This is a genomic window from Streptomyces sp. NPDC005899 (assembly GCF_040629645.1).
In the GTDB taxonomy this organism is placed as follows: domain Bacteria; phylum Actinomycetota; class Actinomycetes; order Streptomycetales; family Streptomycetaceae; genus Streptomyces.
The window spans coordinates 1-45,175 of the sequence record NZ_JBEXWB010000019.1 but is presented as its reverse complement, the minus strand read 5'-3'; the positions used below and the strand labels follow the sequence as shown (position 1 = coordinate 45,175).

Sequence of the window (45,175 nt, the reverse complement as noted above, 5' to 3'; positions counted from 1 at the left end):
CTCGGGTCGGGGGCCGGCACTCGTACGGGCCGGCACCACGGCCGCGGCGAGCAGCGGCGGGCGGTCCGGCCGACGGATCACCCAGGCCCGGGCGGAGCGTACCGAGGGGTGGGCCAGCAGGGCGGTCTCGACCTCGCCGAGCTCGATCCGATATCCGCGGATCTTGACCTGGTCGTCCAGCCGGCCCAGGTATTCGATGGTGCCGTCCGGGAGCCGGCGGCCCCGGTCGCCCGAACGGTAGAGCCCGGCACCCTCCACGGCGGCGTACGGATCCACGGTGAAGCGGGCCCGCTCGGCGTCCGGGGCCACCACGTATCCGAGGGCCACGCCGGGTCCGCCGACATGGATCTCGCCGGGTACCCCGAAGGGCGCCGGGCGGCCCTGCCCGTCCAGCACGTACACCGGGGTGTCGGGGAGACCGTTGCCGATCCGGCAGCGGCCGTCTCGGACATCGGCCGCGGTGAGCCGGTGGAAGGTGCTGTGCACCGTCGTTTCGGTGATGCCGTACATGTTGACGAGTGCGGGCGTCCGCTCACCCCAGTTCTCGAACCAGGGGGCGAGAGCGGCGGGGTTGAGCGCCTCGGCGCAGAGCACGGTGTACCTGAGCCGGGCGAACTCAGCGCCCCGCCGCAGGGCCGCGTCCCGGAACCCGTCGAAGGCGGTCGGGGAGATGGTGAGCATGGTGACGCCCTCCTCCTCGACCAGGGTCACCAGCGCTTCGGGGTCCTGAACCGTCCCGGACGGTGCGATCACCACGCGACCACCGTGCAGCAGGGCTCCGTACACCTCCCAGACGGAGGCGTCGAAGGTGATCGCGTGGGAGTTGAGCCAGGTGTCCTCGGCGCCGAAACCGAAGAGGTCACGCGTAGTGGTGAAGAGCCGCACCACGCTCCGGTGCGCGACCTCGACGCCCTTGGGCCGCCCGGTCGAGCCGGAGGTGAACAGGACGTAGGCGGCGTCGTCCGGCGAGCCGGTCGGCGCGGGCCCCTCCTCGGCCTCGGGCAGCCGGTCCGGCAGCACCTCCACCCGTGTCCCGGCCGGTGTCACGGTGTCGGTCTCGTCCGTCACCAGCAGCGTCAGGCCGGCGAGTCCCGCGACGAGCTTCTGCCGCTCCGAGGGTGCCGCCGGGTCGATCGGCACGTAGGCGGCGCCGGTCCGGAGTACGGCGAGCAACACGGTCGCCAGGTGGTCGGGGCGGCCCAGCCGCACGCCGACCCGCCGGCCCGGTCCGGCTCCGAGCCCGACGAGGCGCAGGGCCAGCCAGTTCGCCCGTAGCCCGAGCTCCCGGTAGGTGAGCCGCCCCGTCCCCCACGAGACCGCGACGCGGTCTCCGCCGCGGTCGATGTGCCGGTCTATCAGTTCCTCGATCCGCGTGGTGACCGGTTCGCCGGCGGACGGGCTCAGCGCCAGCAATTCGGCCCGCTCCCGCGGCCCGGCCAGTTCCAGGTCCTCGATCCTCGCTTGCGGCCGCCGTGTTCCCTGGTCGAGCGCCCGGGCGGTCTGCTCGGCGATGCGGCGCGCGGTGACGGCGTCGAACACGTCCGTCCGGAACTCGTAGTGCAGCCGGCCGCCGTGCGGGTCTGCCGTCAGGTGCAGTTCGGTCGCGCCCCGGACCCCGCGCGGGGTCGTCCGTCGGGGCGTACCGCCGAGGGGGTCCGGTGCGGCACCGGGCGAGTCGGCCACCGAGACGACACAGGCGGGTGCCGGCAGGGCCAGCCGCTCCCGTACGTGCTCCTCGCCCAGTCCACGTACTTCCTCCAGCGCCCGTCCGGCCGCCGCCGACGCCGAGGCGAAGGTGGGCTCGTCCCCGAGGTCGAGATGCAGGGTCAGCAGGCCGGACAGGTCGCCGTGCGCGTGGCGAACGCCGACCGCGATCCGTCGGAGCTCGTTGTGCCGGCTCAGCACGACGGCCAGGGCGGCGACCAGATCCCGCAGTTCTCCCCCGCCACCGAGGGCGAGTACGCCCGTCGTGCGGCGGAAGGAGGGGGCGGTGGGCCGGGTGGAGAGCGGGAAGGAGTCGGCCTCGGCGCCCTGCTCGGGGTGGGCGCTGCGGGCAGGATCGTTGAGGGTCATGTGTCCCCTGACGATGGCGGGCGCCCGCCGTTGAGCGGCGGGCCGGGTGAGTTCGCGGCGGTCTCGGGTGTCCCGGCTCAGCTCGCCGCACTGTGTTCGGCGGCAGTCCGGGTGATGACGAGGCGGCCCAGCACGAGGGCGTCGAGACCGGCGTCGAGGAAGGTCCGTACGGCTTCGTCGGGCGTACGGACGATGGGCTGGCCGGCGACGTTGAAAGAGGTGTTCAGCACGACCGGCAGGCCGGTCAGCTCTCCGACCTCTTCGATGAGCGACCAGAACAGCGGCGAGGCCGCACGGGCGACGCTCTGCACGCGGGCGGAGCTGTCAACGTGGGTGACGGCCGGCAGCCGCTCCGCGTACGCCGGGCGGACGTAGCCGACGAACAGCATCTCGGCGAAGCGGTGCACGTCCTCCGGCTCGATCTCGAAGATGGCGGTGGCGGCCTCCTCGGTGACGGCCGGCGCAAAGGGCCGGAAGGACTCCCGCTTCTTCACGAGGGAGTTGATGCGTTCCCTCATCTCGGCACGGCGCGGATCGGCGAGGATGCTGCGGTGCCCGAGGGCTCTCGGGCCGAACTCCATCGCACCCTGGAACCAGCCGACGACTTGGCCCTCGGTGATCAACCGCGCCGTGAGGGCGACCAGTTCGGCGTCGTCCTGGGTCCGCCGGACGTCCAGTCCCGGTCGGGCTGCCGCCCGCTCGTGGTCCCGGGGGCCGTAGGCGGGTCCGAAGGCCGTGCCGATGACCGGCTCGGGTCGTTCGCCGAGTTCGGCCGAGACGACGTAGGCGGCGCCGAGCGCCGCTCCGTCGTCCCCGGAGGCGGGCTGGACGTAGAGGTCCTCGAACAAGCCACTGCGCAGCAGCACTCCGTTGGCGGAGCAGTTCAGCGCCACTCCGCCGGCCAGGCAGAGCCGGGTGAGTCCGGTCTCCCCCCGATAGTGCGTCAGTTGGTGGAGCTGAGCGCGCTGGAGGACTGCCTGCAGGGCCGCGGCGATGTCCTTGTGCCGCTGCTCGACCGGGTCGGCCGGGTCCCGTCGGGGGCCGAACTGGCCTTCCATGACAGCCAGTGCCGCTCCGTAGGTCTCCTTGTCGAGGTCGCTGACGTTCTCCAGCAGCAGGGGCACGAAGTAACGGCCGCCGGAATCCAGGTGCACCCAGTCCCGGAGGATGGTGTTGATGTGGCGGGAAGGGTCGCCGTGCGGCGCCAGCCCCATCACCTTGTACTCTCCGTCACCGAAGGCGAAGCCGAGGTAGAGGGTGAAGAGCCCGTAGAGCAGTCCGAGCGAGCTGTGGGCGGGCACTTCGGCCAGGGTCTGCAGGCCTCCCGCGCCCGCGGCGTACACGGTCGCCGAGTGGCGCTCCCCCAGGCCGTCCGACACCAGGACGAGCGCGTCCTCGTATCCGCTGGGGTAGTAGGCGCTGGCGGCGTGCGCCAGATGGTGCGGAACCGCCCGGAACCGCCCCGTGAGGTCGCGGCCCAGGCATCGCTCCGCGACGGCTCTGTTGACGTCGGGGTCAAGAGCCGTTTCGTAGAGCCCCCGGTAGTAGTCACCCTGACCCGTGTAGAAGTCGCGTTCGGGCCCGAAGGAGAAACAGTGCGCCACCAGGTCTATCTGTGAAGCTTTCAGTCCGGCGGTTTCGAGGGTGAAATCCGCCGCACCGGCGGGGAAAGCCGACGAGTGCTTCACTCCGTCGAACCGCTCTTCGGCGGCAGCAGCAACAAGTCGGCCGCCGACCACGAGCGCGGCAGCCGCGTCGGCGCCCTGCGTAATGGCGTATTCACGCGATTCGAGATCCGGCCAGCTGCGTTCCTTGAACGTGCGAGCCAGCGAGAGTCCGCTGAAACCTAATACAGCCGCATGCCCCATGAGAGGTGGTGCCCCATTTCCCTCGGGTGACGAGACGTCCAAACAACGGGAAAAAGATGCGCGTTGCTGATGCCGATTCGATCATAGACACGAAACATTGCCGGGGTGTTGCGGAAACATGTAGCGCCGCCCGTCGGCGTCCTAGCCATCTACGTTGCCGCGAAGAAGAGTTGACGTTTCCGGGGATCGTCATCGCGTCCGTGCGACGCCGACGTGTCGCCCTTCTGAGCTGTGTAGGCTCTCCTTGGCCTTGCCCTGCACCGATTCCTGAGGGAGCTTGCATGCGGAACGACACCGTTGGCGGATGGCTCGACGAGCTGGCGTCCGAGTCGTCCACACCGGGTGGCGGCGCGGCGGCGGCGATGAACGCCGCGGTCGGCGCCGCGTTGATCTCCATGGTGTGCAACCTGACCATCGGCAGGCCCAAGTACGCCGCTCACGAGAAGGAGCTGTCCGCGGCCCTCGTCGAGGCCGAGGAGCTTCGCGGACAGGCCCTGCGGTTGGCCGCGGACGACGCGGCGGCCTTCGGCTCGGTCATCGCCGCCTACAAGCTCGCCAAGGCCACCGCCGAAGAGAAGCAGGCTCGCACCGCAGCCATCCAGCAGGCCTTGGTCGGTGCCGCCGACGTACCGCTGCGCACCGCCGAGCTGGCCGCCGAGGTGATCGGACTCGCCCGCAGGATCCTGCCCGGATCCAACGTCAACGTGGTTTCGGACGTCGCGGTCGCCGCCTCCTCCGCACGCGCCGCGCTCGACGCCGCAGTCGTCAACGTGGAGGTCAACCTCGCCGCACTCGCGGACGAGGCACACCGCACCGCCGTACGGGACAGGCTCACCGCCGCCGTGACCGCGGGCGCCGAAGCCGACGCCGTGGTGGCCGAGGTCCGGGAGAGGATCGCGAAGTGAAGCTCATCGACGGGCGTGCCGTGGCCGCCGACATCATGTCCGAGGTCTCCGCGGCGGCGAGGGACCTGCGCTCCGCCGGGACCGATCCGACCCTGGCCATCGTCGTACCGACCCGGGACGAAGCCACCGCCTGGTACGTGCGCTCGATCGAACGGGCTGCCGCCAGGGCCGGCGTGACCAGCCGGGTCGAGAACCTCCACGACCCCGACGCGGCGGAGGTCGCGGAGGTTCTGCGCAAGCTGTCCGCGGACCCCTCGGTGCACGGCGTCATCTGCCAGACCCCCCTGCCCGACGGGGTGCTGCTGGAGGAGGTGGCCGCCCACATCGACCCGCGCAAGGACGTGGACGGAGCGAGTCCCACCAGCCTCGGACGTCTCGCCGCGGGCCTTCCGACGTTCGCGCCGGCCACCGCCGCGGCCGTCCTGGAACTGCTGCACCGGGAGGGTGTCGCCCTCACGGGCACCCGGACCGTGGTGGTGGGCCGCTCGACCGTCGTGGGCAAGCCCGCCGCGTTGCTACTGCTCAACGAGCACGCCACAGTGACGGTCTGCCACTCCCGCACCGCGGACCTGGAGACGGTGTGCGCCGAGGCGGACGTCCTGGTGGTCGCCGTCGGGAGGCCCCACTTCGTCGGCGCCGAGCACATCAAGCCGGGCGCGGTGGTCATCGATGTGGGGACGAATCCCACGGATGACGGCGGACTCGCGGGCGACGTCGATCCGGCCGGCGCGGAGGGCCGCGCCGCCTCCCTCACCCCGGTGCCCGGCGGGGTCGGACCGGTCACGGCGGCGCTGTTGCTCCGACACACGGTGACGGCCGCCCGCGGCTGACCGGCCACGATCGAACCCCCGGTAAACGGGGACGTGCCAAGGAGCGGGACATGCGGCGTCTGTTGGTACTGGGCGGCTCGGCCTTCGTCGGCAGGGCGGTGGTGGACGCCGCCCTGTCCCGAGGCTGGGTGGTCACCACGTTCAACTGGGACCCGCCGACCACGTACGGGGACGGGGGCCGGGCTCCGGAGCAGATCGCCGGGGACCGCACCAGTCCAGCGGATCTCGCACGGCTGCGAGGCCGGAGCTGGGACCAGGTGGTGGATACCTGGCAGGGCCCGTCCTCGGCCGTGGGGGCCACCGCCCGGCTCCTCGCCGAAGCGGTGGGCACCTACTGCTACGTCTCCAGTCTCACCGTCTACCGGCACCCCGCGCCCGCCCCGCTGACCGAGGCCCGGCCACTGCTGGTCGGCGGGCCGGCCGAACCGTCCGGCTACCCGGAGCGCAAGGCCGCGGCCGAGCGCGAGGTGGTCGCGGCCTTCGGCGACCGGGCTCTGCTGGCCAGGGCCGGGCTGGTGGTGGGCCCGTGGGAGTACGTGGGCCGACTCCCCTGGTGGCTGCTGCGGATGAGCGAGCACGCCGAGGTACTCGCGCCCGGTCCGGCCGGACGGCAGATGCAGTACGTGGACGCCCGCGACCTCGCCGAGTGGGTCCTGGACGCGGGGGCGGCCGGACTCGGCGGCGGGTACAACGTCGTCTGCCCTCCCGGCCGGGCCACCACGGGCCGCCTGCTCGATGCCTGCCGGACGGTGACCGGCGGGTCTGCTTCGCTGCGTTGGGTCGCCGAGGACCGGCTGCTCGCCCACGGTGTCCGGCCCTGGACCGAGCTACCGCTGTGGATCCCGCACCGGCCCGGAGAGGCGGACGTCTACGACGTCGACGTCAACCGCGTCCTTGCCTCCGGAGCGCGGTTCCGGCCGCTGGAGGAGACCGTCTCGGACACGTGGGCCTGGCTGTCCCGCTCCCCGCGGCACCGGGCGACGCTTCAGTCCCGGCCCTGGCTGACCCGCGAACGTGAGGAACTGGTGCTCCGCTCAGGCTGATCCACGGCGCCCGGGGAACCGGCCGCGGGCAGGGTTTCCGGCGCCCGCATCCACAGCGGAACGCTCAGCAGTGCCCAGAGCCCGGTCACCGTGAAGGCGACCGCGAAGGAGAAGCGGCCGGCCAGCGCGCCGGCTGCCAACGGTCCCACGACGCTGCCGAGGTCGGCTGCCATCTGGAAACCGGCCAGCACGGGGCCGCCCCGCCCCCGTGCTCCCAAAACGTCGGCCACCGCCGCGTTGAGCGGCGGGGTGAGCATGCCGCTGCCGAGCCCGGCCGCCAAGGACAGGGCGGCGAACAGCGCGAACTGATCCGTCAGCCCCATCACCCCGGTGCAGGTACCGGCCAGCAGCAGGCCCAGGATCACCGGTGGCTTCCGGCCTCTGCGGTCGGACCAGACGCCCGCGCCGAGCAGCACCACCGCGTTGCCGACGGCGAAGGCGGCCAGCGAGGCGCCTGCCCAACTGGCGTCCCGGCCGAGGCCGTCGACCACGAAGAGGGGCACCAGCGAAACGCGTACCCCCGTCACTGCCCAGCCGTTGGCGAAGTTCGAGACGAGGGCAGCCCGGTAAGCCGGGTGGCGAAGTGTCCCGACGAAGCCGGTGGCCGTCTCCACGGCGCCGACGGCGGCGGGCGGGGCCTTCTTGGGGCGGGGAAGCACGGCCAGCATCAGCGCGGCGGCGAGCAGTAGCGCGGCACCGTAGACCAGGAACGGCGTCCGCAGGTCGACGGCGATCAGACCGGCCCCGAGCAGCGGCCCGCTGATCCCGCCCATGACGAAGAAGGTGCTGTAGACCCCCGAGGCCCGGCCGCGCAACCGTGGCGGTGCCGTGCGGGCCAGCAACACCCCGCCCGCCACCGTGAACAGGGCCGATCCGAGGCCCGACACCGCCCGCAGCACCAACAGTTGCCAGTACGCGTCCGCGAAGGCGCAGGCGCCGGTGGAGATCGTGATGAGGAGCAACCCGAGCACGTAGCTGTCACGCTCGCCGAACCGGTCGACCAGACGCCCGGCGGGTGCCGCGCCCACGAGCCGCATGACGGCGAAGACACTGACCACCGCGGAGGCCGCCACGTAACTGATACCGAATCCGCGTGCGTACAGTGGAATCGCCGGTGCGACGAAGCCGTATCCGACCGATACCAGAAATCCGGCCGCCACCAGCGCGCGCACTTCCCGCGGAAGTCCCTCTGCCATGCTGTCCCTCACCCGTTGCGTCAAATGCAGGCATGGACACGAGGAATCGGCCGCTGGTACGGTCGAGTGACCTGCCCCGGCATGTCCGCCGATAATCGCTATTTCCCTCACGCCGGGCCCAGACGCCGAATCGGCGGTGGGATCAACAGCAGCGACAGAAGGACGAATGCAGTCGTGAGAGATCGAGATATCTCCGCGCGACGAGCAGGTTGTGGATCACAGCTGGATGCTATCCAGTGCCCGGATCGTCGTCAAGATACGCGAAATCGATGCCAGGAGTGGCAGTTGAATGCCGAGGCGATATTTCCCGCCCAGTACGCCCGTACCGGTCAATTCACTCTGGGAGTGCCCCGTGCCTTCCGGATCGCGCCCGACGGTGTGCGCATGGCCTTCCTCCGCACCCGGACCGGGGCGGACACCCGCACCTGCCTGTGGGTACGCGACGCGGCGGACGGGGCGGAGCGCCTGATCGCCGATCCGGTGGGCCTGCTGGACGGCGGAGCGGACCGGCCGCCGCAGGCCGAGCGGACGCTCCGCGAGCGGACGAGGGAGTCGGCCGTCGGCATCACCTCCTTCGCGGTCGACCGTGCGGTGCGGACCGCCGTGTTCGCCCTGTCGGGACACCTCTTCCACGTCGATCTCGGATCGGGCCGGGTGCACGGGGTGCCGGCCGCTCCCGGCGCGGTCGCCCCCCGCCTGGATCCGGCCGGAACCCGTATCGCCTACGTGGCCGGCGGCGCCCTGCACGTGACGTCGTCGCACGGGCCGGACACCACACTCGCCGAGTCCGAGGACCCCGAAGTCACATGGGGGTTACCGGAGTTCGTCGCCGCAGAGGAGATGGGGCGCACCCGCGGGTTCTGGTGGGCGCCCGACGGGCAGAGCCTGCTGGTGGCCCGGGTGGACACCGGTGAGGTCGCGAAGTGGTACCTGTCCGACCCCGCCAGTCCACATCGCCCGCCCCACCGTGTCCCTTATCCGGCTGCCGGCACCGCGAACGCCGCTGTGACGCTGTGGCGTGTCGCCTTGAACGGCAACCGCCACCGAATCCGTTGGGACGAGACGGCGCTGCCCTACCTGAGCGCCGTCCACTGGTCCGGAAACGGGCCGGCCCTCCTCCAGGTCCAGTCGCGCGACCAGCGCATCCTGCGGGTCCTCTCGGTGGCGGACGACGGCACGACCGAGGTCCGGGCCGAGGAGATCGACGCTCACTGGGTCTCGGTCGTTCCGGGCGCGCCGGCGTGGACCACCGACGGCCGGCTGGCCCGCGTCGCGGCGCGCCGAGGCGCGTACCGGCTGCTGATCGACGACCGGCCGGTGACACCGGACGGTCTCCAGGTCCGCGCCCTTCTGGATGTCGGCGACGACGTGCTGTTCACCGCGAGCGGCGACGACCCGACGCAGATCCACGTCCACAGCGCCGGGCCCGGCGCCGGGACCGAACAGTGGACCGAGGCCCCGGGGGTGCACCACGCCGCCCGGTCGGGCCGGGTGCTGGTCACCGTCTCGCAGTCGCTGCACCGCCCCGGGACGGTCGTCCACGTGCACACCGCCGGCTGCCGCACCGGTAGCTTGGTGAGCGTCGCGGAGAAACCGGTGCTCACCGCCCGGCCGCACCTCCTCAGCGTCGGCGACCGAGCCCTCAGGTGCGCGGTGCTGCTGCCCGCCGGTCACCGCCCGGGGGACGGGAGCCTTCCGGTCCTCCTCGATCCCTACGGCGGACCGGCCGCACAACGCGTGCTGGCGGCGCATGACAAGTACCTGTTCTCCCAGTGGTTCGCCGAACAGGGGTTCGCCGTCCTCGTCGCGGACGGCCGGGGCACTCCCGGGCGGGGGCCGGTCTGGGACAGGTCGATCCAGTTCGACGAGGCCCGGATGAACGTGGAGGACCAGGTGGACGCCCTGCGGGCGACCGCCGAGCGTTTCCCCGGCCTGCTGGACCTGGACCGGGTGGCGATCCGCGGGTGGTCGCACGGCGGCTACCTCGCGCTCCTGGCCGTGCTGCGCCGGCCGGACGTCTTCCACGCGGCGGTGGCGGGAGCCCCGGTGACGGACCGCCTGCTGTACAACACCTTCTACACCGAGCGCTATCTCGGGCACCCTGAAGGGCGGGCGGACGTGTACGCGGCGAACTCGCCCCTCACCGAGGCGGCTTCGCTGTGCCGCCCGCTGATGCTCATTCACGGGCTGGCGGATGACAACGTGGTGGCCGCGCACACGCTGCGACTGTCCAGCGCCCTGTTGGCCGCAGGGCGCCCCCACACCGTGCTGCCGCTCTCGGCCGCGACCCACCGGACTCCGCACGCCATGGTCGAGGGAGTGATGCGGTCACAGAGCCACTTCCTCAAGCAGGCACTAGCGGCACGACCGAAGGAGAGTGTGGCCCATGGCCACCAGTGACGTCCTCGACACCGAAGCCCTCACCTTCTACCGGGAGCACGGCTGGTTCGCGACCGGCACCGTCCTGCCCGAAGATCTCCTCGACCGCGCGGAGGAGGTGGTGCGCGGCCTCGACGAGGACCGTCGCGACCTGAGGGTCCCTCAAGGCCTGAGGGACTTTCTCGCCTGGCCGCCCGGAATGCCCCGACCGACGCGACTCAATCAGTACATAGCCTTGCAATACCAGGCCATATCGGATCTGACGTCGTTTCCCGCCCTCGCACGGACCGCGGCGCTGCTCACCGGCAGCAGCCAGCTCCGGATCTTCAACACGGCTCTCATCAGAAAGCGTCCGGGCGCGGCGCGGCAGTACGCGCGCGTGGGCTGGCACTGCGACCGGGCGTACTGGGCCACCTGCTCCTCTCCGCGCATGACCACGGCGTGGGTGCCTCTGCAGGACACCACGGTCTCGATGGGCACCTTGGCCGTGATGGACGCCAGCCACGCCTGGCCCGACACCACGGACGTGAGAGCCCTGCGTACGGCGAAGACCTTCATCACCGAGGACCATGACCTGCTGTGGGACCGGATCGATGCCCTCCGATCCGGGGCCGTGTCGGTGGACGTTCGGAGGATCGAGCTCAGGCGTGGGCAGGTGAGCTTCCACCACCCTCTCACCCTGCACGGCAGCGGAGCCAACCTCAGTGAGGTCTCCCGCAACGCGATCAGCATCCACTACCAGGACGCCGCCAACCATTACGTCCCGGCGGTCGAAACCGACGGCACACCCGCGGAGTACGTGCACGACGGATTCGTCGGGCGCCTGCCGAACGGTGAGCCCGACTACGCGGATCCGGAGATATGCCCGACGGTCTGGCCTCCCGCCTCGCCGGCGTCCGCCTGACGACGTCCGCGGCCCTCGGGCGGGGCCGGACGGGCTGCGGGTGCGGCGCGGGACGCGGCTCGATCGGCGCTCGCCGCTGGAACTGATCGCATCCGCCCGCGACGACCTCCCGTTCCCGGATGCGACCAGCTCCGGGAAATGCGTCGAAACGAGGAGCGCGGGACGGCGCGGCCGGCGGCGGCCGGAGCGGGAGGTGACCGCTCATCCTCCGTGCCTGGGCGAGGGGAGCGGAGGACATCCTCCGGAAGGCGCCCGCGGCGAGCCGGTCGGCCTCGCTCCGGTCCGCGTCCGGGTGCCGGCCCCGCTCACCGAACAGGTTCCGCAGCTGCACCTCGGTGACCTGCTCACCCGGCGCGAGTCCGAGCACGGCCAGACCGCGGCCCATCCATCGCCCGACCGGATCCGGCCCGCTCCTGGGCGGGTGTGGCGGCGGCCGAGGCCACCCCACGCGCCGGGCCTGTCCACGCCCACTGCTGCCCGGTTGTCGGGCGCGTCGTGCTGACAGGTCTCAGTAATCACCACCCCGTCACGGTGCGGGCTCCCCGGGCATGACCCTCGGCACGGCTGTCCTATCCTACTGATTGCGCCGCTGGGTCTTCGGGCGGTGTGAACGCCCTCGACGATTTCTGCGGGGTGCCCGGTCCGGGGTGTTCGCTGTCCAGCGATGCTGTGGAGCGGTCTCGGGCGGTGCTTCGTACATAAGGGGCTGAGACAAGTGGAAGGGTGTCTGCTGTGACGCGCTCGGAGGACGGTGAGCTCACCATCCCGTCAGCGGCCATGGACGAGGTGTTCACCGCCGACAGGAAGATCGGGCAGGAGCTGGCCCGGGTGGACTGGTCGGCGACGCCGCTGGGAGAGCCGCAGGACTGGCCGCAGAGTCTGCGGACCGCCGTGAGCATCCTGCTGTCGTCGAAGTTCGCCATGTGGATGGCCTGGGGGCCGGAGCTGACGTTCTTCTGCAACGAGGCGTACCGGCGCGACACGCTGGGGCAGAAGTACCCCTGGGCGCTGGGCCGGCCCTCCAGCGTGGTCTGGTCGGAGATCTGGGGCGACATCGGTCCGCGCATCGACACCGTCCTGAACAGCGGCGAGGCGACCTGGGACGAGGCGTTGCTGCTGTTCGTCGAGCGCTCCGGCTACACCGAGGAGAGCTACCACACGTTCTCCTACAGTCCGCTGCGCGACGACGACGGCGCCGTGGTGGGCATGCTGTGCGTGGTCAGCGAGGACACGGAGCGGGTCATCGGCGAGCGCCGAATGGCGACCCTGCGCGACCTGGGCTCCGATCCCAGTGTGGTGCGTACCGAGCAGGAGATGCTCGACTTCGCCGCCGAGCAGCTCAGCCGCAACCCGTACGACCTCCCCTTCACCCTGACCTACCTCTTCCAGGACGATGGCGACGCTCGTCTCGCCTCGGCCACCGGGCTCGTGTCCACTCATCCGGCGGCAGCGGAGATCATTCCCGCAGGCTCCGCCTCTCCCTGGTCGACCGATGCCCTGGTGCGCGGCGAGTCCGTGCTGGTGTCCCTCGACGACGAGCCGTTCACCGGCCTGTCCTCCGGGGCGTGGGAAGAGACGCCCACCCAGGCCCTTGTCGTCCCCCTGCTCCAGCAGGGCGGCACACCGTACGGGTTCATGGTGGCGGGCCTGAACCGTTACCGCGACCTGGACGAGGGCTACCGCGGCTTCGTCGAGCTGGTCGCCGGTCACGTGGCCACCGGGGTCGCCAGCGCCCGCAGCTACCAGGCGCAGCAGCGCCGCGCCGAGGAGCTCGCGGAACTGGACCGGGCCAAGACGACGTTCTTCTCCAACATCAGCCACGAGTTCCGCACCCCCCTGACCCTGATCATGGGGCCGGTCCAGGAGCTACGGCAGCAGCTCGCCGACGCGGAGCCGCGCCTGCGCGAGGAACTGGAGGCCGTCCACCGCAACGGGCTGCGGCTGGGCAAGCTGGTCAACATGCTTCTTGACTTCTCCCGCATCGAGGCGGGCCGGATGCGGGCGAGCTATGAACCGGTGGACCTGGCCACGGTGACCGGTGCGCTGGCGAGTGTGTTCCGCTCCGCCGTCGAACACGCCGGTCTGGACTTCCAGGTTGAGTGCGAACCCCTGCCCGAGGCGGTGTACGTCGACCGCAGCATGTGGGAGAAGGTGGTCCTCAACCTGCTCAGCAACGCGCTGAAGTTCACTTTCGACGGCGCGATCCGCGTAAGTGTGGGCGTCCAGGACGGTGAGGCCCTGGTGACGGTCGCGGACACCGGGATCGGCGTGGCGGCCGAGGAGATGCCGCGCCTGTTCGAACGGTTCCACCGCATCGAGAACGCCCGGTCCCGCTCCAAAGAGGGCAGCGGCATCGGCCTGGCCCTGGTGAAGGAACTGGTCGGCCTGCACGGCGGCACCATCACCGCCTCCTCCGCCGCAGGGGAGGGCACCCGCTTCAGCATCCGGTTGCCCTTCGGCTCCGCCCACCTGCCCGCCGACGCCATCCGCACGGAGACGGACACCGACGCGTCCCCCGCCACCGCCGCCGACCCCTTCGTCCAGGAAGCCCTGCGCTGGCTGCCGGGCGAGGAGACCGGCATGGCGGCCGACGAACCGCGCGGCCTCTCTCAGGCCGACGACAAGGGGCAGGCGAACCGTCTGCCGGCCCCGGCGCGGGTACTGATCGCCGACGACAACGCCGACATGCGCGAGTACCTGACCCGGCTCCTGCGCGGCGCCGGCTACCAGGTCCACGCGGTCAACGACGGGCAGCAGGCCCTCGACACCATCCGGACCGACGTTCCCGACCTCGTGGTCAGCGACGTCATGATGCCCCGCCTGAACGGACTGTCCCTGGTCAGCGCGCTGCGCACCGACCAGAGCACCGCTTCGGTGCCGGTGATCCTGCTGTCCGCCCGCGCCGGACAGGAGGCGTCCATCGAGGGCCTGCGGGCAGGCGCGGACGACTACCTCGTCAAGCCGTTCGCCGCGGCCGAACTCCTCGCCCGTGTCGAGGCCAACGTGAAGCTGGCCCGGCTGCGCAACCACCACGCTCGTTGGCGCACCGCCCTGGTCGACTCGCTCCAGGAAGCCTTCTTCGTCTGCGACGAGGACGGCGCGGTCATCGAGATCAACGCCTCCTTCACCACCATCCTCGGTTACGGCACCGAAGACCTGCCCTACCAGCCGATCCACCCCTGGTGGCCGGACGAGGCCACCGACCCCGAAGCCCACCGCCAGGTCGCCGAGGCCTTCGCGACACTGACCGGTCAGGAACGCGGCAGCTACACCATCCCCGTCACCCACCGCGACGGGCACCGCCTGTGGGTGACGGCCACGTTCAATCAGGTCCAGGACCCCGATACCGACCGCACCGTGATCGTCGGAACCTTCCGCGACGTGAGCGCCGAGCACTTCGCCATCCAGCGCGAAACCGCGCTGGCCGCCTTGAGCACACGCCTGTCCCAGGCCCCCAGCCTGCCCGACGCCGTCGACGGCTCCCTCGAGGAACTGAGGAAACTGTGGCGTGCCCGGCAGGTGACGGCCGTGGTCTTCGGCGCCGGCGACGAGCCCGCCCTCACCTGCACCGACACCTCCCTCACCTGGCAGGAACTGCCCGCCGAACGCCGCCAGATGCTCTCCGGCCTGCGTGAACAGCCGGTGCTCAGCGCCGTTCCGGGCCAGGGCGAGGCCACCGTCGTCCTGGAACACCCGGAAGGTGTCCTGGTGTTGTGGGTCGATCTGGGCGAGCAGCGTCCCTTCACCAGCGAGGATCAGCTCCTGCTGTCCCTCCTGGCCGGCCACATCGCCCAGGGCCTGGTCCGCGCACACCAGATCGACCAGCAGCGCGAGACCGCCATCGCCCTGCAGCGCGCCATCCTCGGCCCCTCCCGTCTGCCCGACGGCTTCGCCGTCCGCTACGAGCCGGCCACCCGGCCCCTGGAGGTCGGTGGCGACTGGTACGACACCGTCGCCCTGCCCGAAGGCCGTATCGGCATCGTCGTCGGCGACTGCGTCGGCCGCGGCCTGGAAGCCGCCAGCGTCATGGGCCAGTTGCGCAGCGCCTGTCGCGCTCTGCTGCTGCAGGACGTCGGCCCGGCCCAGGCGCTCATGGCCCTGGACCAGTTCGCCGCCGGTGTCCCCGGCGCGGTGTGCACCACTGTCTTCTGCGGGGTCCTCGACACCGGGACCGGTCAGCTCACCTACTCGAGCGCCGGGCACCCGCCCGGCATCCTCGTCCAGCCCGACGGCCCCGTCCAGCTCCTGGAGGGCGGGCGCTCGCTGCCGCTGGCTGTCCGTCCGGGCACCCCGCGCCCTGAGGGCGGCTGCACCATCTCGGCTCGCTCCACCCTGCTGCTGTACACCGACGGACTCGTCGAACGTCGCCGCCGCCCGCTCAGCGCAGGCATCGACCAGGCGGGCGAGGCACTCCAAGCCGGACGGGACACCGCGATCGACGACCTCGCCACCGACGTCATGTCCCGCCTGGCGCCCGCCGGCGGCTACGACGACGACGTCGCCCTGCTGCTCTACCGGCACCCGGCTCCGCTGGAGATGTCCTTCCCAGCGGAATCGGGTCAGCTCGCTCCCGTCCGCAGGGCCCTGCGCGGCTGGCTCGCCCAGTGCGACCTGCCGCCGGGCACCGTGCAGAACGTTCTTGTGGCGGCAGGTGAAGCCTGCGCCAACGCCATCGAGCACGGGCACCGTGACGCTCCGGGCGACACCGTCTACTTCCGCGCCGAGGCGTCCGTCGACAACCTCCGCCTGACCATCGCGGACACCGGACGGTGGAAGGTGCCGCAGCCCGAGCGCAACGCACACCGCGGCCGAGGCATGGGGCTGATGCGGGCCCTGATGCAGCAGGTCACCGTCACCCAAGGCCCGACCGGAACCACCGTCGACATGCATACGAGGATCGCCTGATGACTACGCCCCTGACCCTGACGCCCGGTCGGCGGCCGGACGGAACGGCCGTGCTGACCGCGGTCGGAGAGATCGATATGAGCAACACGCACAGCCTGGCCGCCGCGCTCGACGGCGCACCCGGCCCCCTCGTCCTGGATCTGACCGAAGTCGAGTACCTCGACAGCGCCGGCCTGAGCGTCCTGTTTCCCCATGCCGAGCGCCTTGAACTCATCGCAGGCCCGCTCCTGACCCCGGTTCTGACCATCTCCGGACTGACCGCCCTCACCACGCGCCACTGAGGATCCTCCTCACGTGGAAGCCTGCCTCGCCTCACGACATGACTGTTCCTACGTGAGGCGGGACAGGCTCCCCACGGCACTGGGGTGAATGAAGGATCGGCCGCATCCGCGACAGCCGTCCCCGCACAAGGAAACGGGAAACGCCCGCTCACGAGGTACCGAAGCAGCTCCGGCGCACCGCACGGGTCTCCGGGCAGATACGGGGCGCCATGTCCTGGTGACCTGCATACCCGATGATCCGGAGGGCATGCCGCACCGGCCACCGAGCGATTACGCCCATTTCACCTTGTTCGGCGGTGTTTGGGGCAATGCAATCATCCCAGGGGGATGGAACTGACCGGCCCGCACTCCCCACGGTGAGGGCCACTCCTTATCATGGGCATCACTGAGAATCCTAGGTGGAGGAAACCGAAGTGTTCGCGGTAGACGTCAGGCGGGACACGCGGGCAGTCGTATTCGCTCTGCGCGGGGATCTCGACTTCCACAGCGTGGTGCAGCTGTACGAGGCCGAGGAAACGGAACTGGCCGCAGGGCGGGAAGCAGGGACGGTCGTGGTCGACTGCTCCCACCTCACGTACTGCGACTCGACCGGCATCAGCGCACTGCTGAAGCTGCACAACCGGCTGGCCGCGCAAGGCGGGGTCCTGTGCCTGGCGGGGGTGCCCGCCTTCCTCGACCGCCTGTTCGTGCTGACCGGGCTGAACCAGCTCTTCTGCCTGCACACCGACACCGAGGAGGCCCTCGACACGCACAGGGGTGCTCTCGGTACCGTCGGGGCCGGCGCCGACCTCAGAGCACGGACCGGCGAGGAGCACGACGGATGACGGGCGTACCGCACCAGCATGCCCACCCGCCCGCCCAGGCACCCACGGCACGTACTGCTGCCACGGACACGGATCATGATCTGCGGGCGCTGTTCGGGCAGTCGATGGCGGTCTTCGCCTCCATGGCGGGCCCGGCACACATGCTGGAGGCGGCGAACCCGGCGTTCTTCACCGCGATCGGCGGGCTCGAGCGCACCCGCACCGGTGTACCGCTGGGACAGCTGATGCCGGAGCTCGTCGAACAGGGTTTCATCACCTTGTTGGACCGGGTCTACCGCACGGCTGAGCCCTACACCGGCCGCGACGCCCGGGTCGTACTGGGCGAAGGCACGAAGGCCCGTGAGGCGTTCTTCGACTTCACCTACGAACCCCGCCTGGACGCCGGCGGCAACGTCATGGGCGTACGCATGATCGGGGTGGAGACCACCCAGGTCAAGCACGCGCAGCGGCTGACGGCCGAGCACCGGGCACTGCTGGAGCAGATAGCCCGTCAGGCCCCGCTCTCCGAGGTGCTCGAAGGCATGGCCCGCGCGATCCAGGACCTCACACCCGAGGAAATGCTGGTGTCCGTCCTGCTCGCCGACGCCGACGGCCGGCATCTGCGGCACGGCGCCGCACCGAGCCTGCCCGACTTCTACAACCAGGCCATCGACGGCATCGCCACCGGTGAAGGCGTCGGCTCCTGCGGCACCGCCGCGCACCGCCGCAGACCGGTGGTCGTCACCGACATCGCCACGGACCCCTTCTGGGACGACTACCGCGACCTGGCCGACAAGGCCGGCCTGGCCGCCTGCTGGTCCACCCCGATCCTGGCGAGCGACGGCTCACTGCTGGGCACCTTCGCGATGTACCACCGCGTCCCGCGCTCGCCGCAGGACGCCGACCTCGCGCTCGCCCAGATCTTCGCCGACACCGCAGCCCTGGCCATCGAACGCCACCAGGCTGACCAGGCGTACTGGACGGCCAAGGTCCGTGAGAAGGCCGCCCGTGACGACCTGGCCTTCCTCCTGCACGCCAGCACCACCCTGAGCGCCGACCTCGACGCCGTCCACACCCTCAGACGCCTGGCCGACGCTTGCACCCCGCGTCTGGCGCCCCTGTGCGCGGTCGACGTCGTCGAGGGCGGCCGGGTGCACCGCGTGGCCGCCACCGCCCGCACCCAGAGGCAGCAGGACCTGCTCGCCTCCCACACTCCCGCCCACGACGCCGACGACCCCATCACCCGCGTCCTGGCCTCCGGCGTGACCGAGGTCGCCCGCCGCGCCCCCACCGGCCCAGCTCCCTCTCCCTGGCAGAACCTCGGCGTCACCGGCTACCTGTGCATCCCCCTCCTCGACCGTGGCAACGCGTTCGGCACCGTGACACTGCTGTCCACCGGCGACCACGTCTTCGACGGACACACCATCGCCCTGGCCGAAGAGCTTGTCGCCCGTGCCGCCCTGGCTGCGCGTAACGCCCGCCAGTACACCCACCGCGCCGCTCTCGCCCGCGACCTGCAGGCTGGGCTCCTCCTGCCCGACCTGCCCCGGGTCTCCGGCGCGGACATGGCCACCTACTACCACCCCGCCGGTGAGGGACTCGACATCGGTGGTGACTTCTATGACGTCTTTCCCCTGGAGGGGGGCCGGTGGGCGTTCATGCTCGGTGACGTCTGCGGACGCGGCGCCATCGCCGCCACCACCACCGCCCTGGTCCGTCATACTGCCCGCGCCGTCGCCCCTCTCGTCCCGGGCCCCGAGGCCGTTGTCGAAGCGGTCAACCAAGCCCTGATCAATCGGCCCGCCGGACACGGCACCGGCTTCGTCACCCTGGTCTACGGACAGCTCACCCCCACCTCCACGGGTCTCGACATCGAACTCGTCCGCGCCGGCCACACCCTCCCCCTCCACCTGGACGACCACCGCACCGTTCGCGCCGTTGACGCACCCGGCACTCTGCTGGGCATCGGACCCCACATCCACCTCGAGCCTCGCAGCCTGCATCTGCGCCCGAACGAGAGCCTGATGCTCTACACCGACGGCATCACCGAAGCACGCCGCCACGACGACGAATTCTTCGGTGACCAACGCCTCGCTGATGCCTTGACCGGCACACCTGACAGGCCCACCCCGCAGGACCTGATCGATGCCGTCGCCGAGGCCGTGTACACATTCACCGGCGACCACGGCATCGACGACGACCAGGCCATCCTCGTCCTCACCGCCACCGAGCCCGGCTGAGGACGTCGTCACGTTCGCTGACCGGCTGGGACGATCTTGGGGTCGATCGTGCCGGGGAGGGTTCCACTCGCGTCGTCCGCACCGACGCCGTCTGCCACCGGGCCTGATCCGCCCAGGAACAGCGAAAGCCATGACAGCCGGCAACCAGCCTGCTGGACCCGTCACAGCGTCCGCTTGGTCACCCCATGACAGCGACCACAGCCCCGTCGGGCGCCCGCTACCAGGACATCCACTCCGCGATTCCGCTGACGCCCACCCGGCTGCCACCCCACCGCCCACTCACACAAGGCCGTCTTCGGACGGCACGCAACGGAGCCGCCGGCGCAGCGTTCGTAGGTCAGGGTGCAAGGCGGGTCGCGGGCCCGGTGGCCCGCCCGGCCGTACTTCCGGTACTCCGCCTTCGGCGGGCGAGGAAGAGCCCGCCCGTCATCAGGTCAGTCAGTCCTAGGTCTTCCCTTTACGCGAGCCATTCCTCACCAGCCGATGGACATGCGGTGAGGTCGGCCGTGCCGGCAGCACCCGGTGGGCCTCGTCCAGGACGTCGCGGGTCATACCTCGAGGTAGGCGACGACGACCACGGTCCGAAGGGCAGTGACCCAGTACAGGAGCCGGACGCGCTCGACTTCGTCGGCGTACTCCCGCAGCTGGGGGCCGACGGTGTCGCCGGGGATCGGCTCGCCGGCTTCGGGGTCCACGGAGACGACGACCAAGGCGCGGTCCAGGGCGTGGATGTCCGCCTCGCCGGTCAAGCTCTCCAGCTGCTTCGCGGCGGAGTCGGAGAACGCGATCCGGGCACGGCGGGGGCCGTGCTGCCTGGGCATCAGGCGACGGCCGGGCGCTGCGCGGCGAGGCGGGCGAGGTGGGCCTCGCGCAGCTCCTCCCACGGGGTGCACTGTTCGGGGTCGGGCAGGCCGTTGGTGGCGATGTCCTCCAGGACGGCGGCGAACCGGTCGGCGTCGGCGCGGGTCTTGGCCGCGTACGCGCGGACCGCGTCGGCGGCCGCGGGCTCCAGCTGCCGGGCGGCAGTGCCGGTGGGGGCCGGCTGTTCGCTCATCGAGGGCTCCAGAGGGCAGAACTGACGTTGCTCACCACGGTATCGCCGGGGACACGGGCCGGGGACCGCTCCCGCCGAAATGGCACCGGTTGCGCTCCGTAGTCGCATCGGGTGGATGGTCACGCTGTTCGGTGCGAGGCCGAAATTCGGGGTCGGCCCCGTGGTTCAGGGCCCGGCCGGCAGCGTGACAGCCGCGTCGGAGGTGCGTGACAAACAGCGTGACAGTTGTCCGGTGACATCGATGCTGGATCGTTCGCCGTCGACGTCGGACCGCCCGGCAGCGCGGCGCGGAGCCTTCTGCACTACGTCCAGCGCGGTTCCCGGGCTGCGCTGTCCTACAGGGCTCTTACAGACGCGCGTTGCGCTCCGCACGTCGCCGATAGACGTCATGTACCGCCTGGGTGACAAACCCAGCGACGAAAGCGACCGGGCTGCCACAGAGCAGAGGGCCCACATCGGAAACCCAGTCCCCGATGGCGAGAACAGCGACAACGTCGAGGTAGTAGAACAGGAACAGTGCCCCTTGGCCGAGCTTCGTCATCGCCCATCCCCTCTGTGATCACCGCTCCTTCGCCCATGGCCTGCCCGGTCCGTTACGGCCCGACACCGCGCGGAGCGGCCCGCACCACCCTGCCCAGCACCCTGCCGATGTCGCGTGACCGCTTCGTTCCCCAGCCCCGCCCCGCCCCTTCGGTATCGCGATCTTCCTTGGTCTTCCTCAGGCCACCGAGCTCCGGGCCGGTCCAACTCGGCTCCAGTGACCGCGCGGGTCGACAGGGACCGCGAATCGCGCACGAGAACGCTCTCAAGATCCGCGGAGCTAACATCCACAGCGGCCAACGACGTTGGCCCCTTCCACACCCCCAGCATGACACCGCAACCTCCTGCATCAGTCCCGAAACCAGCACATCCGCACACGCGCGGCCCAGAAAGGGACATCGCGACCTTGCGACGGGGCGTGCAGGAGGGGGAGCCCACTCGCCTGTCGGTGTGCTCGACGAGGAGTCCGGCGGCGCGGCGACCGTCGTTCTTGAAGTACGGCTCCTGGAGCCCTTCGGCGATGACGGCCGCATCGGCCCGTCACACGCGCCGGCGGCCCGAGTGGCGAAGAGGCCGCGTGCTGGGACGGCAGGGCTCGGGTGAGGTGACGGACCCGCCCGTGAAGTCGCAGGTGTCCGCAGCCGCGGTGTACCCGAACCGGGGCGGGGGCCGGCACGTACTACCACGACGACCACCGGAGCACCGCCAGGCTGCCGGGGCGCCGCTCCTCCCTTCCTTGCCGGTCGCCGCGCCCGTCCCGGTGACCGGCCGAGTCGATGCTATGGCAGGGTGCCGACCGTGTAGGTGTCGTAGATGTCGAGGAGGTCCTCCTCGGCTTCCGGCCACACCTCCGGCGGCATCCGGCAGACCAGGGCGGTCAGCCGGGTGAGGGCGGTCAGCCCCGGCAGCCGGTCGGCCTCCTCGGTCGGCAGAGGCTCGGTGCCGGGCCACTCGGCGGTCAGGGCGCGTAGGCAGTCGTGCCGGGCGCGGCCTTCGTCGAGGGCCGGACGGTCGTCCGTGACGTGCCGGAGACCCGCCGTCGGGACCGGCCGGCACGCGGCGACGAGGTGCCGCCGCAGTGCCGGGTGCGCGTCCGCCCACGAGGCGGGGAGGGCCAGGCCGGCCAGGGCCGCTGCGGCCTTCTCCTCCGCCTCGGTCAGCCGGTCCGGGGTGACGCCCAGCGCGGTCAGCCCGTAGGGCGGCTCACCGTGCCAGTGCAGCAGGCAGAGCACTTGCGGATCATGGGTCACGGGCACATCTCACCTCATCCCGTCAGGTAGTGCGTGTCGTAGTCGTGGCCGTGCCGTAGAAGTGGGGAACTGACGGGTCGAGTGGAGCCCCCTCCCCACGATGGGGTTGCAGTTCGCCGCCACGAGCGGTGTACCTCCGACTTCTGTCGAACTCGGCCGCCGCCGCCACGTGCTCCACAGGCTCTCCCGCAGCTGCACCCGGGCGAGCAGCAGCCTGCAGAGCAGTATCAGGCTTGTGCGGGGGTCGGAACGCGGCGTTGTGATGCCTCGTGCTGGTGTACCAGGAGGTCGTGGCCGCGCGGAGATGTCGACGTGGTCGAACGCATGGCGCTCCGGCGGGTTGTCAGGGGCCACCAGCCGGCAGTACGGGCGGGCTTGCACGCGCGGGCCCGGCACCGCTCCGCCACCGGATGAGACCGGCGGCGGAGCGGTGCGGCCACACGGTCGCTCAGTGCGCGTGCAGCCCGTTCGTCGCGGCGATCCGCTTCCACGACCTCGGGGCCTTCCGGTCTCCGGTGGGGGACACGCCCGCCTGCCGGGCGGCGGGTGAGGTGGGCTTCGACGGCTGGTACAGCCAGGTGTCGAAGAGCGCGGCGAGCGGCCGGCCCGACACCTCCTCTGCGTAGCGCGCAAAGTCGGACACCTTCGCGTTGCCGTACGCGTGCCGTTGCGGCCAGCCCTTGAGGATGGCGAAGAAGTCGTCCTCGCCGACCGCGTTGCGCAGCGCCTGGATCGCCAGCGCGCCCCGGTCGTAGACGGCGCCGTGGAACTGGTTGTCCGCCCCCGGGTCGCCCGGCTTCACCGTCCAGAACGCGTCGTCCGCCGGGTGCTGCGCGTACACGTGGTCGGCGAGCTCCTGCGCGGTCCCCTCGCCCTCCTTCTCCGACCACAGCCACTGGCTGTAGCGCGCGAAGCCCTCGTTGACCCAGATGTCCCGCCAGGTGTCGACCGAGACGCTGTCGCCGTACCACTGGTGCGCCAGCTCATGGACGACGACCGAGACGTTCGACCCGTTGGCGAACTGCTTCGGGCTGTAGAACGGCCGGGTCTGGGTCTCCAGGGCGAAGCTGCTCGGCACGTTCGGCACATAGCCGCCGAGCGCGTCGAAGGGGTACTTCCCGAACACCGTCTCCAGCCACTCCGCGACCTCTGTGGTGCGCTCCACGCTGGCGCGCGCGGCGCCGTAGTTGCCGCCCAGGTCCTTGCTGTAGGCGTTGACCACGGGCAGGCCGCCGGCCGTGGTGTCGGTGGTGAGGTCGAACTTCCCGATGGCGAGGGTGGCCAGATACGTGGCCTGCGGCTTCGCCGAACGCCAGTTGAACCGGGTCCAGCCCAGCTTCGACGACTGCGACTGCAGGACACCGTTGGAGATCGCCTGCGTGCCGTCGGGGACCGCGACCGAGACGTCGTACGTCGCCTTGTCCCGCGGGTGGTCGTTCGAGGGGAACCACCAGGCCGCCGCCTCCGGCTCGTTCGCCGCCACACCGCCGTCAGGCGTGCGCTGCCAGGACGTGAAGCCGTACAGCTGCAACTCTGACGGCCTGCCCGCGTACCGCACGACGACCGTGAAGGCCGCCCCCTTGGTCAGACCGGCCGGCGGAGTGATCCGCAGTTCCTGGACGCCCTCGCGTGCGTACGTGGCCTTCCTGCCGTTGACGCGCACCTCGCTCACGGCGAGGCCGAAGTCGAGGTCGAAGCTCGACAGGTCCTGCGTCGAGGTGGCGAGGATCGTCGCCGTGCCCTCCAGCAGGTCCGTCTCCGGCTGGTACTTCAGGCGTAGGTCGTAGTGGGAGACGTCGTAACCGCCGTTGCCGTGGTCCGGGTAGTACGGGTCACCGATGCCCGGCGCCCCGGGCGAGAAGGTACGGGCGGCGGACGGACCCGGGGCGCCCGCGGACGCCGATGCCGGGATCGCCAGCACGAGGGCGGCCGCGAGCACGCCGGGAGTGATGAGTCTGCGGTACACGAGGACTCCAAGTCGTAGGGGCGCACGGGGCCGTGGCCCGGCGGACGGGGGTCACCGCGCCGGGCCCGGACTCCGAGATCGTTGCGACCCTATTCAGCTCTCCTGGCATCGGTCATGTCCATGGCCCCTCCTGTCACACGATCGTCATTCGGCCAACACGAGCGGTCCACGTGACCGGACCGCCTCACCGGGCCGCCCGGCGGACCGAACCGCCCGCCGCACGCGCCCCCTGTGGCCGTCTGCGGGTCGTGCCCTGGGTCGCACCCTCGGTCTCCTGTGGGTCGCGCCCTGGGTCGCGGCGGTCCTTCCTGAACAGGGCTTCGAGTGGCGCTCCGACCAGGAAGGTTCCGCGTGTTTCCCTGGGACGTCGCGTTGACGCCGACCAGGACGACCCGGCATCCGGGAACAACTCCGACGCCGAGGCCACCACCGTCGACAACGCCAACGGATGCACCATCACCGGCACCACCGGGCACGACACGCTGAACGGCACGAACGCCGCCGACGTGATCTGCGGACTCGGGAGGAACGACACGATCGACGGGAAGAACGGCGCCGACACCCTGTAGTGCGACCCTCGGTGGCACCGGCGGCGAGGGTGGTGTGGGCGGCGTGGGCAACGCGGGCGCCGGTATCGCCGGCGGCAAGGGCGGTAACGGCGGAGCCTCCACCGTCGGAGGCGGCCACAAGGGCGGAGCAGGTGGTGCGGGCGGCGCCGCGAGCCCGGTGTGCCCGGGCAAACCCGGCGGCAACGGAACCGCCGCCACGTTCAACGCCGACGGCACCACCGGCGCCACCGGCGCCTGGAGGCTTGGGCAAGCCCTCCCCGGGCGGGGTACAGCGTCGCGCGTGCACCTGCCGGAGCCGTCCGTCACGGGGCGGGCGGGCGACGTTCGGCCGGAGTCAGCAGCAGCACCGCAAGGGCGCGCGCACAGGATCGGGCCTGTTCGAGGAACCAGCCCGTCCGTTCGTCCGTGATCACGGACGGGGTGGCGCGCACGGCGAGCGCGAAGCGCGCGCAGCCGGATCCGTCCAGGACGGGGACGGCCAGGGTGCGTACCCCGAGCGCCGACTCGCCGTCGTTGAGCGCGTACTCCTGGGTCCGTACCCGCGCCAACTCGGCCTGCAGCAGGTCGGGTTCCACGATCGTGCGGTCGGTGAAGGCGCGCAGGGGCGGAAGTGCGGCCGGTCCGCCCTCGCCCGGCCGGGCCCAGGCCAGCAGGACCTTGCCCAGTGCCGTGGAGTGCAGCGGCCTGCGCAACCCGGTGTGCGGGGTGACCGAGCCGCCGGCGACGATCACCGCGTGCGGGCCGCTGCGTAGCGCCAGGTCGGCCGTCGCACCCGTGCGCTGCGCCAGGTCGGTCAGTTCGGGGGCGGCCAGGTGGAGCCCCCGCTGGTGGTACGAGAGCCGGCCCAGTTCGGTCACTGCCGGGCCGAGCCGGTAGCGCGATGTGCGCGCGTCCTGCTCCAGGAAGCCCGCGCCGAGAAGGGTGCGGGCCAGACGGTGGGCCGTGGAGACGGAGAGCTCCAGCCGCCGGGCGAGGTCGGAGGCGCTCAGGTCGGGGCCGTTGTCGTGGAAGCAGTGCAGGACGTCCAGCGCGCGCAGCACTGCCTGGGCTCCGCCGGGTGCGGGCACCGCCGCGGCCTCGGTCATGTCGTTCCACTCTCCGCTCGTGTGGGAGGACCTACGAGATCCCATGGTTGCCACATTACGGGAGGGGAGATGGGGATGAACGGTCCTGTGAAACACTCTGTTTACAGTCAATCCCACATTGTGGGAAGCAAGTTGTGGGCAGAGGCGGCCCGTGGCAGGCTTCAGCCCTCACCACCGGCGAACGGAAAGGAGCAGTGCCATGGCAGGCCCCCGCGCCACGACCCCGGGCATCACCGCTCCGGTCCGGCTCGCCCTCACGCTGCGCCGCCACATCGACCTGGCACGCGTCTCCAGCGCCTCCTGTCGCTGAGCCCCAGCAGCCCCTTCACCCCTTCGCCGGCGCTCGCGCCGACCGGGCCCAGCGCCTCCTGTCGCTGAGCCCCAGCAGCCCCTTCACCCCTTCGCCGGCGCTCGCGCCGACCGGGCCCGCCGCTGTCCCGCCCCGCCGCATCCGGTGATCCTTCCGGAGTGTCCCCGCGGGCCGCGGCCCGTCTCGGTGCCCGGCGCCGCGCCGGTGCGCCCCTCCTGCTTCGCCGACCCCTCGGGAAGACTCCATGACGCGTTCCGCCGTCCTGCCCAGTACCCTCTGGTTCACCCGCTGTCCCGTACCCACCGCGACCGGCATCGCCGCCGACCGGCGCTGGCTCAGCGACGAGTTCGCCTCCGACGGCATCGCCGTGCGCTCCCTCCAGGACGCCGGTCCCGACGCCGACCGTGGCGCCCACTTCACCCACGCCCTGCCGGGACTGTTCCGAGAGGGTGGCAACGTGCCCGCCCTGTGGGCCCGTTCGCGTGGTGAGCAGACCCGGCTGATCGGCCTGACCTGGATCGAGGAGCGCCAGGTCGTACTGGTCGCCCCCGGATCCGGGATCACGGGAGCCGGCGCCCTGCGCGGACTGCGGCTCGCCGTGCCCTCCCACACCCTGGCCATCGACTTCTGGCGGGCCATGGCGCTGCGCGGATTCCAGGGCGCCCTCGAATCCGCCGGTCTGACCCTGGACGACGCGGCCTTGGTCGACGTCCCCGCAGACGCGCACCACGGCCAGTGGGCCGCCGAACTCGACGCGCTGCGGCGCGGCGACGTCGACGCGGTGTACGTGAAGGGTGCCCTCGCCGTCGAAGCGGCTCGCAAGACCGGGGCCGAGGTCGCCGTGGAACTGGACCAGCTGCCCGAGCGCCGGTTCCGCGTCAACAACGGGACCCCCCGGCCCATCACCGTCCACCAGCAGTTGCTGGAGGACCACCCCGGGCTCGTCGACCGCTTCCTCGCCGTCCTGCTCCGGGCGGCCGACTGGGCCACCGGAGAACCGGCCGAGGTCGACCGCATCCTCGGTGCCGAGACCGGGGCGGGCGCCGACGGAGTCGCGGGCGCCTACCGCCCGGGCACCCATCTCACCCTGCACCCCGACCTGTCGGCCGAGCGGCTCGGCCTGCTCGCCGAGCAGGAGAGCGCGCTGCGCGCCCACGGTTTCCTCCCGGAGCCCGTGGACGTCGCGGCGTGGGCCGACCCCGCGCCACTGCGCAGGGCCGCCGCCCTCGCCCGGCTCCACCCCGACCCCACGTCCATCCCCGAACCCCTAGGACCACTGTCACCATGAACCCGCACCGACCGGGCCGTACGGCCATCGCACCCGCACTCCTCACGGTCACTGCGCTGCTTGCTCTCAGCGCCTGCGGTACCTCCGAGGCCGACAGCGCAACGGGCGCCGCGAGCACCGTCACCGTGCGCATTCCCGACCCGGGCAACTCCGGAGTCCTCGCCGTCGGCAAGAAGGACGGCAGCCTCGACAAGGCTCTCGGCAAGGCCGGTGCCAAGGTGGAGTGGACCGGCAGCGCGGGCCCCTTCGCGCCGGCCGCACAGGCCATGAACGCCGACCAGCTCGACTTCGCCACCGGCTCCATCACCTCGGGCGTCACCTCCCTCGCCCAGCGCCCCGGCTTCAAGTTCTTCACCGCCGTCGAACCCGACGCGGCGGGCGAGGGAATCCTGGTCCGCAACGGTTCGGGCATCGACTCCGTCGCCGCTCTCGTGGGGAAGAAGGTCGCCGTCAACCAGGGCGGCACCGGGGAGTACCTGCTGCTCAAGGCGCTCGCCAAGGCCGGCATCCCGGCGGACAAGGTGCAGCGGGTCTATCTGCGCCCCGACCAGACCGCCGCCGTGTTCAACGCGGGCAAGGTCGACGCCTGGGCCGTCTGGGCCACCTACGCCGTGGCCGAGATCGGCAGCGGCAAGGCCCACTTCGTCGCCGACGGCGCCGCTGTCGGTTCCGACAACTACAGCCTGAACGCGGTCCGTACGGGCTTCGCCGACAAGCACCCCGAGATCGTCGAGGCGCTGTACCGCTACCTCCACGACGCCAGCGTCCGGGAGAAGAAGAATCCCGCCGCCTATCTGAACGTCTTCACCGACGTCGGCCCCACCGCCGTCACCGGCAAGGCCCTACAGGTGCAGACCGCGATCATCGCGAAGGGCGGCACGGTCGACCCGATCGGCCCCGAGGACGTCGAACGCTTCGAGGCCGTCGCCCGCTTCTACGCGGAGCAGAAGGTCACCCAGGGACAGGTCGATGTCGCGTCCCACCTCCTCGACGTCGAGAAGCTGACATGAGCGCGGTCCACGAAGGGACCGCCACGCAGGGCCTGGTCACCCCTCGGCCCCAACTCCGCAAGTCGCGCGGCCGTCCGCTCGCCCTGACCGTCCGCGCGCTGGGCCCGGTGGCCCTGCTCCTCCTGTGGTGGGCGGCCTCCGCCACCGGGCTCCTCACCCCCGACGTGCTGGCGTCGCCCGGGGAGGTCCTGCGGGCCGTGGGAGAGCTGTGGGGGAACGGGCAGCTGCCCGACGCGCTCACCACCTCACTGACCCGGTCCGGGATCGGCCTGCTCCTCGGGCTCGCCGCCGGGCTGGTCCTCGGTATCACCACCGGATTCACCCGGATCGGCGACGAGCTCCTCGACTCCTCCCTCCAAACCCTGCGCACCATCCCCTTCCTCGCGCTGGTCCCCCTGTTCATGGTCTGGTTCGGGATCAACGAGACGGCCAAGATCCTGCTCATCGCCGTCGCCACCACCTTCCCCATGTACGTGTCCACGTCGAGCGGCGTGCGCAACACCGACCCCAAGCTCGTCGAGGCCATGCGCAGCTTCAGGATGAGCAGGCTCGCCATCGTGCGGGAGGTCGTCCTGCCCGGAGCCCTGCCGTCCCTCCTGGCCGGCCTGCGGCTGTCCATGACGCTCAGCGTGATCGCCCTCATCGCCGCCGAGGAGATCAACGCCACCGCGGGCATCGGCTACCTGATGTCGCAGGCGCAGAGCTACGCACGCACCGACATCCTCGCCGTCTGCATCCTGATCTACGGCCTTCTCGGCCTGGCCGCCGACATCCTCGTACGACTGCTGGAACGCGTCCTGATGCCCTGGCGGTCCCCGCAAGGAGGGACACGATGACCGACCCGACGCAGCGGGCCGCCGTACGGGTACGCGGACTGCGCCGGATCTTCGGCACCCGGGCCGTGCTCGACGGTCTCCGGCTCGACATCGCCCGGGGCGAGTTCGTCGCCCTGCTGGGTGCCAGCGGCAGCGGCAAGACCACCCTGCTCCGCATCCTGGGAGCACTGGACGGAGCCGACGCAGGGGAGGTGCTCGTCCCCGAGGCCCGCACCATCGTCTTCCAGGAGCCCCGCCTCGTACCGTCCAAGAAGGTCCTCGCCAATGTGACCGTCGCCCTGCCGCGCAGCCGCTCCGCCCACGGACTCCGGGCCCTGGCCGAAGTGGGCCTGGAACGGCACGCCGGCGCCTGGCCCGCCACGCTCTCCGGAGGCGAGGCGCAACGCGTGGCACTCGCCCGGGCGCTGGTGCGTGAGCCCGAACTGCTGCTGCTGGACGAGCCGTTCGCCGCCCTGGACGCCCTGACCCGGCTGAAGATGCAGGACCTGGTGGGTGAGCTGTGCCGCAAGCACCGCCCTGCCGTCCTCCTGGTCACCCACGACGTCGACGAGGCGGTCCGTCTCGCGGACCGCGTCGCCGTGCTGCGCGACGGCAAGCTCGTCACCGATGAGACCGTCGCCGTCGACCGGCCGCGGGACCCCGGCGACCCCGCGTTCGCGGCCCTGCGCCGGCGGCTGCTGAACGACCTCGGTGTCGAACCCTCCCCCGCCGCTCCTCCCTCGTCGCCCCCTGCCCCCTCCCCCGCCCCCGCCGTAACTGCCGAAGTCGGAGTAATCTGAATGACCATCACCATCGGTGTCCACAGCAGCAACCCGTCTCTCTTCCACCTGTACCACCTCTCCCGCCTCGGCTTCGCCCAGGAGGAGCTAGCCGCTCTCGGTGAGACGGTCGCCTTCCACCCGTACACCAACGGGGTCCACACCGGTGAGCTCCTCACCCAGGGCGTCATCGACTTCGGCGGCACCGGATCCACCCCGCCCGTCACCGCCCAGGCGGCCGGCCACGACCTCGTCTACACCGCAGTGTCCGCCCCGCGCCCCGAGCACGGCGCGCTCCTCGTCCCGGTGGACAGCCCCGTCCGCACGGTCGCCGACCTGCGGGGCACCACGGTCCACCTCGCCATCGGGTCATGGCAGACCCATCTGATCGCCAAGGCCCTCGACGACGCCGGGCTCTCCTACGCCGACGACATCACCGCGGTCCGCAGCACCGACCACAGCGAGCAGCTGCTGCGTGACGGACACATCGCCGCATGGGTCGCCCAGGGACCACAGCTGGCGGCCGCGCGCAGGACCGGCGGACTGCGCACCCTCATCCCGACCGGCGACGTGATCAGCGACCGGTCCGTGTTCTTCACCCGGCGCGAACTCGCGGAGAACCGGCCGGAGGTCATCGAGGCGCTCACCCGCGCCCTGCGGCGCGCCGACGACTGGGCGGCCGCCAACCCCCGTACGGCGGCCGAGATCGCCGCCGCCGACCTGGGCGGGAGCGCCGACGACTGGGAGACCGCCCTGCGCGCCCTGCCGTGGAAGATCGAGCGCGTCAGCGACGCGTTCATCGCCGAACAGCAGGAAGCCGCGGACATCTTCCACCGCATCGGCTTCATCGACCGGCCGGTCGAGGTCGCCACCGCCCAAGCACACGCGGTCGCCGCGGCCGCCGGCGCCCTTTCCGCCTCCGGCCCGAAGGCGGTTTGAGCAGCATGGCGCCCGAAGTCCTCTGGTACATCATCCCCCGCGAAGGGGCCTACCCCTGGGAGCCGCAGGGGCGGCGCACCGCCGACCTCGGCTACCTCAGCCGGCTCGCCGCAACCGTGGAGCAGCTCGGCTACAGCGGTGCCCTGCTCGCCACCGACCTCTACGACGTCTGGCCGCTGGGCAGCGCCCTCGCCGCCTCCACCAGCACCCGCTTCAAACCGCTGCTCGCGGTCCACCCCGGCCTCATCTCACCCACCCTGCTGGCCAAGATGGCACTGAGTTTCGACCAGCTCTTCGGCGGCCGGCTGCGCTTCAACGTCGTCAACGGCTCCACGAAATCGCTCCAGGAGTACGGACTCCACGTCGAGCACGACGAACGCTACGAACTCAGCGCCGAGTACTGGTCGATCGTCAAGCGGCTGACGGCCGGTGAGGTCTTCGACCACAAGGGCCGCTTCTACGACCTGAAGAACGCCGGCGCCTCGTTCCGTGAGCTGAAACCCGTCCAGGACCCGCACATCCCGCTGTGGTTCGGCGGCTCCTCGGCCCCCGGCATCGAGATGGCGGCGCAGCACGTCGACGTCTTCCTCACCTGGGGCGAACCGCCGCACCTGCTGAAGGAGAAGCTGGAGCGGGTTCGCGCGCGGGCGGCCGCGTACGGCCGCACCCTGCGCATCGGGCTGCGTCTCCACCTGATCGTCCGCGACACGGAGGACCAGGCATGGGCGGCGGTCGACCACCTGCTGGACGTCACGAGCGAGGCGACGTACGCCCGTCAGCTAGGCGACCGGGCGGGCGAGGACGGGGTGGGCTGGCAGCGCCAGTTCCGCCAGCACGGCGGCAAGGTCCCGGCAAGGGCGCGCGAACTGGAGACGCACCCCAACATGTGGCCGGGCATGAGCCTGTTCCGGCCCGGCCCCGGCACGGCGGTGGTCGGGTCGACGGCCCAGGTCGTCGAACGCCTCAAGGAGTTCGAGGACCTCGGCGTCGACACCTTCATCCTGTCCGGGAACCCGCTGCTGGAGGATGCCTACCGGGTGGCGGAAACGGTGCTACCGAAACTCGGCGTGACGCGCTGACATCCACCGCGCCCGGTCCGGCCCGAAGCCGCACGCCACTGGTCCGGCCGGGCGCACAACGGGACCGGGGGCAGGGCGCGGGCGGAATGAAGCGAGCGCCTCCTGGACACCGACCTCCCGGACGCGCTCGCGGGTGTCGAGCAGTACGCCGTTGCGCACTCCGAGCGCGGCGACGAGCATCAGTGTGAGGATCGCGGACAGCGAGTTGAGCGTGACGCCCATGTCACTGCCGCGTCCGAGCCCCCCGGCCTGGGCGGTGGTTCCCAGCGGCGCCAGGCCCTTGTTCAGTGCATCAACAGATGCCATGCCCTTGCTCGGGGCGGCCCTGCTCGGCGATGCCGCCCACTTCCGGGCGCGGAACGGTCAAGGCGCCAATCTGGCCATGCAGGACGGCGCCGAACTCGGCCGGGCCCTCGCCGCCCACCCCGGTGACACGGAGACCGCGCTCGCCGCGCATGAACACGCCGTGCTCGCCCACCCCGTGGAAGCGGACGACGACGCCATCCATCTACATGACTATGGTTGACGACCACGCGCCCCACAGCTTGCCCGTCCTGCTGACCGGAGCCGAACTGAACGCATGATCCGCAACTTCGCGTACGGCCACAGGTGGCCGGACGCAGTGCCTCGCCACCGAGTTCGCCGCTCAGGACGGCGAACACGTTGGCTCGTTGGATGCACCTCGTCGTTCTGAGTTGCCGGTAGGACAAGCCCAGTTGAGGGATGTGGCGAGAGGGGGGCTACGGTAACCGTCGTCTTTCCCCGATCGGGGCGTTGCCAGACGCAGGTTTTCCTGGCGTCACCTGCGGACCCGCTGCCAGGGAGGCCACACGCGCCACTGAGGAAAAGAGGTCCATGATGCCGACGCCCGGCTTCCCGCCGCACACGCTCGATCCCGAAGGAACGCCGATGTGGATCACTGATCTGGCCTCCGACGACCCGTACACATCCTGCATGTCGTGCACGGCATCGAACCGGCGGAGGCGCTGGAAAGGCTCGGCGCCAGAACGAGGTTGATGCAGCCCTGCGAACTCCCCGACAGCAGGCCGGACGAGTGGACGTCACTGCCGTGCGCGGCTCTCGGTATGGACCCGGGATCGTCCGCGGCGCTGTTGGCGGGACGCGTCGGCGAGTGGACCTTCGTCTACGACGACTCCGGGTTCACCTTCGAGGACGCGGCAAAGGCACTGTCCGCCGATGGTCGGACGGGAGCCACGAGCGTGTTCAGCATCAACGGGGACGCCAGCCTCACCTATGCCGTCGACGGCAAGCAGGTCGCATGGGTCGACGTCGACGGTCTCGCCCTGGAGGAGGATCTTCCCCGTATGCCCGCCGAACTGCGGGCGGCATTCGAAGCCGCCGGCACCGTGGAGGAGGCAGGCATCGAGCCGGGCAAGGCCGACAGCTCCATCGCCATGCGTGCCGTCTGCGCTCTGGCCGGCCTCCCGCTCACCCTGAGCGCCCTGCGTCAGGTTCCGCTGGTGGTCCTGCCGTTCGGCTGACGGTGCGGCGGGTGCGAGCGTCATCGTCCGACCGCCGGGGGAGCTTTCGGTGGTCTCCTCGTGGCGCCCTGTCGTCGACCGCCAACGGGGGTTCCCTGCAGGGGAGATGTGCCGACGCCACCCTCCGCTTCGTTCGGTACGGTGCGCCCATGACATCTGCGATACGGGGCCGGTTCCGTCCCTTCCGTGAAGCAGCCGCGGTCCGAGGCGTGCCGGCCGACCATGTGGAACGGTGGCTGGCCACAGCCCGTCCCTGTGCCACCCTGACGCTGTCCGGCGAGGACACCGGGCCGGTGGTGGGACGGTTCGGCGGCCCCCTACCGCTTCCGGCCGACACCCCGGACCCCGAACACCCCCTCGTGGCCTCGATCGACCTCGCCGCACTGCCGGCCGGCGCGACGGACCTCTCCTTGCCGCCCGACGGCCTGCTGTTGTTCTTCGCCCTGCCCGAGCCTGGGGACGACACCTCCGCGGGGACGGTGATCCACGTACCGGCCGACGTGGCCGTCGCGCCGCGGGATCCGTACGCCTGGAACTCGGGGAACATCGCCGAGTACGACAGGGTGTTCGCCAGCTATCCGGAAGGGCCGCTCCGGGCGCGGACCGACGTGTCGCTCCCCCACCACCAGTTCATCGTTCCCCCCGGTGAGGAGGAAGCCGTACTCCTTCCCGGGCACCCCTACTGCTCCGAACTCGTCGAGATATGGGAGGACACCAAGGACCTCATCGCTCCCTCGGCGCAGATGCAGATCGGAGGATACGCGGACGAGGAAGCCGTGGAGTTCGACCCGGTCGACGTCGCGGCGTCCCTCGCGGCGCAGGCGGTGGACGCCGGCCACTGGGACGGTCCCGTCTCGGACGACGTGGCCGACTGGGTGCTCCTCGCCGACTGGTACGCCGGCAGGAACGTGGAGAGGCGGGAAGGTGCGACCGTCCACTGGGTGATCCAGCGCGAGGACCTCGCGGCCCGACGCTTCGAGCGCGTGTTCACCACCGTCTTCTGGAACCCCTGAGCAGGCCATGGCGGGGGCGAGCCGGAGCGGCAGGCCACTGGCCTTCGACCACAAAGCGTGCAAGCGGTGCACGGGACCGCCTAAGCCGTGTTTTGAAACTTCCTGGTGTGCTGGGTGGGGCCGTCCGGGAAAGTCCCGGGGCCGTCATCCAGATCGTGAGGGTGCGGGCTTGCGGTTGCCGCTGCGGCAGCTTCTACCGTCCTTAACAGGGCCGGAGAAACCGGCCCGGTGACGCGATCGTGAGGGAGACAGCAATGGACTGGCCTATCGCGGAGATCGCTCGGATGTCGGGCGTGACCGCCCGGACCCTGCGGCACTACGACGAGGTCGGCCTGCTGCCGCCCGCCCGGATCGGGGCCAACGGCCACCGCTACTACGGGGAGCACCAGCTGCTGCGGCTGCAGCAAATTCTCGTACTGCGGGCACTGGGCGTAGGGCTCCCCGAGGTCGGCCGGATCCTCGCCGAGCAGGTCGACGAGGTGGACGCCCTACGCGGCCACCACCGGCGACTGCTCGCCGAGCGTGACCGGCTCGACGCCCTGGCCGGCACCGTCTCCCGCACGATCGCCGAACTGGAACGTTCCAGAAAGGACGGCAACCCTATGACCATCAACCGACCGGAGAACCTGTTCGAGGGCATCCAGCCCTCCCAGTACCAGGAGAGCCTGCACGACTTCCCCGAGCACGCCGCGGAAGTCGCCCGCACGGTCGCCGCGATGACCCGCTGGACATCGAGGCCGGACAGCGCGAGCGCACGACGCAAATGATCCTGCTGGCCGACCTGATGGCCGCCGGCCACCCGGCCGACGCCGCGCCCGTGCAGGCTCAGATCGACGCCCAGTACCAGGCCATGACCGAACTGCGCCCCGTCTCCGCCGACGAGTACCGCGCCGTCGGACGCTCCTGCGTGGACAACAGCGCCTGGCGCGCCGCGTACGAGGCGATCGCACCGGGCCTGGCCGCGTACCAGCGCGACGCCATCGAGGTGTATGCCACAACCCGGCTCACCTGACTGCTTTCCGGGCTGTCCCGGACGACCAGCCCGGAGAGTAATTGGTTCGTCGCACCAACAGGCTCACCTCGCCCGGCCTGTCAGTTGCCGAGCGAGGTGCTGTCCGTCAGTGTCACCATCGAACCCAGGCCGAATGAGTGCCTCCCAACGAGCGAAGTGATCGCTCCTGGCACTCGCGAAAGTGAATAGAGCTCGCCAGGTCACAGTCATTCGTTGATCGCTGCGATGAGGATGGTCGCCTCGAAGCGGACCGCAAGTTCGTCGAACCGGGTGGCCACCGCCCGGTTCCGTTTCAGCCGGTTGATGCCGCACTCGACCGCGTGCCGGGCCTTGTAGTCCTCACGGTCGAAGGCCGGAGGCCGGAGGCCGCCCGCCAGCCTTTCCCCGGCGCTTGCGGTGGCCGGCCTGATCGGCTGGTTCCGGGATCGTGCGGAGGATCCCGCGCCGACGCAGATACGCACGGTTCGCGCGCGATGAATACGCCTTGTCGCCTCGCACCCGCAACGGACGAACCCGCGGCCGGCCCAGCCCGGGACGGGGAACCCGGATGGCTTCCAGCACCGCCGTGAACTGCGGGCTGTCTCCACGCTGACCTGCTGTGACCAGCAGCGATAACGGCTTCTGCCCTTGCTCGCAGGCAAGGTGAATCTTCGTGGTCCAGCCCCCGCGGGGCCGGCCCAGGCCATGGTCGTCGGGTTCGGCCCGATTGCCGCCCGGCGGTTCCTTCTGGGCTCGGCTGTCCCGCCGGGCACCGGCCGCGTGCTGATGGGCCCGGCAGATCGTGGAGTCGACGTTCACGTCCCAAGTGATCAAGCCGGCGGCATCCGCCCGGGCCTGCAACCCGGTCAGGACCGCCGACCAGACACCTTCGCGCTGCCAGCGACGGAAGAGCCCATAGACCGTCTGCCCAGGACCGTACTCGGGTGGCAGATCCCGCCACGGAGCACCAGTCCGCACCCGCCAACGGATCCCGTCGATCAACCGCCGCCGGCCGAGCGACGGCCTGCCCAACACCGCGACCGGCAACAACGGCCCCAGCACCGCCCACTGGTCATCTGAAAGATCCCCTCGCCCCACACCGAGATCATCAGGGCACGAGGCGAGACACGGACCCCAGTCCTAAAACACGGCCTAGGCGTATTGCTCACGAGCGTCATCGGCACGAGCATTCTTGGTCAAAGGTCAAAGGTCAAAGGCGAAGGCCCGCGAACCCATACTCACCCTCGTCGATGGAGCAACGTCTTCTGAGGGGCGTCCGGTCTGCGCGGGTCGGCGAACAGGGCCTCGGGGATGCCCACTGGGGGGCTTTCTTCGGGCTACCGGCTCTCTCGCCCCAAGCCTGATCTGGTGAAGTAGCCTGCGCAAGCAGCTAAGTTGCCGTCACCTGACTTGACGTCCACAAGGGAGCGACAGCATGAGTCAACGGAAGAAGACCTTCCGGGCTATCGAGGTCGGCGACGGAAGCGACGGGCGATGGGCCACCCATACACAGTCCCTGTGGCCGCTCGCGGAAGGATGGATGACCGAGGAAAGCCGGACCTCGGAAGGCGCGGATCGTGCTCGGAAGCTGTTCGAGGCGCACATGCCGGAGCTGGTCCCGGTTCTCGACCGCCTCGCCTGTCAGCTCGACCGGCCCGAAGGGGAAACCTTTCTCACCCTCGCGGCGCTGCGACCGTTCTTCTCGGGCTGCACCCAGATCGGCGGCGGTGGCACCCTGCTGCGCAACTACGACTTCAGTCCCGACGAGTGTGAGGGCACCATTGTCTCCTCCCACTTCCTCCGGCCGGTGATCGGAATGCAGGATGCCGCCTGGGGCTTGCTGGACGGAATGAACGACGCCGGGCTCGCGGTGTCACTCACCTTCGGTGGGCGATTCGTCCACGGCCCCGGTTTCGCGATCCTGATCGTCCTGCGCTACCTGTTGGAGACGTGTAACAGCGTTGATGAGGCAGTCGGCAGACTACGGTCCATACCGATCGCGATCCCGCAGAACGTCACTCTCGTCGACTCCGAACAGGAAGTGACCGTGTTCGTGGGACCGGACATTCCTATGACTGGGGCAGCGGATGCCTGCGCCGCCAACCACCAGCACGTACCGGTGCCCGACGAGCAGGAGCAATTCTCCCGGACCCAGGAGCGGCTGAAGGCCATCCGTTCTGCCGGAACGGACGTGGCGGCGATGCTCAAGCCGCCGTTGTATCAATCCGCGTACGACGAAGGATTGGGAACGGTCTACACCGCCCATTACCGGCCGTCCGAGGGACGTGTGACCTACTACTGGCCGGGGGAATCCTGGGAGCAGTCCTTCGACGGCTTCGCTCCAGGAACCCGCACCGTGCCCATCGGCCAAGCCGGCTGAGAGGTCCCCGTCGGTGATGACGGTGGAGTTCTTCCGTTCCACCGCGTCATGCCGGGGACGAAGGCCCGTCGGCCGCGGCACACCCCGCTTTCGGGCACCGTACCCGCATTTCGGGGCCTGCACGCGCATGGCGACGCCCTTGGCTCCCGCGTAGTCAACATGTCGGTAAGGACGTCCTGGCGTACCCCGGCCTCACCGGGGGCCGGAGGGCCACCGAGCGTGAGCGAACCCCGCCCACCTGCGCGAACGGCACCTCAAGGCCGTCATCCCGGAGAATGCGGGACCATTCGGCCGACCGGAAGAGGAAGGGCAGCGGAGGCGATCGGCCCGTCGCCCACTGCGCCGGACTCCACAAGGACCGCATCACCGTCGAGCGTCTGATCAACAGGTTGAAAGGCTGACGGGCTACCGCCACTCTCGGTGCGACAGGACGCCCGACAGCTACCTCACCGGCTCCCACCTTCGCGCTTCGATGATCTGGTCAAGCAACGCTTGCCACGTTCGTCGTTGATCCTGCGCCGACGGTAGGTGACGCGGCACCGTCCATCGAAGTCGAGCGTAATGGGCGCCGCCCCTTTGCGACCTGAACGTGCCGAATCGGTCGCGTGCTCGATCTGCGGTCTGGTTCGCAGCACGACGAAGCTAGAGTGCGCATCATGACGGCGCCACAGTAGGTCCGATCGGGGCGCCGAAAGAGAAAAGCCCGGCAGTCATCTGAGTTCGGCCGGTGAACGCGGGCGCGCATCAAGGGAGAGCAGCGAGGATGAGACCACTTCGATACTCGATCAACGTCACACTCGACGGCTGCTGTCACCACGAGGCAGGGCTCCCCCCGGACGAGGAGTCGATGCGCTACTGGACCGCTGAGATGGAGCGAGCCGATGCCCTGCTGTTCGGCCGGGTGACCTACGAGATGATGGAGGCTGCGTGGCGGAAGCCTGCCACGGGCACGTGGCCTGACGGAATGGGTGAGTGGCAAATCCCCTTCGCCGAAACCATCGACCGGGCGAAGAAGTACGTCGTGTCGAGCACGCTGAGCAGAGTCGATTGGAATGCCGACCTGGTGCGGGGCGACTTGGAGCAAGCGGTTCGGCGGCTCAAGCAGGAGTCAGGCGAGGGCCTGTGGGTGGGTGGCGTGACGCTCCCCCTGGCGCTGGCAGATCTGGAACTGATCGACGAGTACGAGTTCCTTGTTCAGCCGGTCCTTGCCGGACACGGGCCGACGTTGCTCGCCGGTCTGCGCGAGCGCATTCAGCTCGAGCTCGTGGACCGCCATGAGTTCCGGTCGGGGGCGGTCGCCCACCGATACCGGCCCGCGCGAGCCAGGGCTTGACGTGCTTTGTCCTCGCACGTCGGCTGCTCCTTCCCGACGGACCGACGGCTCGGGGAAGGCAGATCCACAGGCTTGACTCCTCCTCGCCGTTTCGAGGTCGCCGACCCAAGCGACGGAAGCGACGCCAGCCCAGGAGCCATGCCGAGATCCGGTGCCTCGTCGATCAGGACATGGCCGCCCTCAGGAGCTGGCGCCTGCTCCGAAAACTCCGGTGCGGTACCAACCCGCATCACCGGGTCGTGAAGGCCGTCCTCGCTCCTCGCCCATTGCTTCGCCTCGACCCGATGCTGCTGTCAGGTGTTGTGCCGGGCGGTCGGCGGTTTCGCCGTGTGGTGGTGGGCGTGGTGGTCACGGACCGCGGAGACGGGTTGCCCGGTCCATCGCTGGACGGCACGGCGCAGGCCGCCGGTGTCGGCGTAGCCGACTCGGTCGGCGATGGAGCTGAGGGACAGGCCGGTCATGGTGAGCAGGCGGAAGGTGTGTTCGCGGCGTAGTGCCTGGAGTTCCTGTGACCAGGTGGTCTGGTGCTCCTCGAGGCGGCGTTGGAGTGTGCGGGTGCTGAGGGACATCTGCCGGCTGGCAGTCTTGAGGGTGGGCAGCTCGGAGTTCTGGGCGGTCCGGAGGGTGGCGCGGAACATGTCGAGCCAGTCGCGCAGGGGAACAGCGTCAGCGAGTTGCTGTTCGGCGTGTCTTCGCAGGTGGGCTGACAGGCCGGGGGCGTGTGGCTGGGGTGTGAGGAGGTCGGCGGTGGTGAAGGTGATGGAGTTGACCGGGCCGGTGAAGTCGATGGCGGTGGTGCCGTAGAGGCGTATGAGGCTGTGGTGGGACCGGGGGGCGCGGGCCGCGAGGGAGACCTTCGTAGGCGTGATGGTGCGGCGAGCGCTCTCGCTGATCCGAAGGTGGAGCAGGCTCAGGGAGTAGGCTCGTATGGCGGATGCGACATCGTCGGTCAGGTCGGCGGCGTTGATGTGGCTGAGGGTGATGTGCTGCCCTCTTCCTCGATGCCCAGGCCCTCGGTGCCGGCGTCGGCCACCGTCGCGACGAAACGGGCCGCGTCGCGCAGCCCTTCCAGTGGTGTGGGCGCCTGGGTGATGAGGTAGTCCCAGAGCCCCAGGGCTCCCAGGGTGCTCTGGTAGGCCATGTGCAGTGAGACCTCATGCCAGGGGGCCTGCGCGATCATGAGTTCCCAGATACGGATGTTGGTGGACGCCGGAGTGCGGTAGCGGTCGTTCGCCAGATGCTCGGGGGCCATACCGACCAGGCCGGCGAACCTGTCCGAGCCGACCCCGAACCGTGCGGCGGCTGTCGCGTTCAGCCGCGTGAAGGCCGCCGCCACCGTACCGGGAAACTGCGGCGTGTCCGCGGTGCCCGACCGGCCCGGCGGCTGCAGGCGGTGGTCCGGATCGTATTGGCGCGTGAGGCCCTGCCGATGGCGCGCCGGGCCCTGTCCGGGCCGAGAAATTCGATCTAGCGTCATGCCTGTCCTCAGGAGGATGGGTTGCGGAACGCACGTACCGCACTCGTCTCCCGAGGCGCTGTCGCGCTGGGATCGGGCCTGGGTTGTCCCGTCCTCAGCGTGTTGCAGTCGTCCCTCTTGCGGACGGTGGTCGCAAACCGCCGCATCCACCCTGGCCGAACCCGACACCGGAGAAACGCCACGTACGCAACTGTCGTCGTCCCAGCGGCGAACCTTCGTACGGAAGGCCAACTCGGACGCTCCTTCGTACCGCAGGGGACGCGGCATGAAACAGCCCTGTAAGCCAAGACACATCGCAATTCAGGAGGCTTCACCCATGCGGAAGACTTTTGTCCTGGCCGCCGCCGTCATCGGAATGATCGGGGCACTCGCTGCTGCGCCCAGCGCGACGGCCTCGGCCGCCATCACGAACTCTGCAACTCCCGCCGCTCCGGCCCTCCCCGCTCTGTCGACCCCTGAAGCGCCCCTGCACAACATGTCCGACGGCATGGACGCAAGCGGTTCCGCCGGCGTCGGGTACGGGAACTTCGTCAATTACCGGTACAGGACCGCATGCCTGGATGACAGCAGCGCCTACGGGCTCCGGGCGCACGAATGCGACGACGCGAGCTACAGCGCGGGCTAGCAGAAGTGGCGGGCGGACAACGTCGGCAGCGACTGGAAGTTCAAGAACGTGAAGACCGGGCTGTGCCTCGACGGCAGCAGCGGACACGACATACGCACCCACGCATGCAGCGACGCAAGCTACAACAACGGCTACCAGAAGTGGCGGACGTACTACGCCCCCGGCGGAGAGTGGGTCAGCTGGCAGAACGTAGCCACCGGGGAGTGCTTGGACTACAGCCCTGGCAACGGTCTGCGCCTCCACACCTGCAGCTGGGCAAGCTGGGACAACGGCTACCAGGCATGGAACCTGTAGGACTGCTGGGGCCTGTCCAGTGACCTGAGTGGAAGACGCGGTGAGCGCAGGCGGCGGCCGCCGTCCTGCGCTGACTGCTGCAGGACCTTCGAGCGGCACTATCCTTTGGCGATCGCGCGGTCGATCGCGGCGGGGCTGAGGACGTGCTCGATCACCAGGGCGGGTGCTCCGACGCCGACGGAACGGTCTCCCGACCGACGGACAGCTGCGGCAGCAGCATCGCCAGGCGCGCCTGAGTTCGCCGCTCGCCGGGCGGGCTGATCCGCTGGTCCACCATCAGCACCGCGACCAGATCAGCGCGTCGTCGACCGCCTGCGCCTCCAGCTGCACTCGGCGTCCTGGCCGGCCTCAGCGGAACAGGTCGAGGTAGTGCTGTGCGTGGATCGGGTGGTAGTCGCCGAAGTCGACTGACGCCGGGTCACCGCCGGTCTCGGCGAGGACGAGTCGGTCGAGGTAGTAGTCCCAGCCGGGGCCGACCCCGCCCGCCATCGCCGGGTCGTCGCCGACTGACTGGGTGAAGGTGAGCGTGGTGGTGCCCTCGTGCTCGACGAGCGTGAGAGTCATGTGCCAGATGAGTTCCTGGCCGGGCACCTGCGACTTGAGGACGAGGCGGCGGGGGGCCTGGCACTCCTGGATGGTGAGGAGCTCAGCACGGTGCTCGTCGCCCTCGTACAGCATCCGGAAGTCGACCGAACCGGTCGACGGATCGCCGGTCCATTCGCCGATCCATCGGGCCAGCCGGTCCGACTCGGTAACCGCAGCCCAGACGTCCTTGATGCCGGCCCGAAAGGTGCGGTCGAAAGCGATGCTGTCCAGGCCGTCGACGTTCACGCGACGTCCGGTGGGGGTGCTGGTCATGCGGATTCCTCCTGAGGTCTTCCGGTATCGGGAGCGGCATCGGTGCCGGCCCGGCGGTCGTGGACGGTCCTGCGGACCTCCAGGTCGAGGGCATCGAAAGCGCTCTCGGGGATCGGAGGGCGACGTTCGGCGAGCTCGTCGAGCAGGGCGCGGACCGGAGCGAGGCCCGGGCGGGCGAGCGCGTAGTGGCGCTCGCGACCGTGGTCCTCGACGGTGACCAGCCCTGCCTCGGTCAGGAGTCGCAGGTGTCTGCTCACCGCGGGCCGGCTGATCGGGTGCTGCGCCGCGAGGTCGACCACGCGTGCCGGGCCGGAGGCGAGGGCGCGCAGCAGGTCACGACGTACGGGATCGGCCAGGGCAATGAACGGGTCCACTCCTTATTGGTAACCTATGAGTTACCAATTGGCAAGACCTCGGCTCCACGGCCGCAGGCTCGGGATCGTCCAGCCAGGACCTCAGGACAGCGGTCACCCGAACGTCGAGGAGTCGGCGCGCCCTGCACCATGCAACTCCGAGAGCAGGTGTGTGCGGCCGGCTCCATGAGGAACCGCAGGAGAGTCGAGTCCAGCGAACGGGTCGGGCGCCGACGACGGATCATCGAACGGTGCAACTGGGCTCATGACGCTCTGGAACGGACTGCCTGGGCCTCACAGGGGGTCTCAGGCGCCAACCCACCCTGGTCCCCAGCACAACGCTCCCCGCCCCTGGCACCCCCGACACCCCGGATGCGGGAGCGTGTGCGTCTGCAGTCGCCGACTGGTTACTCGCCCGGCGGGTGCCCTTCTTCGGGTCACGCCAGGAAATGGTGTTCCGACTGGTGGGGCGGCGAGCCATGAGGTCGGTCATGGCGATGCCGATCACGGCCTCGGAGCGGATGGGCGGGGTTTCGCAGTCGCAGGCCGGGCGCCGGTGGAGCATCACCATTCGTAGGTCCGCTCCACGGCCCCAACGTCTCGAGACCGGGGTTAAACCCCTGGTAGCGGGCCTGCCGACGGTGATCTCCATGTCGAAGAGGGGCGCGGCGTCTTCGACAAGGTGCTGGCGGTACCCGCCGTCGACCTGCACCCTGCGGATGCCCGTATGGTCAGCGGCGCCGGCTTGGTCGAGCCGTGTCGTGCCGGCGACGGAGTCCTGCACGCCGGCCGCGGTCGCCAGCACAGCGAGGAGAAGGCCGAGCGTGTCGGCGCCGATGCTCCCGCTTGAGGGGCTCGGGACCGGCCGGCGGGATCGTGTGCACCGCCCAGGTCCGTGGTGCGCAGCGTGGCCGGTTCCCCGTATCTCACCGCGGTGTCGCGCGCCAGCGGTACAGCCGTCAGCCAGCTCCGCGCTGGGGACATGGCCGAGCGAGGTACTGGACGAGCCTGCGAGTCAGGGTCGAAGGTGGCCGCCTCACGCCTCACCGGTGCGGACTGCAGCGGCTTTGCCCTGCCGCCCCAGCACAGCGTGGACGCCAGGACCAGTGCCTCGCGCGGCAGGTCGGCGCTTTTGCGGCTGAAGGCGCGAGAAACAAACCGCTGCGGCCGACCAGCGAGCCGAAGCCGAGCGCCGAGAACAGAAAAGGGTGTTCGAGCAGAAGATCCGCGACTTGATTTTGACGGTTGCGCCTCTGGCCCCAGGCAAGACCTTCCACCAACGGCACACGAGCGACGTGAGTAGTGGGGCGCCCGAATGAACACGCAGGCCGACGCCGCCAACGGACGAAGTAATGCCGTTTCTGACCTGCGACGCGGCAAGGGCGAACTCACCGCCACCGAGCACCGCCGGGGTGGGCGCACGGCCCGCCCGCGCAATTCCCACCTGTCTCCCCGGCCGGACTGTCCGTGCCTCCCCCCGCCACGAGTGGTCCGAAAGCTGCACACGGTGCGGCTTACCGACGCGGGGGAAGGCACGGACAGTCACTCGAAGCGCAAGTGGGTGAGGTGCCCTGATCTTAGAAGAAGTGCTTACGCCCACCGACGGCGCGACCGGTCGCGCCCAGGATCCACAGGATGGCGCCCACGAGAATGAGGATGCCGCCGATCGTCGTCAGCAGCCCCATGCCGACAAGCAGGCCGATAATCAGCAGAATAAGTCCAAGAATGATCATTTTAAGCTCCTATCATCACGTCCGACTCGACGTGTGTACGTATAAGCGGCAGTCGCCACGGCCTGCGTCTGCTGCATGGTTGACAGATCCCGGCTGCATCCGAATCCAGGACCTCGGTTCGATAGCCCTAGTGCCCGGCAACACGGTATTCACGCATGCTCCTCGAACTTTGTTCACGGAGCGGCTACTGAGCTGGGCCAAGGGCGCCCTGAGCCCCGCTCGGCCCGCGACTGGCCTACCGTCGCAGGCTCGGCGAGCTGATCCGGCCATCGCCAGCGTGGAACAGCCCACGAGGATCCATAGGCAGACGTGGGCAAGATCGAGCAGGGGTGGGAGCGCGCCTCGCGCACCTGGCCCGTTCGCTCGGGCACCACGGGCCCATCTGCGGTTCTCGCCGGCAGCACACGGTGGTTCCACTCGGCGGGTCGCCGGGGTGGGGGGGGGGGCGGCGCACCGCCCCCCCGCGGGGGGGGAAGGGGCCGGGGACGCGGTGGCGGCCGGGAAC

The 45,175-nt window shown here is 70.3% G+C and carries 36 protein-coding genes and 7 pseudogenes; 26 read left to right on the top strand and 17 right to left on the bottom strand.

Features of this window, described 5'->3' with window-relative positions; all coding sequences use genetic code 11:
• Both ABZ371_RS04795 and ABZ371_RS04790 read right to left on the bottom strand, forming a co-directional pair.
• The coding region (locus ABZ371_RS04795) for an amino acid adenylation domain-containing protein (RefSeq protein ID WP_358673451.1) at positions 1-2,073 on the bottom strand (2,073 nt) is incomplete at its 3' end.
• 77 nt (positions 2,074-2,150) lie between these two features.
• Positions 2,151-3,941 (bottom strand): carbamoyltransferase C-terminal domain-containing protein, encoded by a 1,791-nt coding sequence (locus tag ABZ371_RS04790; RefSeq protein WP_358673448.1) that lies wholly within the window; start codon positions 3,939-3,941, stop codon positions 2,151-2,153.
• 281 nt (positions 3,942-4,222) lie between these two features.
• On the opposite strand from ABZ371_RS04790, the gene ABZ371_RS04785 reads away from it, so the two are divergent.
• The 3 genes from ABZ371_RS04785 to ABZ371_RS04775 are packed head-to-tail and all read left to right on the top strand — an operon-like array spanning position 4,223 to position 6,719.
• Complete coding sequence (locus tag ABZ371_RS04785) at positions 4,223-4,846, top strand: cyclodeaminase/cyclohydrolase family protein (RefSeq protein ID WP_358673445.1); 624 nt, start codon at positions 4,223-4,225, stop codon at positions 4,844-4,846.
• A complete protein-coding gene (locus ABZ371_RS04780; protein ID WP_358673442.1) occupies positions 4,843-5,676 on the top strand; it encodes a bifunctional 5,10-methylenetetrahydrofolate dehydrogenase/5,10-methenyltetrahydrofolate cyclohydrolase in 834 nt (277 codons plus the stop codon). The genes ABZ371_RS04785 and ABZ371_RS04780 overlap by 4 nt, the downstream gene beginning before the upstream one ends.
• 50 nt (positions 5,677-5,726) lie before the next feature.
• A complete protein-coding gene (locus tag ABZ371_RS04775; protein WP_358673439.1) occupies positions 5,727-6,719 on the top strand; it encodes an NAD-dependent epimerase/dehydratase family protein in 993 nt (330 codons plus the stop codon).
• Here ABZ371_RS04775 and ABZ371_RS04770 read toward each other — a convergent pair.
• Entirely contained in the window at positions 6,662-7,915 is a 1,254-nt protein-coding gene (locus ABZ371_RS04770; protein WP_358673437.1) for an MFS transporter, read from the bottom strand. The genes ABZ371_RS04775 and ABZ371_RS04770 overlap by 58 nt on opposite strands.
• Positions 7,916-8,200: 285 nt before the next feature.
• Between ABZ371_RS04770 and ABZ371_RS04765 the strand changes: the two genes are divergently transcribed.
• The 6 genes from ABZ371_RS04765 (at position 8,201) to ABZ371_RS04740 (ending at position 19,427) form a co-directional block, all read left to right on the top strand.
• Positions 8,201-10,315 (top strand): prolyl oligopeptidase family serine peptidase, encoded by a 2,115-nt coding sequence (locus tag ABZ371_RS04765; RefSeq protein WP_358673434.1) that lies wholly within the window; start codon positions 8,201-8,203, stop codon positions 10,313-10,315.
• On the top strand, positions 10,302-11,198 hold the full coding sequence (locus ABZ371_RS04760) for a phytanoyl-CoA dioxygenase family protein (RefSeq protein ID WP_358673431.1): 897 nt from the start codon (positions 10,302-10,304) through the stop codon (positions 11,196-11,198). Before ABZ371_RS04765 ends, ABZ371_RS04760 begins: the two co-directional genes overlap by 14 nt.
• Before the next feature lie 777 nt (positions 11,199-11,975).
• Complete coding sequence (locus tag ABZ371_RS04755; protein ID WP_358673457.1) at positions 11,976-16,103, top strand: SpoIIE family protein phosphatase; 4,128 nt, start codon at positions 11,976-11,978, stop codon at positions 16,101-16,103.
• Positions 16,103-16,384 carry an STAS domain-containing protein gene (locus tag ABZ371_RS04750; RefSeq protein WP_358673428.1) on the top strand — a complete coding sequence of 94 codons (282 nt, stop codon included), beginning with the start codon at positions 16,103-16,105 and terminating at the stop codon, positions 16,382-16,384. The genes ABZ371_RS04755 and ABZ371_RS04750 overlap by 1 nt, the downstream gene beginning before the upstream one ends.
• Before the next feature lie 413 nt (positions 16,385-16,797).
• Positions 16,798-17,208, top strand: a complete 411-nt coding sequence (locus ABZ371_RS04745; RefSeq protein ID WP_358673425.1) for an STAS domain-containing protein — start codon at positions 16,798-16,800, stop codon at positions 17,206-17,208.
• Entirely contained in the window at positions 17,205-19,427 is a 2,223-nt protein-coding gene (locus tag ABZ371_RS04740; RefSeq protein WP_358673422.1) for a SpoIIE family protein phosphatase, read from the top strand. Before ABZ371_RS04745 ends, ABZ371_RS04740 begins: the two co-directional genes overlap by 4 nt.
• A 548-nt stretch (positions 19,428-19,975) precedes the next feature.
• On the opposite strand, the gene ABZ371_RS04735 is transcribed toward ABZ371_RS04740, so the two are convergent.
• The 5 genes from ABZ371_RS04735 to ABZ371_RS04715 form a co-directional block, all read right to left on the bottom strand.
• Complete coding sequence (locus tag ABZ371_RS04735) at positions 19,976-20,248, bottom strand: hypothetical protein (RefSeq protein WP_358673419.1); 273 nt, start codon at positions 20,246-20,248, stop codon at positions 19,976-19,978.
• A complete protein-coding gene (locus ABZ371_RS04730; protein ID WP_358673416.1) occupies positions 20,248-20,481 on the bottom strand; it encodes a hypothetical protein in 234 nt (77 codons plus the stop codon). The genes ABZ371_RS04735 and ABZ371_RS04730 overlap by 1 nt, the downstream gene beginning before the upstream one ends.
• A gap of 346 nt (positions 20,482-20,827) precedes the next feature.
• Positions 20,828-21,022, bottom strand: a complete 195-nt coding sequence (locus ABZ371_RS04725; protein WP_358673413.1) for a hypothetical protein — start codon at positions 21,020-21,022, stop codon at positions 20,828-20,830.
• 778 nt (positions 21,023-21,800) lie between these two features.
• Positions 21,801-22,271 carry a hypothetical protein gene (locus tag ABZ371_RS04720; RefSeq protein WP_358673410.1) on the bottom strand — a complete coding sequence of 157 codons (471 nt, stop codon included), beginning with the start codon at positions 22,269-22,271 and terminating at the stop codon, positions 21,801-21,803.
• A 448-nt stretch (positions 22,272-22,719) separates the two neighbouring features.
• Entirely contained in the window at positions 22,720-24,237 is a 1,518-nt protein-coding gene (locus ABZ371_RS04715; RefSeq protein ID WP_358673407.1) for a M1 family metallopeptidase, read from the bottom strand.
• Positions 24,238-24,407: 170 nt separating this feature from the next.
• Between ABZ371_RS04715 and ABZ371_RS04710 the strand changes: the two genes are divergently transcribed.
• Positions 24,408-24,806 (top strand): hypothetical protein, encoded by a 399-nt coding sequence (locus ABZ371_RS04710; protein ID WP_358673404.1) that lies wholly within the window; start codon positions 24,408-24,410, stop codon positions 24,804-24,806.
• Positions 24,807-25,108: 302 nt separating this feature from the next.
• On the opposite strand, the gene ABZ371_RS04705 is transcribed toward ABZ371_RS04710, so the two are convergent.
• Positions 25,109-25,891: an IclR family transcriptional regulator gene (locus ABZ371_RS04705; RefSeq protein WP_358673454.1), complete on the bottom strand. Its 783-nt coding sequence runs from the start codon at positions 25,889-25,891 to the stop codon at positions 25,109-25,111.
• A 554-nt stretch (positions 25,892-26,445) separates the two neighbouring features.
• Here ABZ371_RS04705 and ABZ371_RS04700 point away from each other — a divergent pair.
• Genes ABZ371_RS04700 through ABZ371_RS04675 form a run of 6 tightly spaced genes read left to right on the top strand, consistent with a single transcriptional unit; the run spans position 26,446 to position 32,111 of the window.
• Positions 26,446-27,489, top strand: coding sequence for an ABC transporter substrate-binding protein (locus tag ABZ371_RS04700; RefSeq protein ID WP_358673401.1), 1,044 nt, complete (start codon positions 26,446-26,448; stop codon positions 27,487-27,489).
• Entirely contained in the window at positions 27,486-28,499 is a 1,014-nt protein-coding gene (locus ABZ371_RS04695; protein ID WP_358673398.1) for an NrtA/SsuA/CpmA family ABC transporter substrate-binding protein, read from the top strand. The genes ABZ371_RS04700 and ABZ371_RS04695 overlap by 4 nt, the downstream gene beginning before the upstream one ends.
• Positions 28,496-29,335: an ABC transporter permease gene (locus ABZ371_RS04690; protein WP_358673396.1), complete on the top strand. Its 840-nt coding sequence runs from the start codon at positions 28,496-28,498 to the stop codon at positions 29,333-29,335. The genes ABZ371_RS04695 and ABZ371_RS04690 overlap by 4 nt, the downstream gene beginning before the upstream one ends.
• Entirely contained in the window at positions 29,332-30,114 is a 783-nt protein-coding gene (locus tag ABZ371_RS04685; protein WP_358673393.1) for an ABC transporter ATP-binding protein, read from the top strand. Before ABZ371_RS04690 ends, ABZ371_RS04685 begins: the two co-directional genes overlap by 4 nt.
• The gene (locus ABZ371_RS04680; RefSeq protein WP_358673390.1) at positions 30,115-31,032 is read left to right on the top strand and encodes an ABC transporter substrate-binding protein; all 918 of its coding nucleotides are present in this window, start codon (positions 30,115-30,117) and stop codon (positions 31,030-31,032) included.
• A gap of 5 nt (positions 31,033-31,037) precedes the next feature.
• Positions 31,038-32,111, top strand: a complete 1,074-nt coding sequence (locus ABZ371_RS04675) for an LLM class flavin-dependent oxidoreductase (RefSeq protein WP_358673388.1) — start codon at positions 31,038-31,040, stop codon at positions 32,109-32,111.
• Here ABZ371_RS04675 and ABZ371_RS04670 read toward each other — a convergent pair.
• Positions 32,085-32,417 (bottom strand): hypothetical protein, encoded by a 333-nt coding sequence (locus tag ABZ371_RS04670; protein WP_358673385.1) that lies wholly within the window; start codon positions 32,415-32,417, stop codon positions 32,085-32,087. The two genes, ABZ371_RS04675 and ABZ371_RS04670, sit on opposite strands and share 27 nt — an antisense overlap.
• 19 nt (positions 32,418-32,436) lie before the next feature.
• Between ABZ371_RS04670 and ABZ371_RS04665 the strand changes: the two are divergent.
• The 4 genes and pseudogenes from ABZ371_RS04665 to ABZ371_RS04650 form a co-directional block, all read left to right on the top strand.
• Positions 32,437-32,580, top strand: a pseudogene (locus ABZ371_RS04665) (FAD-dependent monooxygenase); the annotation flags it as partial.
• 490 nt (positions 32,581-33,070) lie between these two features.
• Positions 33,071-33,613, top strand: coding sequence for a hypothetical protein (locus ABZ371_RS04660; RefSeq protein ID WP_358673382.1), 543 nt, complete (start codon positions 33,071-33,073; stop codon positions 33,611-33,613).
• Between the two features lie 149 nt (positions 33,614-33,762).
• Positions 33,763-34,626, top strand: coding sequence for a DUF1963 domain-containing protein (locus ABZ371_RS04655; RefSeq protein WP_358673379.1), 864 nt, complete (start codon positions 33,763-33,765; stop codon positions 34,624-34,626).
• 254 nt (positions 34,627-34,880) lie between these two features.
• Positions 34,881-35,638: pseudogene (locus ABZ371_RS04650) on the top strand (MerR family transcriptional regulator).
• Between the two features lie 206 nt (positions 35,639-35,844).
• On the opposite strand, the pseudogene ABZ371_RS04645 reads toward ABZ371_RS04650, so the two are convergent.
• Positions 35,845-36,715: pseudogene (locus tag ABZ371_RS04645) on the bottom strand (IS5 family transposase).
• Positions 36,716-37,052: 337 nt separating this feature from the next.
• Between ABZ371_RS04645 and ABZ371_RS04640 the strand changes: the two are divergent.
• The 4 genes and pseudogenes from ABZ371_RS04640 to ABZ371_RS04625 form a co-directional block, all read left to right on the top strand.
• Positions 37,053-37,997, top strand: coding sequence for a C45 family peptidase (locus ABZ371_RS04640; protein WP_358673376.1), 945 nt, complete (start codon positions 37,053-37,055; stop codon positions 37,995-37,997).
• Between the two features lie 226 nt (positions 37,998-38,223).
• Positions 38,224-38,508: pseudogene (locus ABZ371_RS04635) on the top strand (hypothetical protein); the annotation flags it as partial.
• Positions 38,509-38,760: 252 nt separating this feature from the next.
• Positions 38,761-39,330, top strand: a complete 570-nt coding sequence (locus ABZ371_RS04630; protein ID WP_358673373.1) for a dihydrofolate reductase family protein — start codon at positions 38,761-38,763, stop codon at positions 39,328-39,330.
• Between the two features lie 131 nt (positions 39,331-39,461).
• Positions 39,462-39,584 (top strand): annotated as a pseudogene (locus ABZ371_RS04625) (IS5/IS1182 family transposase); the annotation flags it as partial.
• Positions 39,585-39,623: 39 nt separating this feature from the next.
• On the opposite strand, the gene ABZ371_RS04620 reads toward ABZ371_RS04625, so the two are convergent.
• Both ABZ371_RS04620 and ABZ371_RS04615 read right to left on the bottom strand, forming a co-directional pair.
• On the bottom strand, positions 39,624-39,968 hold the full coding sequence (locus tag ABZ371_RS04620; RefSeq protein WP_358673371.1) for a helix-turn-helix domain-containing protein: 345 nt from the start codon (positions 39,966-39,968) through the stop codon (positions 39,624-39,626).
• Between the two features lie 311 nt (positions 39,969-40,279).
• Complete coding sequence (locus ABZ371_RS04615; protein WP_358673369.1) at positions 40,280-40,807, bottom strand: AraC family transcriptional regulator ligand-binding domain-containing protein; 528 nt, start codon at positions 40,805-40,807, stop codon at positions 40,280-40,282.
• A 316-nt stretch (positions 40,808-41,123) separates the two neighbouring features.
• Here ABZ371_RS04615 and ABZ371_RS04610 point away from each other — a divergent pair, with 316 nt between their 5' ends.
• Positions 41,124-41,432, top strand: a complete 309-nt coding sequence (locus ABZ371_RS04610; protein WP_358673366.1) for a hypothetical protein — start codon at positions 41,124-41,126, stop codon at positions 41,430-41,432.
• A 12-nt stretch (positions 41,433-41,444) separates the two neighbouring features.
• Positions 41,445-41,726 (top strand): annotated as a pseudogene (locus ABZ371_RS04605) (RICIN domain-containing protein); the annotation flags it as partial.
• 348 nt (positions 41,727-42,074) lie between these two features.
• Here the strand turns inward: ABZ371_RS04605 and ABZ371_RS04600 are convergent.
• From ABZ371_RS04600 to ABZ371_RS04585, 4 genes and pseudogenes are all read right to left on the bottom strand, one after another.
• Entirely contained in the window at positions 42,075-42,584 is a 510-nt protein-coding gene (locus tag ABZ371_RS04600) for an SRPBCC family protein (RefSeq protein ID WP_358673363.1), read from the bottom strand.
• On the bottom strand, positions 42,581-42,958 hold the full coding sequence (locus tag ABZ371_RS04595; RefSeq protein ID WP_358673361.1) for a metalloregulator ArsR/SmtB family transcription factor: 378 nt from the start codon (positions 42,956-42,958) through the stop codon (positions 42,581-42,583). The genes ABZ371_RS04600 and ABZ371_RS04595 overlap by 4 nt, the downstream gene beginning before the upstream one ends.
• 400 nt (positions 42,959-43,358) lie before the next feature.
• A pseudogene (locus tag ABZ371_RS04590) lies at positions 43,359-43,778 on the bottom strand (IS5/IS1182 family transposase); the annotation flags it as partial.
• A gap of 736 nt (positions 43,779-44,514) precedes the next feature.
• Complete coding sequence (locus ABZ371_RS04585) at positions 44,515-44,670, bottom strand: hypothetical protein (protein WP_010059700.1); 156 nt, start codon at positions 44,668-44,670, stop codon at positions 44,515-44,517.
• Between the last annotated feature and the right edge of the window lie 505 nt (positions 44,671-45,175).

Bases quoted from the DNA above. Each gene is read 5' to 3' on its own strand.
- ABZ371_RS04750 (WP_358673428.1), top strand. From the start codon at position 16,103: ATGACTACGCCCCTGACCCTGACGCCCGGTCGGCGGCCGGACGGAACG.
- ABZ371_RS04695 (WP_358673398.1), top strand. From the start codon at position 27,486: ATGAACCCGCACCGACCGGGCCGTACGGCCATCGCACCCGCACTCCTC.
- ABZ371_RS04760 (WP_358673431.1), top strand. From the start codon at position 10,302: ATGGCCACCAGTGACGTCCTCGACACCGAAGCCCTCACCTTCTACCGG.
- ABZ371_RS04705 (WP_358673454.1), bottom strand. From the start codon at position 25,891: ATGACCGAGGCCGCGGCGGTGCCCGCACCCGGCGGAGCCCAGGCAGTG.
- ABZ371_RS04630 (WP_358673373.1), top strand. From the start codon at position 38,761: ATGAGACCACTTCGATACTCGATCAACGTCACACTCGACGGCTGCTGT.
- ABZ371_RS04755 (WP_358673457.1), top strand. From the start codon at position 11,976: ATGGACGAGGTGTTCACCGCCGACAGGAAGATCGGGCAGGAGCTGGCC.
- ABZ371_RS04730 (WP_358673416.1), bottom strand. From the start codon at position 20,481: ATGAGCGAACAGCCGGCCCCCACCGGCACTGCCGCCCGGCAGCTGGAG.
- ABZ371_RS04685 (WP_358673393.1), top strand. From the start codon at position 29,332: ATGACCGACCCGACGCAGCGGGCCGCCGTACGGGTACGCGGACTGCGC.
- ABZ371_RS04620 (WP_358673371.1), bottom strand. From the start codon at position 39,968: ATGTTCCGCGCCACCCTCCGGACCGCCCAGAACTCCGAGCTGCCCACC.
- ABZ371_RS04585 (WP_010059700.1), bottom strand. From the start codon at position 44,670: ATGATCATTCTTGGACTTATTCTGCTGATTATCGGCCTGCTTGTCGGC.
- ABZ371_RS04670 (WP_358673385.1), bottom strand. From the start codon at position 32,417: ATGGCATCTGTTGATGCACTGAACAAGGGCCTGGCGCCGCTGGGAACC.
- ABZ371_RS04610 (WP_358673366.1), top strand. From the start codon at position 41,124: ATGCGGAAGACTTTTGTCCTGGCCGCCGCCGTCATCGGAATGATCGGG.
- ABZ371_RS04675 (WP_358673388.1), top strand. From the start codon at position 31,038: ATGGCGCCCGAAGTCCTCTGGTACATCATCCCCCGCGAAGGGGCCTAC.
- ABZ371_RS04790 (WP_358673448.1), bottom strand. From the start codon at position 3,941: ATGGGGCATGCGGCTGTATTAGGTTTCAGCGGACTCTCGCTGGCTCGC.
- ABZ371_RS04735 (WP_358673419.1), bottom strand. From the start codon at position 20,248: ATGCCCAGGCAGCACGGCCCCCGCCGTGCCCGGATCGCGTTCTCCGAC.
- ABZ371_RS04785 (WP_358673445.1), top strand. From the start codon at position 4,223: ATGCGGAACGACACCGTTGGCGGATGGCTCGACGAGCTGGCGTCCGAG.
- ABZ371_RS04600 (WP_358673363.1), bottom strand. From the start codon at position 42,584: ATGACCAGCACCCCCACCGGACGTCGCGTGAACGTCGACGGCCTGGAC.
- ABZ371_RS04640 (WP_358673376.1), top strand. From the start codon at position 37,053: ATGAGTCAACGGAAGAAGACCTTCCGGGCTATCGAGGTCGGCGACGGA.
- ABZ371_RS04680 (WP_358673390.1), top strand. From the start codon at position 30,115: ATGACCATCACCATCGGTGTCCACAGCAGCAACCCGTCTCTCTTCCAC.
- ABZ371_RS04700 (WP_358673401.1), top strand. From the start codon at position 26,446: ATGACGCGTTCCGCCGTCCTGCCCAGTACCCTCTGGTTCACCCGCTGT.
- ABZ371_RS04775 (WP_358673439.1), top strand. From the start codon at position 5,727: ATGCGGCGTCTGTTGGTACTGGGCGGCTCGGCCTTCGTCGGCAGGGCG.
- ABZ371_RS04770 (WP_358673437.1), bottom strand. From the start codon at position 7,915: ATGGCAGAGGGACTTCCGCGGGAAGTGCGCGCGCTGGTGGCGGCCGGA.
- ABZ371_RS04725 (WP_358673413.1), bottom strand. From the start codon at position 21,022: ATGACGAAGCTCGGCCAAGGGGCACTGTTCCTGTTCTACTACCTCGAC.
- ABZ371_RS04740 (WP_358673422.1), top strand. From the start codon at position 17,205: ATGACGGGCGTACCGCACCAGCATGCCCACCCGCCCGCCCAGGCACCC.
- ABZ371_RS04655 (WP_358673379.1), top strand. From the start codon at position 33,763: ATGACATCTGCGATACGGGGCCGGTTCCGTCCCTTCCGTGAAGCAGCC.
- ABZ371_RS04615 (WP_358673369.1), bottom strand. From the start codon at position 40,807: ATGACGCTAGATCGAATTTCTCGGCCCGGACAGGGCCCGGCGCGCCAT.
- ABZ371_RS04690 (WP_358673396.1), top strand. From the start codon at position 28,496: ATGAGCGCGGTCCACGAAGGGACCGCCACGCAGGGCCTGGTCACCCCT.